Source organism: Curtobacterium sp. MCBD17_034 (assembly GCF_003234515.1).
GTDB lineage: Bacteria > Actinomycetota > Actinomycetes > Actinomycetales > Microbacteriaceae > Curtobacterium.
The window spans coordinates 1-56,548 of sequence record NZ_QKTN01000011.1 but is presented as its reverse complement, the minus strand read 5'-3'; the positions used below and the strand labels follow the sequence as shown (position 1 = coordinate 56,548).

Sequence of the window (56,548 nt, the reverse complement as noted above, 5' to 3'; positions counted from 1 at the left end):
CGAGCAGGTCCGCATGGACGGCCGCGGCCTCGCCGACATCCGTCCGCTCGACGCCGAGGTCGCGGTCATCCCGCGCGTCCACGGTTCGGCGATCTTCCAGCGCGGCGAGACCCAGATCCTCGGGGTCACGACGCTGAACATGCTCAAGATGGAGCAGCAGATCGACTCCCTGAGCCCGGTCACGAAGAAGCGCTACCTGCACCACTACAACTTCCCGCCCTACTCGACCGGTGAGACCGGCCGCGTCGGTTCGCCGAAGCGTCGCGAGATCGGACACGGCTTCCTCGCCGAGCGGGCCCTCGTGCCGGTCCTGCCGAGCCGCGAGGAGTTCCCCTACGCCATCCGTCAGGTGTCCGAGGCCCTCGGGTCGAACGGCTCCACCTCGATGGGCTCCGTGTGCGCCTCGACCCTGTCGCTCCTCAACGCCGGTGTGCCGCTGCGCGCGCCGGTCGCGGGCATCGCGATGGGCCTCGTCTCCGACACCGTCGACGGCCAGACCCGCTACGCGGCCCTGACCGACATCCTCGGTGCCGAGGACGCCCTCGGCGACATGGACTTCAAGGTCGCCGGCACGAGCGAGTTCGTCACCGCGATCCAGCTCGACACGAAGCTCGACGGCATCCCGTCGTCGGTCCTCGACGCCGCCCTGAAGCAGGCCAAGGAGGCCCGTTCGGCGATCCTCGGTGTCCTCACCGAGGCGATCGACGCCCCCGACGAGATGGCTGACACCGCGCCGCGCGTCATCAGCGTCCAGATCCCGGTCGACAAGATCGGCGAGCTGATCGGCCCGAAGGGCAAGACGATCAACGGGATCCAGGACGAGACCGGCGCCGACATCTCGATCGAGGACGACGGCACGGTCTACATCGGTGCGGTCGACGGTCCCTCGGCCGAGGCCGCTCGCGCCCAGGTGAACGCGATCGCGAACCCGACCAACCCGGAGATCGGGGACCAGTTCCTCGGAACGGTCGTCAAGATCGCCACGTTCGGTGCGTTCGTCTCGCTCCTCCCGGGCCGAGACGGACTCCTCCACGTGTCCGAGGTCCGGAAGCTCGCCGGTGGCAAGCGCGTCGAGAACGTCGAGGACGTCCTCGGGGTCGGCCAGAAGGTCCTCGTCGAGGTCACGAAGGTCGACGACCGCGGCAAGCTGTCGCTCGCGCCCGTGATCGCCGAGGAGGCCGACACGGCGACCGAGTCCGCGGACGCCGAGGGCGCCACGGTCTGACGCTCGCGCTCGACGGAACGGCCGTCGGTCCCCTCGGGGGCCGGCGGCCGTTCCGCGTCTGCGGTCCGGCCGCCGTCCTCTGGCCGCCGTCCGGACACCGCGAGATCGCAGACGTTGCCGCTCCGCCCCGCGGCAGAGCGGCAACGACTGCGATCTCGGCGGGAGAGGCGCCGGGCGGCCGGGCGGCACGGCGGCCGGGCGGCACGGCGGCCGGGCGGCACGGCGGCCGCGCGGCAGGTCAGGCGGCGGGTGCGTCGGTGCCGAGCACGCGACTCGCCACGCGGCCCAGAGCCGCGCATGCCGCGATCGTGTCCCCGGCGTACGACCCCACCATCGCGCCGTCACGCGCGAGCATGAGCTCGTCGGCGCCGTCGCCCGGGAGCGGGTGGCCGGCCTGCTGCAGGAGCTCGGCGAGCTGATCGGTGTACCAGTCGCGGTGGGCCGACACGACCTCACGGACGGGGTGCCGGGGGTCGTGGTACTCCGCCGCGGCGTTGAGGAACGCGCAGCCCCGGAAGTCGGGGTCGTTGGTGGTGTCCACGACGGTGTCGACCCAGGTGCCGACCGCAGTCCGTGCGTCGGGTGCCTCGGCGATGATGGTGTCCATCGCCTGCTTGACCTGCTCGTGCCGGCTCCGCACGTAGGCGAGGATCAGGTTGTCCTTCGAGCCGTAGTGCTTGTAGAAGGTCGCCTTCGTCACGCTCGCCTCGGCGATGAGCCGGTCGACGCCGACGCCACGGATGCCCTCTTCGTAGAAGAGCCGGGCCGCCGTCTCGAGGATCCGGAGCTTCGCGCCGCCGGTCGGACGCGCGGCGCCGGTCCGGGGAGCTTCGCTCGACCCGGGTGTCGTCGGTCCCGGGAGACGCTGGACGGTCGGTTGGGGGGAATCGACCGTCACAGCGTGGCTCCTCGGGACAACGTCGGCTGTCGCGACACCGCGGGGGGACGTGTGTCGCACCAGGACCCGGTTGTCCGGTAGCCGCCGAACCGGCATCGAGGGGGCGGTGCCGTTCCGGTGCCGTCACTGTAGCACGAGGAGGACAGACAGACGAGTCCGTATGTCCGCATCGGGTGTACCCCGTTCCCGGGTCATCCGCGGGCTGTCCACAAGCGCAGGCCGTTCCTGAGTCACGTCCGTGGAGACTCAGTAGGCTCGACGCGATGAACCGCCCCGTGCCGTTGCCGCTCGAAGCGCCGGAGACCGCCTTCCCCACCGCAGGGGGGACCCTCGTCCGGCGTTCGGTCCTCGCCTCGGGCGTCCGCGTGCTCACCGAGGCCGTCCCGTCGGCGCGGTCGACGAGCATCGGGTACTGGGTGGGGGTCGGTTCGCGCGACGAGCAACCCGGCCAGTACGGCTCGACCCACTTCCTCGAGCACCTGCTCTTCAAGGGCACACGCGAACGCAGCGCGTTGGACATCGCCGTGGCGTTCGATTCGGTCGGCGGCGAGCACAACGCGGCGACCGCCAAGGAGTACACCTGCTACTACGCCCGCGTCCGGGATCTCGACGTCCCGATGGCCGTGGCCGTGATCGGCGACATGGTGACGAACTCGGTCCTCGACCCGGAGGCCTTCGACGTGGAGCGCGGGGTGATCCTCGAGGAGCTCGCGATGGCTGCCGACGACCCGGCCGACCTCGCGGGCGAGGCCTTCTTCGCCGCCGCCTTCGCCGGCCACGCGCTCGGGCGTCCGATCGGTGGCACGCCGGACAGCATCCGTGCGGTCGAGCGCGACGAGGTCTTGGACCACTACCGGCAGCACTACATGCCGAGCGGCATCGTGGTCACGGCCGCGGGCGCGATCGACCACGACCAGCTCGTCGAACTCGTCGCGGCGGCCTTCCGGGACGTCCCGCCGGCCACCCCGAACCCCCGTCGCTCGGCCGAGGTCCCGGCGGAGGGCGTCGAGCCCCGCCTGGAACTCATCCGTCGTCCCACCGAACAGGTCAGCCTCATCCGGGGTTCGCACGGGCTCGACCTCCGCGACGACCGCCGCCCGGTGCTCAGCGTGCTCAACGCGGTGCTCGGTGGCGGCATGTCCTCGCGCCTGTTCCAAGAGGTCCGCGAGCGCCGCGGTCTGGCGTACGCCGTGTCCTCGTTCGCCCCGGCGTACCTCGACAACGGCGCGTTCGGGGTCTACGCCGGTTGTGCGCCCGACAACGTCGGGGCGCTGCTCGGCATCGTCGATGACGAGTTCCGCAAGATGACGGACAGCGGGATCTCAGCCGACGAGCTCGCGCGTGCGAAGGGCCAGATCGAGGGCGCGCTGACGCTGTCGCTCGAGGACACGGACGCGCGCATGACGCGGCTCGGCCGCTCCGAGCTCGGGGTGGGGGAGTTCACAGACCTCGCGACGGCCCTCGAGCGCGTTGATCGCGTGAGCACCGACGACGTCCTCGACCTCGCGCGCGACCTGTTGACCCGCCCCGTGGTCACGAGCGTGGTCGGCGCCGTCGACCGCGCCGACCTCGAGGGCGCTCCCGGCGCGGACGACGTCTGACCGGTCCGGCATGTCGCACTACCTCTACCTCGTCCGGCACGGGGAACACCAGGACGCCGAGCACGGCCTGCGCGACGGCAAGCTCTCCGAGCGTGGCAAGCGGCAGGCGACGCTCATCGCGGACCGTCTCGGCGGGATCCCGTTCGACTCCGTCTGCCACTCGCCGCTCGAAGCGCCGGCCGAGACCGCCAGGATCATGCGTGAACGGCTCCCGGCGATCGTGCCCGAGGCCTCGACGCTCCTGTTCGACTGCGTGCCCTCGGGCCCGACGTCCGAGATGCCGCACGCCTACCGGAGCTTCTTCGGCGGCGTGACGGAAGAGGAGATCGCGGCCGGCCAGGCCCAGATGGGTGACGCCGTCGCCGAGTGGTTCACGCCCTCCATCGAGGACCGCCACGACCTCCTCATCACCCACAACGCGGTGATCGCCTGGTTCGTGCGCGAGGTGTTCCAGGCGCCGGACTGGCGCTGGATGGGGACGAGCGTCGCCCACACCGCGCTCACCATCGTCCGCGTCCGGTCGGCGAAGCCGCCGGAGCTGGTGACCCTGAACGACACGGCGCACCTGCCCGTCGAACTGCGGACGGGCCTCCCGGTCCCGCAACCGCTCTGACGGTCAGCCGACCCGCCGCCGGTACCAGGCGGTCGCGTTCGGGTTGTCGTTGTACGGCGCGATCCGCTCGTACCCGCGGCCGCGGTACATGGCGCCGGCGGCGACGAGGCTGTCGTTCGTGTCGAGGACGACGCTCGTGGCGCCGAGGTCGACGGCAGCGCGCTCGAGCGCGTCCATGATCGCGGTCGCGACCCCCGCCCCTCGCGCGGCGGGCTCGACGAACACGTGTTTGACCTCGAACCGGACGTCCTCGCCGTCGTCGTCGATGCGCCGGAGGCCGCCGCAGCCGACGGCGTCCTCGCCGTCGTGTGCGACCACGAAGGTGCCGTGCGGCGGGACGAACTCGCGCGAGTCGGTCCGCTTGCGTCGGTACGACCCCTGCGCGACGGGGAACGTCGCGGCCCGCTCGTCGAGGTAGTGGTCGAGCAGGACGTCGACCTCGGGCAGATCGGCGGGGACGGCGCGCACGGAGACCACCTCCCGATCCTACGGGCGGACCGGGGGATGGTTGGATGGGCCCATGAGCATCCCCGTCGCCGTGGTCGGTGCATCCGGTCGCCTCGGTCGCCTCGTCGTCTCGGTCGTGGAGGCGCTCGACGGGTTCGACCTCGTCGCCTCGCTCGGGTCGGGGGACCACGTGGAGGACGCCGGTCCGGACGTCTTCGCCGGCGCTCGCGTCGTGGTCGACGTCACGGTGCCGGCGCGGAGCCCGGCGATCGTCGACGCCGCGCTCGCGAGCGGTGCCAACGTCCTCGTCGGCACCTCGGGGTGGTCCGCGGACCGGCTCGCGCACCTCCGCGCCGTGCTCGGGGACCGGCCGGAGCAGGGGGCGATGGTGGTCCCGAACTTCTCGATCGGCTCCGTGCTCGCGACGCACCTCGCGACGATCGCGGCGCCTTGGTTCGACGCGGTCGAGATCGTCGAGGCCCACCACGCGGCGAAGGTCGACTCGCCGTCGGGGACGGCCGTCCGGACCGCGGAACGCATCGCCGAGGCCCGACGCGACGTGGGGCCGGTCGCGGCGCCGCACGTGGACCAGCGCGCGCGGGGACAGCAGGTGGCGAGCGTGCCGGTGCACAGCCTCCGGCTACCGGGCGTCCGGGCCCAGCAGGACGTCGTGCTCAGCGGCGTCGGCGAGACCCTGACGATCCGGCACGACACGACGGACGACGTCGCCTACACGCCGGGTGTCCGCGCCGCGCTCCGTGCCGTGCCCTCCCTCCGGGGGCTGACGGTCGGGCTCGACAGCGTCCTCGGCATCGCCTGACGTGCGCTCGCGCTTCGCCGGCGTCGCGCTCATCGCCGCGCTCCTCGTCCTGTACCTCGTGCTCGTCGGTCAGCGCGCGGTGGCGTTCATCGCGACCGGGCTCGGCATCGGTGTCGGGATCGGGGTCGCGTTGCTCGTCGTGGCCGCGATCGGCGCCGTGCTCCTCGTGCTCGAGCTGCGGTTCGGCTTCCGCGTCACGCGGCTCGCCACCCGACTCGAGCGTGAGGGCGGCGCCCCCGACGACGTCGTTCCGCTCCGGCCGTCGGGCCGCCCGGACCGCGCGGCGGCCGACGCGCTGTTCGCGCGCTACCGCGACGCCGTCCAGGCGGCGCCCGAGGACTGGCGGGCGTGGTTCCGCCTCGGAGTCCTGTACGACGCCGCGGGCGACCGGCGCCGCGCTCGCGACGCGATGCGCACGGCACTCCGGCTGTCGGCCGGTCACTGACCTGCCGGCCCGCGGCGTGCCGCCCGCGGCCCGCGGCCGGGTGTCAGCCGAGCAGCGCGTCGACCGCCTGCTCCACCGTCTCGTGCCGGAACGTGTAGCCGTCGGCCTGGAGCACCGCCGGGACGAGCAGCTGGCTCGCGAGCAGGAGTTCGTCCGCGGCGTCGCGGAGCGCCAGGCGCAGGACCGTCTCGGGCACCGTGAGCGCGTACGGTCGGTGCAGGTCCTGCGCGACGCGCCGGAGGACGTGGTCGGCGAGCGCCGGTGTGGGGCCGGCGAGGTTCACCGGCCCGGCGACCTCGGACGAGCAGAGGTGCACGATCGCGGCGACCTCGTCCTCGAGCGAGATCCAGGGCCAGTACTGGCCGCCGGTGCCGAGCCGCGATCCGAGTCCGAGTCGGGTGAGGGGCAGCACGGGGGCGAGCGCGCCGCCGTCCGGCCCGAGCACGAGCCCGGTGCGGAGCAGGACCGTCCGGGTCGTGGAGGGCGCCTCGGAGGCCGCGGCCTCCCACGCGGTGCAGACCTCGGCGAGGAACCCCGCGCCGGGGTCGGCGGACTCGATGAGCCGGTCGGCGGGGCGGTCGCCGTAGTACCCGGACGCGGAGCCGCTGAGGAACGCGTGGGGCGGCGTCGCCGCGCGCTGCATCGCGGTGACGAGGGTCCGGGTCGCGTCGAGGCGCGAGGACCGGACGGCGCGTCGTCGCGCGGCTGTCCACGGCAGCCGGGCGATGCTCGCGCCCGCCAGGTTCACCACGACGTCGGCACCGTCGACGACCGCGGGGTCGAGGTCGGCGACGCCGGGCTGCCACCGGAACTCGTACGGCGACGTCGGCTCGCGACGCACGAGCGTCGTCACGTGGTGCCCCGCGGCGCGCAGGGCGGCCACGAGCGGCGTGCCGATGAAGCCGGACGCGCCGGCCACGAGCACGGAGAGCGGGGCGTCCGCCATGGGTCCTCCTTCGACCGCCCCACCGTACCGACGACGACCGACGCACGACCGGGAGGGCCGACGCGCCCCCGCCGGATCGGGTCACGCCCGCCCGCCGGTCGCCCTGCCGCCGATCGCTCGGCCTACCGCCGGTCGCCCTGCCGCCGTTGGCTCGCCCTACCGCCGGTCGCCCTGCCGCCGCTCGCGGAGGACGGTGGTCGCCCGTAGGCTCGGAGCCATGACCGACACCGCGTCGCCGACCTCCGTCAAGCAGCCCGACCCGTCCGTCGCCACCCCGTACGAGGACCTGCTCCGGAAGGTGCTGGACGAGGGCGTGCCGAAGGGCGATCGCACCGGCACCGGCACGCGGAGCCTGTTCGGCGCGCAGCTGCGGTTCGACCTCGCGCAGGGGTTCCCCCTGGTCACGACCAAGCGCGTCCACTTCAAGTCCGTCGCGTACGAGCTGCTGTGGTTCCTCCGCGGCGAGTCGAACGTGCGGTGGTTGCAGGAGCACGGCGTGCGGATCTGGAACGAGTGGGCCGACGCGGACGGCGAGCTCGGTCCCGTGTACGGCGTGCAGTGGCGCTCGTGGCCCACGCCTTCGGGCGACCACGTCGACCAGATCGCCGAGGTCATCGAGCAGATCCGGACGAACCCGGATTCGCGTCGGCTCATCGTGTCGGCGTGGAACGTCGCCGACATCCCGTCGATGGCCCTCGCGCCGTGCCACGCGTTCTTCCAGTTCCACGTCGTCGACGGCAAGCTCTCGTGCCAGCTGTACCAGCGGAGCGCCGACATGTTCCTCGGTGTCCCGTTCAACATCGCCAGCTACGCGCTCCTGACGCACATGGTGGCCGCGCAGACCGGGCTCGAGGTCGGCGACTTCGTGTGGACCGGCGGCGACTGCCACATCTACGACAACCACGTCGAGCAGGTGCGCGAGCAGCTCGCGCGGACCGCGTACGCGCCGCCGCAGCTCCGGATCGCCCCGCGCGACGGCATCGACGCCTACGAGTACGAGGACTTCGAGCTCGTCGACTACGCGCACCACCCGACGATCCGCGGCGCGGTCGCCGTCTGATGCCCCGGGGCGAGGTCGGCCTCATCTGGGCGCGCTCGCGCGACGGCGTGATCGGTGCCGACGGGGACATCCCCTGGCACCTCCCGGAGGACCAGGCCGAGTTCCGCCGGGTGACGAACGGGGCGACCGTGGTCATGGGACGGCGCACGTGGGACTCGCTCCCGCCGCGGTTCCGGCCACTGCCCGGGCGCCGCAACGTCGTGCTGACCCGCGACCGGTCGTGGTCGGCGGACGGCGCCGAGGTCGTCCACGACGTCGACACCGCCCTCACGGTGGCCGCGGACGGGCCCACGTGGGTGATCGGCGGCGCGCAGGTGTACGAGGCGGCGCTGTCGCGAGCGGACCGCGTCCTCGAGACCGTGATCGACCTCGACGTCGACGGGGACACCACGGCACCCGAGCTCGGACCCGATTGGCACACGGTCGCCGCCACGCCCTCGGCGACGGAGTGGCTGACGTCGCGGACGGGTCTGCGCTACCGCTTCGTCGAGTCGCGCCGTCGTGCCTGAGCCGGTCCGGGCCTCCCGACCGCTGGTCCCGGTGGATGAGCGCTGCCGGTACGCTGGTTCGCGTGTCCTCGCGTGAGAATCCCTTCGGTCAGGTCCTCGTCGCGCTCGTGACGCCGTTCACCGCCGACGGCGAGGTGGACTGGCCGGGCGTCGAACGGCACATCGACGACTGCATCACGGCGGGTGCCGACGGCATCGTCGTGACCGGCACCACGGGCGAGACCTCGACGCTCACGGACCCCGAGAAGCTCCGGCTCGTCGAGGTCGGCAAGTCGGTCGCGGCGGGCCGCGCGAAGATCATCACGGGTGGTGGCTCGAACGAGACCGCGCACGCGATGCAGCTGTACAAGCAGAGCGAGCGCGCCGGCGCGGACGGCGTCATGATCGTCACGCCCTACTACAACAAGCCGACCCAGGCCGGCGTCCTGACGCATTTCCGGATGATCGCGGACGCCACCGACCTGCCGGTGATCCTCTACGACATCCCGGGCCGGACCGGCGTCCCGATCATGTACGACACGATCGTCCGTGCCTCGAAGCACCCGAACATCGTCGCGGTGAAGGACGCCAAGGGCTCCTTCAGCGAGGTCAGCCGGGTGCTCAACAACACCGACCTCATGTACTTCTCGGGCGACGACGCCAACGTGCTGCCGCACCTGGCGATCGGGGCGACCGGTCTGATCGGCGTGACGGCGAACATCGCGGCGGCACCGTACCGCACGATCGTCGACGCGGTGAACCGGGGCGACCTCGCGGCGGCGACGGCCGAGCACCAGCGGCTCGAGCCCCTGGTCCGCGCCGTCATGACGCACGTGCCCGGCACCGTCGCGGCGAAGTACATCCTGCACGGCCTCGGCCGGATCGCGAGCCCGCGGGTGCGCCTGCCGCTCGTCGGCCCGGAGGAGTCCGAGGCCGCCGTCATCGAGGCCGAACTCGAGTTCGTGCGCGACATCCCCGGCGCCGACTTCTCCAACTTCCGCCCGGACCGCAACGCGGCGGCCGGCGGCGCGCTGCCCAAGGTGCCAGGCACCACCCGTTGACCACCCGCGGCGCACCCGGTGCGCCGCCCACACCCGTCAGGACCAGATGCCCACGAAGACCTCCGAGCCGCAGCCGCTCGAACCCGGCACCCTCCGCGTGATCCCCGTCGGGGGACTCGGCGAGATCGGCCGCAACATGACCGTGTACGAGTTCGACGGCAAGCTGCTCGTCGTCGACGCTGGCGTGCTGTTCCCCGAGGAGCACCAGCCCGGCGTGGACTTGATCCTGCCGGACTTCACCCCGATCCGCGATCGTCTCGACGACGTCCTCGGCGTGGTCCTGACGCACGGGCACGAGGACCACATCGGCGCCGTGCCGTACCTGCTCAAGCTCCGGCAGGACATCCCGCTCATCGGGTCCACCCTGACGCTCGCGCTCGTCGAGGCGAAGCTCAAGGAGCACCGGATCAAGCCGTACACGCTGACGGTGCGCGAGGACCAGGTCGAGCAGCTCGGCCCGTTCCACCTCGAGTTCGTGGCCGTGAACCACTCCATCCCGGACGCGCTCGCCGTCGCCATCACCACTCCGGCGGGCCGTGTGCTCCACACCGGGGACTTCAAGATGGACCAGCTCCCGCTCGACGACCGCATCACGGACCTGCGCGCGTTCGCCCGACTCGGCGAAGCCGGGGTCGATCTGTTCCTACCGGACTCCACGAACGCGGACGTCCCGGGGTTCACCGCGCCCGAGCGTGACATCGGGCCGGTGCTCGAGAGCGTCATCGCCCGTGCGCGCCGCCGCGTCGTCGTGGCGAGCTTCTCGAGCCACGTCCACCGCGTGCAGCAGGTGCTCGACGCCGCCGCGGCGAACAACCGCCGGGTGGCGTTCATGGGCCGGTCGATGGTCCGGAACATGACGATCGCGGCCGAGCTCGGGTACCTCCGGGTGCCGGACGACGTCCTCATCGACGCCAAGAAGGCCAAGGACCTGCCGGACGACCGCATCGTCTACATGTCGACGGGGTCCCAGGGCGAGCCGATGGCCGTGCTCGCGCGCATGGCGAACCTCGAGCACCAGATCGAGATCGGCGAGGGGGACACCGTCATCCTCGCGTCGAGCCTCATCCCCGGCAACGAGAACGCCGTCTACCGGGTGATCGACGGGTTGACGAAGCTCGGCGCCAAGGTCGTCCACAAGGGCAACGCGAAGGTGCACGTGTCGGGCCACGCCTCCGCGGGCGAGCTCCTGTACTGCTACAACATCCTGCGGCCGCGGAACGTCATGCCCGTGCACGGTGAGCACCGCCACCTGTACGCGAGCGCCGACCTGGCGATCCAGACGGGGGTCCCGCCGCGCAACGTGATCCTCGGCGAGGACGGCACCGTCGTCGACCTCAAGGACGGCGTGGTCCGCGTGGCCGGGCAACTCGACCTCGGCTACGTCTACGTGGACGGGTCGACCGTCGGCGAGATCACGGACGCGGACCTCAAGGACCGGCGTGTGCTGGCGGAAGAGGGCTTCATCTCGATCTTCTGCGCCGTCGACTTCACCACCGGCCAGTGCATCGTCGGCCCGGAGATCCAGTCGCGCGGGTTCGCCGAGGACGACTCCGTGTTCGACGAGGTCCGGCCGCAGATCGTCCGGGCGCTCGCCGACACGGCGGCGAACGGCGCGGGTGACCAGCACGCGTTCACGCAGGCCGTCCGTCGCACGGTGGGGCGCTGGGTGAACACGAAGCACCGGCGGCGACCGATGATCGTGCCGGTGGTCATCGAGGCGTAGGCGCGGCGGCACGAGCCAGCGGCACGAGCCGCGGCAGCACGAGGGCGGGGTCCGACGGACCCCGCCCTCGTCGTCGTCCGAATCCGTTGACAGACTTCGTTACTTTGGGATAGAAAGTCCGCACGGGCTCCCGCAGAGCAGCGGGAGCGGTTCGGCTATCTCAAAGGAGAGACCATGCACGACACCGACACGCGCGCCGCTGCTGAGGCGATCGGCCGGGGCATCAGCAGGCGCACCCTGTTCCGCTACGGCGGCGCCGGCGTCGCGAGCGTCGCCCTCGCGGAACTGCTGGCGGCCTGCTCCTCGGGGTCCTCCGCCTCGTCGAGCGGCACGACGACCGTCCGCATGTGGAGCTGGTACACGGGCCAGCGGGACGTGTTCCCCAAGGTGATCGCCGCGTTCGAGAAGAAGCACCCGAACATCAAGATCCAGAACCGGATCTTCGGGACGCCGGACCAGTACCTCCCGGCGCTCACCGCGGCCGTCTCGGGTGGTGACGTGCCCGAGATCTTCGCCCCGCACGTCCGCGCCATCACCTACGGCGAACAGGGGATCTCGGCGGACCTCCGCAAGGAGCTCGGGTCCGGCTTCTTCAAGGACTTCTTCTCGTCGAACAACCAGGAGTACACGAAGAACGGCAAGCAGTACGCGCTCGGGTTCATGGCACAGACGTTCGGCCTGTTCTACGACCCGGACATGCTGAGCGCCGCGGGGGTGGACGGGGAGCCGGAGACCTGGGACGACCTCATCGCCGCCGCCGCGAAGATCGACGCCACGGGCAAGTCCACCGTCGCGTTCAGCGCGAACCCGACGACGAGCGCGCTCGATTTCTTCCTCCCGCTCATCACCCAGGTGACCGACGACCCGACGTACTACCTCAAGCTCGACCAGCTCGAGAAGGGCTACGCGTACACGAACAAGCCCGTGCTCGAGGCGCTCCAGTTCAACGACCGGATCGTCAAGGCGGGCGTGTTCCAGAAGGGCACGACGGGCACGTCGGGCGACCAGGCCACCCAGCTGTTCTACACGGGGGGTGCGGCCATGCTGTTCGCCGGGTCCTGGATCCCGCAGTCACTCGCGCAGGACGCCCCCAAGGCGTTCCTCGACAAGTACAAGATCATGCGGACCCCGGCGATCAAGAGCGGGGCCCGACACTGGACCGCCGACCAGGCCGGAGCCGGTTGGGCGGTGTCCGCGACGAGCAAGGCCAAGGACGCCGCGATCGAGTTCCTCAAGTTCATGTACGAGCCGGCCCAGTACTCGCAGCTCATGAACGACTCGCTGAGCATGCCGTCGACCAAGAGCGCCGCGGACCGCGTGAGCGACCCGCACATCAAGCTCATGACGTCGTGGCTCCCCGACGGCTGCCCGCACATCCCGTTCGGCGCGGGATCGAGCGCGGCCGGTGACCCCCTCGGCAAGATCTTCGACCAGACCGCCTCGCCGGCCGAGGTCGCCAAGCAGATGCAGGCCGCCGTCCTCAACGCGAAGGGCTGACATGGCCGTCACCAATGTGCTCCGGCCGGAGCGGGCGGGACGGTCGGACGAGATGGGCCAGCGTGGGCGCGGTCCCCGCGGCACGGGTCGGGGCGGTGGCCCGGGCCGGGACCGCGGCCGGGGACGAGCGGGAGGCTCCGCTCGCCTCCGCCGCTGGGAGTGGGTCTCCGGGTACACCTTCGTCGCGCCGACCGTCCTGCTGTTCGCGGCGTTCGTCGGCTGGCCGATCCTCTACGCCGCCTACCTGTCGCTGACGCGGTGGAGCGGCTTCGGGATCCCGCAGTTCATCGGGCTCGACAACTACACGCGCATGGCGAACGACCCGGTCGCCCGTCACGCGTTCGTCGTGACCGTGCTCTACGCGATCGTGACCACGGTCCTCCAGACCGCGATCCCGCTCGTGATCGCGGTGCTCGTCGCGAACGTGTGGAAGGGCCTCAGCGTCGTGGTCCGGACGATCCTGTTCGTCCCCGGCCTGGTGTCCTTCGTCGTCTCGGGTGCGCTGTGGAAGCTCATCTACGACCCGAACATCGGCACGCTCAACCGGACGCTCCGCGGGCTCGGGCTCGGCAGTCTCGCCGCGAACTGGCTGTCGACCCCGTCGCTCGTGCTGCCAGCGATCATCGCGGTGTCACTCTGGATGGCGATCGGCATGAACATGCTCATCTTCTTCGCCGGCATCCAGGGCATCGACCCCTCGCTCTACGAGGCCGCCGAGGTCGACGGCGCCTCCCGGTTCCAGCAGTTCCGGTTCGTGACGATCCCGGGCCTCCGGATCGTGACGGCGATCGTGATCAGCCTGAACCTGATGAACGGCTTCAAGGTGTTCGACATCATCTTCGTCATGACCGGCGGTGGTCCGAGCCACCAGTCCGAGGTGTTCGGCACCTACCTGTACAGCCTCGCGTTCGGGTCCACCGGTGGGTCCGTGCCGCAACTCGGCTACGGCAGTGCCTTCAGCGTCGTCGTCATGCTCCTGTGCGGCGTCGCCGTGCTCGTCCAGATCGTGCTCGCGAGGAGGGCCGCCCGATGACCGCCATCAAGCAACCGGTGTCCCGGACCGACGTCCGCCGCCTCGACCAGGCGCCGCGGCACCGACGGGTCCCGTACGCCCGGTCGGTCGCGGCGATCATCCTCGTGGCGATCTGCGCGGTGACGGTGTTCCCGCTGCTGTGGCTGCTGGCGACGTCGCTCCGCCCGGAGAACACCGTGTTCAACGGACCGTTCTTCCCGACGATGCTCACGACGCGGGCATACGGCACGGCGTGGACGTCGACGGACTTCGGGCTGCACTTCCTCAACAGCCTCTGGATCACCACGGCGACGGTCGCGGGCGTGCTCGTGTTCGCGTCGATGACCGGGTACGCCTTCGCCAAGCTCCGGTTCCCGTTCAAGAACGTCCTCTACGTCGCGCTCCTGTCGACCCTGATGATGCCGTCGACGGCGCTCATCATCCCGCTCTACCTGCAACTCAAGAACATCGGGCTGCTCAACAGCCAGTTCGGCCTGCTCGTGCTCTACATCAGCAGTTCGGCACCGTTCGCCATGTTCCTCATGCGGGCCTTCTTCGAGACCCTGCCCGACGAACTCGTCCAGGCCGCGCGGATCGACGGTGCCGGCGAGTTCACGGTGTTCTGGCGGGTGATCCTGCCGTTGGCCCGACCCGGGGTCGCGACGGTCGTCATCTTCCAGTTCCTGTCGACGTGGAACGAGTTCCTCATCGCGAACACGGTGCTGCAGAACACGCGGGCACTGCCGCTCCAGCCGGTCCTGTTCAGCCTCATCGGGCAGTACCAGACCGACTGGCCGTCCCTCGCGGCCGGCCTGACGCTGTCGATCGTGCCGGTCGTGCTCGTGTACGTCTGGATGCAGCGACAGTTCGTCGCGGGCATGACCCTCGGGGCGGTGAAGAGCTGATGGTCGACCTCGGTACCACGATCGATCCCGACCTCGATGCGACCCCGGGCGGCTGGATGCGGCCCCTCGGGAGGACCGGGCTCACCGTCTCCGCGGTCACCCTCGGCGCGGCACCCCTCGGCAGCATGCCGGAGAACTTCGGCCATGCCGTCGAGGAGGACGACGCGGTCGCCCTCGTCGACCAGGTCCTCCACAGCCCGATCCGGACGATCGACACCGCGAACGGGTACTCGGGCGGCGCGAGCGAACGGCGCATCGGCCTCGGCATCGCGCGCGCCGGCGGCCTGCCGGACGACGTGCTCGTCGTCACGAAGGTGGACGCCCGGGACGGCGACTACTCGGGCGCCCGCGTCCGCGCGTCCGTCCGCGAGAGCCAGGAGCGGCTCGGCATCGACCGGCTGCCGCTCGTGCACCTCCACGACCCCGAGTTCCACGACCTCGACGCGATGACGGCGCCGGGTGGCGCGGTCGACACGCTCGTCGCCCTCCGGGACGAGGGCGTCGTCGAGCACATCGGCCTCGCGGGCGGGGACGTCCACGTCATGCGGCGGTACCTCGACCTCGGGGTGTTCGAGGTCCTCCTCGTGCACAACCGCCTGACGCTCGTCGACCGCAGCGCCGAGTCGCTCGTGGCCCGGGCGGCCGAGACCGACGTCGCGGTCGTCAACGCGGCCGTGTTCGGCGGGGGGATCCTCGCCGCACCGCGGAGTGGTCGGACCGACTACGGCTACCGCCCCGCGCCTCCGGCCACTCGCGCCGCCATCACCGCGATGGCCGACGTCTGCGACCGGTACGGGACCGACCTCGCGACGGCGGCGCTCGCCGCGTCCGTGCGGGAGCCGGCGGTCGCGAGCACGATCGTCGGGTTCAGCCGACCCGAGCGGATCGCGACGACCGTCGACGCCGCGACCACGGACCTCCCGGACGACCTGTGGGTGGAACTCGCCGCCCTCCGGCCGGCTCCGGAGCACTGGCTCGACGCCCGCTGAGGCGCCGAGCACCACGACATGGGCCCGCACCGACGCGGGCCCGGGAAGCAGGAGACCATGCCCCTCGTCCGCGTCGACATGCACGCGGCCCTCGCACCACGTCGCGAGGCCATCAGCGCCGCCATCCACAAGGGACTCGTCGACGGGCTCGCGATGCCCGAGGACGACCTGTTCCAGGTCTTCCGGCTCCACGAGCCCGGGGAGCTCGTGTACTCACGGACGTTCCCGAACGCGGACCGCAACGACATCCTCTTCGTGCAGATCCTGCTCGCCCGCATCTACGGTCCCGAGGACAAGCAGCGCATGTACGGGTGCGTGGTCGACGAGCTGGTGGGTGCCGGGGTGAAGCGCGACGAGGTCCTCATCGCCGTGACCGAGAACGAGGGCAGCGACTGGTGCGCCCCGGACAAGGAGGCCTGACGTGGCGTTCACCAGGAGCGATCTGCCCGACGACTTCGTCATCGGCACCGCCACGGCCGCGTACCAGGTCGAGGGGTCGGTCGACGTCGACGGCCGCGGACCGAGCATCTGGGACGACTTCGCCCGGGTCCCCGGCGCGATCACCGACGGCTCGACGGGCGACCCGGCCGACGACCACCTCCGCCGGTACCGCGAGGACGTCGCGATCATGGCGGACCTCGGCGTCGACGCGTACCGGTTCTCGGTCGCGTGGCCGCGCGTCCAGGCGGACGGCACCGGGCCGGCGAACCATGCGGGGCTCGACCACTACCGCCGCCTCGCGGAGTCACTGCTCGAGCGGGGCATCACCCCGTGGGCGACGCTGTACCACTGGGACCTCCCGAGCGCGCTCGAGGCGCGGGGCGGCTGGCTCGAGCGGGACACGGCGGACCGGTTCGCGGAGTACGCGGGCCTCGTCGTCGCGGGCCTCGGTGACCTCGTCGACCACTGGATCACCCTGAACGAGCCGTGGTGCTCGGCGTTCCTCGGGTACGCGTCGGGTGTGCACGCGCCGGGCAAGCAGCTCGGGACCCGTGCCGCGCACGCGGCCCACCACCTGATGCTCGGGCACGGGCGTGCCGTCCCGGCCATCCGTGCTGCCGCCCGGCCGACCGCGCAGGTCGGGGTCACGCTCAACCTCTACTCGGTGCGGTCGGCGACCGACTCGGCCGACGACCGCGACGCCGCCCGACGCATCGACGGCCTCCAGAACCGGCTGTTCCTCGAGCCGCTGCTCCTCGGCCACTACCCGGAGGACGTCGTCCGTGACCTCGGGGAGCAGGACTGGTTCGGGGCGACCCCCGCGTCCGACGCCGCCGAGATCGCGGCGGACGTCGACTTCGTGGGCGTCAACTACTACAGCCGGCACACCGTGCGGGCCGGTGGCGGGACCGGCGCGGCGACCAACGCCGGTGGCGCCGTCGGCGCGGTGAGCGCGAACCCGGGCAGCGAGTTCGTCGAGACCGTCGACACCGGTGCACCGCGCACGCAGATGGGGTGGGAGATCCACCCGGACGGCCTCGTCGACGTCCTGCGCATGGTCCACACGCTCCGGCCCGAGCTGCCGATCGCGGTCACCGAGAACGGCGCGGCCTACGAGGACGTGGTCGACGAGACGGGTGCCGTCGAGGACGAGGAGCGCCGTGCGTACGTCGAGGCGCACCTCGCGGCGTGCGCCGACGCGGTCCGCGAGGGGATCCCGCTCCGCGGGTACTTCTGCTGGAGCCTCCTCGACAACTGGGAGTGGGCGTTCGGGTACACGCGCCGCTTCGGCATCGTGCACGTCGACTACGCGACCCAGCAGCGGACCGTCAAGCGGAGCGGCCGCTGGCTGGCCGGCGTGCTCGGCGGCCCCCTCGCGACCACCACCGAGCAGTCAGGAGCCCAGGCATGACCATCACCGACACGGACCGCACTGACCCGGCCGCCGCTGAGCCACCGCTGCGCACCCCGGCGGTCGCGACCAAGCGCCTCCCGACCGTCGCACCGACCCGGTACGCGCTCGTCGGCAACGGGTGGCGCACCGAGGTCTACCTCCGGGTGGCGCAGCTGTTGCCCGACCGGTTCCGGGTGGCCGGTGTGGTGACGCGTCGAGCCGAGGCCGGGGCGGAACTCGAGCGCCGGTGGGGCGTCCCGACCTGGCGGACGCTCGACGACCTCCTGGCCGCGGAGCGTCCCGAGTTCGTCGTCCCGAGCGTCCCGTGGCCGGTGACGCCCGGGCTCGTCCGCGAGCTCGTCGGACGCGGGGTCCCCGTGCTCACCGAGACGCCGCCGGCGCCGGACCTGGACGGCATGCGGTCGCTCTGGGCCGACGTCGGCGCGGCGGACCTCGTCCAGGTCGCCGAGCAGTACCTGCTCATGCCGCTCCACGCCGCTCGGCTGGCAGCGGTGCGGGACGGCGCGGTCGGTGTCCCGACCTCCGTGCACGTCAGCTCGACGCACCTGTACCACGCGGTGTCGATGATCCGCGGGTTCCTCGACGTCGCCCCGGGGCCGGTGACCGTGCGGTCCGTGACCTCGACCGCGCCCCTGGTCGACCCGATCACGCCGGACGGCTGGACGCACGACACGGAGCCGAAGCCGGCCCGGACGATCCTGTCGACGCTCGACCTCGGGGACGGCCGCACGGGGCTCTACGACTTCACGGACAACCAGTGGTGGAACCCGGTGCGTCCGGACCACCTGGCGGTCCGCGGGTCGACGGGCGAGCTCCACGACGAGACCCTCGTGCGCATGCTCGACGCCACGACCCCGGTGACGTCGCGGTTCGAGCGGGCGCAGACCGGCCACGGCATGGACTACGAGGGGCTCGACACGACGCACATCAGCCTCGACGGGCGCCCGGTGTGGCGGAACCTGTACGAGGGCGGACGCCTCATGGACGACGACCTCGCCGTCGCCGAGCTGCTGACGCGCACCGGCGCATGGACCCGCGACGAGGCCCCGGCCCCCTACCCGCTCGCCGAGGGCCTGCACGACCACCACGTCGGGCTCGCCATCGAGAAGGCCGCTGGCACCGGCACGGCGGTGACGATCTCGAACGAGCCCTGGGTGACGTCGCGTGCGTGACGTCGCCGGCCCTCCCGGCCGATCCGCGCCGTCGTTCGTCGCGACCGCGCTCTTCGATGGCGTCACGCTCGACGGCTGGCACGCCGTCCCGCGCACGCCCGTGGCCGCACGGCCGGGAGCCCCGGCACCGGACCCCGCGTCACCCGCGGTCCGCGACGCCCTCGCCACGAGTGGTGCGTGGTCCGTGGTCGACGGTGCCGTCGTGGGCGGCCAGGAGCGCCGCGGACTCGGCGGCTACCTGGTCAGCGACGAGGTGTTCGGTGACGTCGACCTGACGGTGCTGGTGCGACCGGACTGGCCCGCGGACACCGGGATCATGCTCCGAGCCTCGGCGCTCGGGTCGCAGGGGTACCAGGTGCTCGTCGACCACCGGCCGTCCGGCTCCATCGGCGGGTTCTACGGCAACGGGATCGGCGGCTTCCACGCCGTCGGGTTCGCCGTCGACGCCGTCCGCGACGCCGACGGGCGGGCGGTCGGTCTGACCGAGGACGACCCGGTGACGAGTCGCGAGCTGGTGACGCCGGAGAAGCGGGCCCTGCTGACGCACGCCGCCAGCGCCGAGGCGTTCCTCGCCGCGTGGCGCTGGGACGACTGGAACGAGCTCCGGATCCGGTGCGTGGGGGAGTGGCCGGTGCTGACGACCTGGGTCAACGGGCTCCTCGTCGCCGAGTGCGACACCGGGGCGCTCCCACCGGACCGGTTCGACCGCGCCGCCGTCCGCGCCCTGCTCGGTCGCGCGGGGCACATCGCACTCGAGGTGCACGACAACGACCCCGCGCTCGGGGACGAGCGGTGGGGGCCGGGCGCGGTCGTGCGGTGGCGGGACCTGCGGGTCGTGCGGCTCGACTGACCGACGCCGCCGGGTGCGCCGGAGTCGCGGAGTCGCGGGGTCCGCCGGGGCCGCCGGGTCCGCCAGGTCCGCCAGGGCCGCCGCGTCAGCCGCGACCGGCGCGGGTCCGCGTCAGCCGGGCGTGGAGCACGGCGGCGGCAGCGCCGAGCGCGGCGGCGTCCCGGCCGACGGCGCTCATCGCCACGTGCACGGGATGCGTCCCCCGCATCACCGCGTGCGCGTGGAGCTCGCGCTGCACCGCCCGCAGGTAGCGCTCGCCGGCGGTGGCGAACCCCGGGCCCGCGAGGTAGACCTCGTCGAGGTCGAGCAGGTTGACGAGGTTCAGGATCGCCCGCGCCAGGTACTCGGCGGACTCCTCGACGAGGGCGAGCGCGCCGGTGTCGCCCTGGACGGCCGCGGCCGCGACGCGTGCGAAGGTCGCGCGGACGTCGGCCGTCACCGCCCGGGCGTCGTCGCCGTCCGTGGTGGTGTCGATGCCGAGCCGCGCGACGAGGGCCGCGTCGGTGCGGGCTCGTGCGACGACGGCGGCGGGCGCGGCGAGGACCTCGAGGCAGCCGCGGGACCCACACCAGCAGGGCGGCCCGTCCCACCGCAGGGACATGTGCCCGATCTCCCCGGCGTTCGACGACGCGCCCCGGTGGACGTCGCCACCGACGAGCAGCCCGCACCCGATGCCCGTCGCCATGTAGACCGTGGCGAAGTCGCGCGTGGACGGCACGCGGCCCGACCAGAACTCGCCGAGGGCAGCGCAGTTCGCGTCGTTGTCGACCGTGACCGGCAGGTCGGTCGCCGCGGTGAGCGCGTGCCCGAGCGCGAAGTCGTCCCACTCGCTCCACGAGTCGGTGGACCGGAGCACCCGACCGGGCAGGTCGAGCCGTCCCTCGCCGGCGACGCCGATCCCGATCACGGTGTCGCGGTCGATCCCGTGGTCGGCGAGCATGACGGCGACGTCCCGGGCGACGCGGGCCACGACGGCCTCGGGCGACTCGGTCCCGGTCCCCGCGACGCTCCGTGCGTCGATCGGGCGACCGCTGAGGTCGACGAGGACGTACACGTCCTGCGCGGTGTCCAGGGCGACCCCGACCGCGTAGCCGGCGGTGCTGTTCAGCTCGAGCAGGACGGCGCGTTTGCCGCCGGTCGACTCCGCGTACCCGACCTCGGACACGAGGCCGTCGTCGAGCAGGGTCCGGACGATCTTCGAGATCGTCGCGTTCGTCAGTCCGGACCGCTCCGCGAGCTCCGTGCGGCTGATGGTGCCACTCGAGCGGATGAGGTCCACGATCGCGCTCCGGGTCTCGGCGACCGAGGCGCCCTTGAGGCGACGGATCGGTGCGTCGGGGCGGACCGTGACCATCGTGTCGTCCTCCTCGTCGCTCCTGGCCCCACGGTACCGGGTGCGGGGGCGCGGCCCGTCACGGCGGGCCTCCCGCCGGACGTCCCCGGCTCGGGTTAGGGTTCCGCTCATGGCCGGGAGCACCAAGTCGTCGTCGCGCGCGTCCTCGGGGTCCCGCGCGTCCTCGGGGTCGCGGGCGCCCTCGCCCGCGCGCGGGTCCGGCGGCACGGGGGCCCGCGGCGCCACCTCCCGGACCCAGGCGACCACCCGGAAGCTCCCGCAACCGGTCGAGGTCGTCGGGCCGAACCCCCTCGTGACCGCCTGGACGGGTGCAGCGCACGGTGTCGGCGCGGTGTTCCGGCTGCTCGGCAAGGAGTCGCTCGAGCACGACGAACGACGCGACGGCTTCCCGTTCCTGCTGTTCCTGCTCGCGATCGCCGGTGCCGTGGTCGAGTGGCTCAACCCCGCCAACCCGGTCGCGGTGGCCCTGGACGCCTACACGTTCGGTGGTCTGTTCGGTCGGCTCGCGGTCGCGTTGCCGGTCATCATGATCGTGTTCGCCGGGTGGTTGTTCCGGCATCCCGCGTCCGTGCACGACAACACCCGCATCGGCATCGGCCTGGGGTTGCTCGTCATCGGCATCTCCTCCGTCTGTCACATCTACGGCGGTCAGCCCCCGGCGTCCGACGGCATGCCCGTGCTCGCACAGGCGGGCGGGATCATCGGCTGGGTGGTGATCGGCTGGATCGTCGCGGCCGCGACCGCGTGGATCGCCACCCCCGTGGCCGTGGCGCTCATCGCGCTCTCGCTGTTCATCATCACGAAGACGCCCCCGAACCACGTGGGTCGACGCGTGCACGAGCTCTACGCGTACCTGTTCGGCACGCCGGGGCCGGCTCCGATCGACGCGGACGCACCCGCGCCCGTGGCACCGCGCCGTGGCCGGAACACCTCGGCGTCGTCGTCGTTCGACCCGTTCGAGGACCTCGACGGCGACGGCAGCGGCGACGGCTCGGGCGAGGGCGAGCCCGGGGCGCTCCCGTGGTGGCGGCGCAACAAGACCGGGCGCGAGGAGGATCCCGCCTACGACACCCCCGTGCTCCCGCACGCCGAGACGTCCGACGCCGCGGCCGCCACCGGGCGCGGCGCTGCAGCTGCGCCGGTCGCCCCGGGTCCGGTCGGCGTCGCGGGAGCGGTGGGCCCGGGCGCCGCGGCGGGCCTCGTCGACCTGACGCCGGCCGAACCCGTGTCGGTCAACCTCAACGACTCGCTCGAACAGGACGTCGCCGAGGACCTCGACCGCGCCGAGGAGGCCCTCCGTGCGTTCGACGCGCAGGCGCCGGGCCGCGTGCGCCACGACGAGGCCCAGGCCGCGACCGAGGTCATCCGTCCCGCCGTGGCCGAGCCCGTCACGGACGTGCTGCCCCTCGACGAGGACGAGCAGGACGGCCTGCCCGACACGTCCGCCGACGACGCTCCGGCCGCGCCCTACCGCCTGCCCGCCGCCTCGACGCTGAGCCCGGGCACCCCCGCGACGGCGCACAGCACCGCGAACGACGAGATGGTCGCGGCGATCACCGGCGTCCTCACCGAGTTCAAGGTCGACGCCAAGGTCACCGGGTTCTCGCGCGGCCCGACGGTCACCCGGTACGAGATCGAGCTCGGCCCGGGGGTCAAGGTCGAGCGCGTCACGGCGTTGAGCAAGAACCTGTCGTACGCGGTCGCCTCGAACGAGGTCCGCATCCTCTCGCCGATCCCCGGCAAGAGCGCGATCGGCGTCGAGATCCCGAACTCGGACCGCGAGATCGTCTCGCTCGGCGACGTGCTGCGGTCGAACGCGGCCACGAAGTCGAAGCACCCGATGACCATCGGCGTCGGCAAGGACGTCGAGGGCGGCTTCGTCGTGGCGAACCTCGCGAAGATGCCGCACCTCCTGGTCGCCGGCTCCACGGGGTCCGGCAAGTCGAGCTTCGTCAACTCGATGATCACGTCGCTCCTCATGCGCGCGAAGCCGAGCGAGGTCCGCATGGTCCTCGTCGACCCGAAGCGCGTCGAGCTCTCGATCTACGCCGGTGTCCCGCACCTCATCACCCCCATCATCACGAACCCGAAGAAGGCGGCCGAGGCGCTGCAGTGGGTCGTGAAGGAGATGGACATGCGGTACGACGACCTCGCGTCGTTCGGGTTCCGGCACGTCGACGACTTCAACCGTGCCGTGGCGAACGACGAGATCGTCCTGCCCGCCGGCAGCGAGCGGAAGCTCAAGCCGTACCCGTACCTCCTCGTCGTGGTGGACGAGCTCGCGGACCTCATGCTCGTCGCCCCGCGCGACGTCGAGGACTCGATCGTCCGCATCACGCAGCTCGCCCGGGCGGCCGGCATCCACCTCGTCCTCGCGACGCAGCGTCCCTCGGTGGACGTCGTCACGGGGCTCATCAAGGCGAACGTGCCGTCGCGGCTCGCGTTCGCGGTGACGAGCGTGACGGACTCCCGGGTCATCCTCGACCAGCCGGGAGCCGACAAGCTCATCGGCCAGGGCGACGGACTGTTCCTGCCGATGGGGTCGTCGAAGGCCGTCCGCGTGCAGGGCGCCTGGGTGCAGGAGAGCGAGATCGCCGAGGTGGTCGCGCACGTCACCCGCCAGGCCCGCCCGGAGTACCGCCAGGACGTCCAGGCGGTCGTCGAGCGCAAGGAGATCGACGCCGACATCGGTGACGACCTCGAGCTCCTCCTCGCGGCCGTGGAGCAGGTCGTCTCGACGCAGTTCGGGTCGACCTCGATGCTCCAGCGGAAGCTCCGCGTGGGCTTCGCCAAGGCGGGGCGGCTCATGGACCTCATGGAGTCACGCGAGATCGTCGGGCCGAGCGAGGGCTCGAAGGCCCGCGACGTCCTCATCACGGTCGAGCAGCTTCCCGAGACCCTCGCGCGACTCCGGGGTGAGGAGCCCCCCGCGCCGGCCGCCCCGGTCACCCCGACGCGCGACGGCGCGGAGGGCGACGTCGGGTACCGCGGGTCCGACGACCCGGTCGCCGACATGACCCGTGGGTACGATGAGGTCGAGAGCGATCCGGACGAGGACGCCTGGAGCCTGACCGGCAGGGAGTGATCACCATGAGCGCCTCCGGTGAGTCCACCGCGACGCAGAAGCGGTTCCCGTGGCGGGGGCGGGTGATCCGATCGGGATCGGGGCCGGCGTCGACCGCGAACGTCGCCAACGTCATCACCGTCATCCGGATCCTGATGGCGCCGGTGTTCTTCGTCTTCCTGCTCCTCGACGCGGGGCAGGACGGTCCCCTCCGGATCTGGGCAGCCGTGCTGTTCGTGGTCGCGATCGTCACCGACAGCGCCGACGGCATCATCGCCCGCCGGCAGAACCTCGTCACCGACTTCGGCAAGCTCGTCGACCCGATCGCCGACAAGGTGCTCATCGGCGGCGCCCTCGTCTCGCTCTCGGTGCTCGGGGAACTGCCCTGGTACGTCACCGTCCTCATCATGGTGCGCGAGATCGGCATCACGGTCTTCCGCTTCGCGGTGCTGAGCGACCGGGTCATCCCCGCGAGCCGCGGCGGCAAGGTCAAGACGGTCCTGCAGGCCGTCGCGATCACCCTGGCCCTCATCCCCTTCTGGAACGTCTTCGGCGGTTGGGTGCACGTCGTCGACGCCGTCCTCATGGTGTTGGCGTTCCTCGCGACGATCCTGAGCGGTCTCGACTACCTGTGGCAGGCCTGGCGGCACGGCCGGGAGGCGCGGTGACGGTCACCGACGCACCCGACGCTGTCGTGCCTCCCGGCTCGCTGGCGGTCGCGATCGTGCGCGCACTCGCGGCGCGCGGCGAGACGCTCGCCGTCGCGGAGTCGCTCACCGGCGGTCTCGTCGTGGCGGAGCTCGTCGCCGTCCCGGGTGCGAGCGCGGTCGTGCGCGGGGGTGTGGTCGCCTACGCGACGCCGTTGAAGCACCGGCTGCTCGGCGTCGACGCGGCGCTGCTGGCGACCCGGGGGGCGGTCGATCCGGAGGTCGCGCGGCAGATGGCGACCGGGGTGCGTGCGGCGACGGCGGTCGACGGCCTCGCGGCGACCTGGGGCATCAGCACGACGGGCGTCGCCGGACCGGAACCGCAGGACGGCAAGCCGGTCGGCACGGTGTTCGTCGGGATCGCGCGGGCCGGTGTCGCCGAGGCGTCCGAACTCCGGCTGGATGGTGACCGTGCGGCAATCCGCGCGGGGGCCGTCTCCGAACTCCTCACACGCTTGCACCAGGCGGTCACGGCGAGCACGTCCGGGGAATAGGGCGCGTTTCCATCCGGTTACAAGTGGTGCATTCACAAGCACCACCCAGAGCCCCCTGGTTAGCATGCACGAACCGGCGGCGATAGTGTTGCTGTCCCGTTCTCGGTCACCGGGATCGAGCGGGATCGGGATGACAGGAAGGAGGAGTTCTCATGGTTCTCGTTCGTCAGGAAATCGGCGATGTCCTGCGGGACTTCCGCTTGCAGAAGGGCCGGACCCTCCGTCAGGTCGCCAGCAAGGCCAGTGTCGCGCTCGGATACCTGAGCGAGGTGGAGCGCGGTCAGAAGGAAGCCAGCTCCGAGATCCTCGCTTCGGTCGCCGACGCGCTCGACACGCCCATCTCGGTCATCATGCGCGAAGTCGGTGACCGCCTCGCGGTCGTCGAGGGGATCACCTCCCCGGTTCCGGACATGCTGCCGGACGACCTCGTCGCCGAGTTCGACAACGACCTCGCGGTGCGCTGAGCGCAGTCCGCGTCGGAACGCCCCGGTCCTGCTGGACCGGGGCGTTCCGCGTTCCGGGGGCGCGGCGATCAGGGCCAGCGGCGGTGGCCGCCTCGACGAGTGCGTCCGGCCCCGCCTCGTGTCCGGGGTCCTGGCTACCATGGGGCCGTGCGCGTGAGTGAGTTCTGGCAGGCGGTCGAGGACGAGTTCGGTCCGGCCTACGGTCAGGTGGTCACGCGCGACGTCGTCCTCGGGGCGGTGGGCGGACGGTCGGCGGCCGACGCGCTCGCGGCGGGGGTGCCGGCCCGCGACGTCTGGGAGGCCCTGTGCGACGCGCAGGACGTGCCCGTCGGACGGCGGCACGGCAAGGGCCTCCGCGCTCCGCGCGACTGACGCCCACTCGAACACGTCTTCGGCGTGTTGCTCGAACGGGTGTTCGACCCGGTGCTACCGTCCTGCACAGATGCTCGTGGCGACGTACCGTCCACAGCGGTCTGCTCTCGGCGTGGTGATGTCGGTGGCCGGTCGTAGGTTCGGTCCATCGGATGAGCATCCGAGCCTTGTCGGTGAACCGAGGACCCTGCCCCACCGGTCCTCGCGAAGGCGACAGCCTACAGGCGCCGTACACGAGCAGAAGGAGCGCATCATGCCCTCACCCGCAGACCGCGAGAAGGCCCTCGAGACCGCACTCGCCCAGATCGACCGACAGTTCGGCAAGGGCACGGTGATGCGCCTCGGGAGTGACGAACGCGCCCCCGTCGCCACCATCCCCACCGGATCCGTGGCGCTCGACGTCGCTCTCGGCATCGGCGGCCTCCCGCGTGGTCGCATCATCGAGATCTACGGTCCGGAGTCCTCCGGCAAGACGACCCTGACGCTGCACGCCATCGCGAACGCGCAGCGCAACGGCGGCATCGCGGCCTTCATCGACGCGGAGCACGCCCTCGACCCCGAGTACGCGAAGAAGCTCGGCGTCGACATCGACGCGCTCCTCGTCTCCCAGCCCGACACGGGTGAGCAGGCGCTCGAGATCGCGGACATGCTCGTCCGTTCGGGCTCGATCGACCTGGTCGTGGTCGACTCCGTGGCCGCGCTCGTGCCCCGCGCCGAGATCGAGGGCGAGATGGGCGACTCGCACGTCGGCCTCCAGGCCCGCCTCATGTCGCAGGCACTCCGGAAGCTGGCCGGTGGGCTCAACCAGACGCAGACCACGATGATCTTCATCAACCAGCTGCGCGAGAAGATCGGCGTGTTCTTCGGCAGCCCGGAGACCACCGCTGGCGGTAAGGCGCTCAAGTTCTACGCCTCGGTCCGGCTGGACATCCGCCGCATCGAGACCCTGAAGGACGGCACCGAGGCCGTGGGCAACCGCACCCGGGTCAAGGTCGTCAAGAACAAGATGGCGCCGCCCTTCAAGCAGGCCGAGTTCGACATCCTCTACGGCGTGGGGATCTCGCGCGAGGGCTCGTTGCTCGACTTCGGTGTGGAGCACGGCATCGTCAAGAAGTCGGGCGCCTGGTACACGTACGAGGGCGACCAGCTCGGCCAGGGCAAGGAGAACTCGCGCAACTTCCTCATCCAGAACGGCGACATCGCCGCCGAGATCGAGCGCAAGATCCTCGCGAAGCTCGGTGTCGGTGCTGCCGCTGCCACCGCTGACGCCCCGGCGCCGGTCGAGTCCCTCGAGAAGAAACTCGCCGCCAAGAAGGGCGCGTGAGCTCCCGAGACAGCTCCATGCCTGACGACGGCCTCGCACCGGTCACCGACATCTTCGGTGCGCGGTCGTCGGCACGGGCGACGTCGTCCCGGCGCGGACCGGCGGAAGGCGGAGCACCGTCTGCCGAGCCCGACGCACGCGGCGCGAGCATGGGCGGCCCGGACGGGGATGACGCGATCCCGGTCGGTCTCGTCCGCGACGAGACCGACGTCGACCGCCCGGACGCCTCCGACGCGTGGCTCCCTCCGGTGACGGGTTCCACCGTCGGGTCCGTCGAGACCGTCGGGCCCGCCGCCCCGGTGCGCCGACTGCGGGCTGCCGACCGGGACGATGACGCCGAGCACGAGACGGTCGAGTCGCCACCCACGCACGACGAGTTGCTCGCCGAGGCAGAGCGGATCAGCATCCGGGCGCTCAGCCGCCGTGGCACGAGCACGTCCGAGCTGCGGACCGCCCTCCTCGGCCGCGAACTCCCCGAGGACATCGTCGAGCACGAGATCGCTCGACTCACCCGGGTCGGTCTCCTCGACGACGTGCGGCTCGCTGCCGACCTCGTCGACCGTCTGCACGACCGCAAGGGCCTGGGGCGACAAGGCGTGGTGGCGGAGCTCCGGCGGCGGGGCGTCGACCAGGCGGCGATCGACGCGGCCCTGGCGGACCAGGACGACGACGCGGCGGAGTCCGAGCGTGCGATCGAGTTGGCCCGCAAGCGCGCCGGACAGATGCGGGGGCTCGACCACGAGACCGCGGAGCGCCGGCTCTCGGGGTTCCTCATGCGCAAGGGCTACGGCGGATCGGTCGTGCGGACCGCCGTCCGGATCGCACTCGACGGCGGCGGCCGACGGGGTGGCGTGCGCTTCGAGTAGGCGGGCCGGGCCTGCCGGTCTGGGCGACGGTGACGCCGCCGTACACTGACAGCACCATGGCGACCACCACCGCAGCGCGCCCCCGCACCTACGAGGTCCGGACCTACGGGTGCCAGATGAACGTGCACGACTCGGAGCGTCTCAGCGGGTCACTCGAGGCGGCCGGGTACGTGCCGGCTGTGGACGAGCAGGCCGACGTCGTCGTGATCAACACCTGCGCGGTCCGCGAGAACGCGGACAACCGCCTGTACGGCAACCTCGGCCACCTGGCCGGGGTCAAGCGTGAGCACGAGGGGCTGCAGATCGCCGTCGGTGGGTGCCTGGCGCAGAAGGACAAGAACGTCATCCTCGAGAAGGCCCCGTGGGTCGACGTCGTGTTCGGCACGCACAACATGGGCTCGCTGCCCGCGATGCTCGAGCGCGCACGCCACAACGGCGAGGCGCAGGTCGAGATCCTCGAGGCGCTCGAGGTGTTCCCGTCGACGCTGCCCACCAAGCGGGACTCCACGCACAGCGGGTGGGTGTCGATCTCCGTCGGCTGCAACAACACGTGCACGTTCTGCATCGTCCCGTCGCTCCGGGGCAAGGAGAAGGACCGCCGACCGGGCGACGTCCTGGCCGAGATCCAGGCGCTCGTGGACGACGGCGCGATCGAGGTCACGTTGCTCGGCCAGAACGTCAACTCGTACGGCGTCGAGTTCGGCGACCGCCAGGCGTTCAGCAAACTCCTCCGCGCTGCCGGTTCGATCGAGGGGCTCGAGCGGGTCCGGTTCACCAGCCCGCACCCCGCCGCGTTCACCGACGACGTCATCGACGCCATGGCCGAGACGCCGAACGTGATGCCGCAGCTCCACATGCCGCTGCAGTCCGGCTCGGACCGCATCCTCCGGGCGATGCGGCGGAGCTACCGCAGCGACCGCTTCCTCGGGATCCTCGACCGGGTCCGCGCCCGCATCCCGCACGCGGCGATCTCGACCGACATCATCGTCGGTTTCCCCGGCGAGACCGAGGCCGACTTCCAGGACACGCTCCGGGTCGTCGAGCGTGCACGGTTCGCGTCGGCGTTCACGTTCCAGTACTCCATCCGCCCGGGGACGCCCGCGGCGACGATGGAGCAACAGGTGCCGAAGGAGGTCGTGCAGGACCGCTACGACCGACTCGTGGCGCTGCAGGACCGGATCGTCGCCGAGGAGAACGCACGGCAGGTCGGCCGAACGGTCGAGGTCCTCGTCGCGACGGGCGAGGGGCGGAAGGACGACGCGACGCACCGACTGAGCGGGCGGGCCGAGGACGCCCGTCTCGTGCACTTCGGTGTACCCGCCGGCTCGGAGGTCCCGCGCCCGGGCGACGTCGTGACGCTCGAGATCACGCGCGGCGCACCCCGGTACCTCATCGCCGACACGGACGCGCCGCTGCGCGTCCGCCGCACCCGCGCGGGCGACGCGTGGGACCGCGCGCAGGCCGCCTCGTGTGGCGTGCCGGTCCCGGCCGACGTCGGTGCGGCGGACGCCGCGGTCGGGCCCCGGCCGGTGTCGCTCGGGCTGCCGACGCTGCGGGTCGGCGCGCCTTCCGGCCGCTGACGGTGCTCGAGACGCCTGCATCATCGGGGGCATCGGCATCGGCATCGGCGTCGGCGTCGGCGTCGTCGGAGGCGCGGGCCAGCGATCCGGGCGTGGAGGGCCCGGACGTCATCGCGATCGTGGGTGCCACGGGCACCGGCAAGTCGGACCTGGCGCTCGGCATCGCCGAAGCACTCCGCCGAGACGGTCTCCCCGCCGAGATCGTGAACGCCGACGCGATGCAGCTGTATCGCGGGATGGACATCGGGACGGCCAAGGTCCCGATCGCCGCCCGACGCGGTGTGCCGCATCGACTGCTCGACGTGCTCGACGTGACCGACGAGGCGAGCGTCGCGGCGTACCAGCGTGACGCCCGGGCGGCGATCGACGCCGTGGTCGGGGCGGGCGCGCCGGTCGTGCTCGTCGGCGGGAGCGGCCTGTACGTGTCGAGCGTGCTCCACGACCTGTCCTTCCCCGCCACGGATCCGGAACTCCGCGCGGCGCTCGAGCGCGAGGCGGACGAGCGCGGGGCGGACGCACTGCTCGAACGACTGCGTGCCCTCGACCCCGCGGCGGCGGCAGCGGTCGACCCGCGGAACACCCGGCGTCTGGTCCGCGCCGTCGAGGTCGCGACGAACCGGGATCCGGTGCGCCCGCGCCTCCCGTCCGCACCGCGGCCGTGGCGACCGATGCGGGTGCTGCACCTGCAACGGCGGCGTGAGGTCCTCGTGCCGATGCTGCACGAGCGCGCCGCGAGGATGTTCGACGACGGCCTCGTCGACGAGGTCGCGGGCCTCGTCGACGTCGGCCTGGAGGCCGGACGGACGGCCCGCGCGGCGATCGGCTACGCGCAGGCTCTCGACGTGCTGCACGGCCGCTCGGACCTCGAGGGCGCCGTGACGTCGACCGCGGTCGCGACGCGGCAGTACGCCCGCCGACAGGTTTCCTGGTTCCGGCGGCTGCGCGAGGCGGAGTCGCTCGACGTGACCGGAGCGGGCCACGACGACCTCGAGCGGGTGGCCGTCGCCGTGGCTGCCGACCGCGGCCGCGGGGACGCGTCCGAGGCCCTCGCTAGGATCGGGGCGTGACCGAACTCCACTTCACCAAGGGCCACGGCACGGGCAACGACTTCGTGCTGTTCGCCGACCCGGACGCGACAGTGGACCTGACCCCGGAGCGCATCCGTGCCATCGCCGATCGTCGCTTCGGCGTGGGCGCCGACGGCGTGATCCGCGCGGTCAGGACGGCCGCGCTGCCGGACGGCCGATCGATCGCCGCCGTCGCTCCCGAGGCCGAGTGGTTCATGGACTACCACAACGCCGACGGCAGTGTCGCCGAGATGTGCGGCAACGGCGTGCGGGTGTTCGCGCGCTACCTGACCGACGCCGGACTGGTCGACCTCGCGCCGGGCGAGACCCTGGCGATCGGGACGCGGAAGGGCGTGGTCGACCTGCAGCGGTCGACCAACGGGTTCTCGGCCGACCTCGGACGATGGGGGCTCGGCATCGCCGGTCTCGACGGCGACGAGGTCCTCGTCCGCGCCCGCAACCTCGACGGCGCGCGCCCGGGCCTCCCGATCGACGTCGGCAACCCGCACGTCGTCGTCGCCGTGGCGACGGACGACGAACTCGCGGGGCTCGACCTGACCTACGTGCCGGTCCTCGAGCCGGCACCGCCCGCGGGCGCGAACGTCGAGTTCGTCCTGCCCGGCGATCCGCTCGTGCGCGACGGCGTCGGCCACATCACGATGCGCGTCCACGAGCGCGGCAGTGGCGAGACCCTGTCGTGCGGCACGGGGGCCGTCGCGGCGGCCCTGGCGGTCCGCCACTGGGCCGGTCCGCAGGCGCCGGACACCTGGCGGGTCCGCGTGCCCGGCGGCGTCCTGACGGTCCGGATGGCCGCTGCGGAGGACGGCGAGCACGTCGCGCTGAGCGGTCCCGCCGACCTGGTGTTCGAGGGCGACCTCACCGTCTGACGGCCGGTGCCATGACGCACCCGCCGCGATCAGCGTGTCCGGTGCACCCGGATGACGCGGTACCCGCGGTCGGTCGTCGCGCGCGTGACCGCGAGGTCGGTGTCGAGCGTCTCGGCCAGCCACCGCTGCAGCGAGTCGCCGCCCAGGTTCTTGGCCACCACGAGCCAGGCGTCCCCACCTGGTTGCAGGCGCGGGAGCCACGTGAGCAGGATCGAGTGGAGCTCGTCCTTGCCCACCCGGATCGGGGGGTTCGACCAGATGGTGGCGAACCGGAGGTCCTCCGGCACCGCCTCCGGCAGACGCACCGTGACGTTCCGGGCACCGGCCGTCGCCGCGTTCGCCCGAGCCAGGTCGAGCACACGCTCGTTGACGTCGACGCCCCAGACCTCGGCCTCGGGCGCCTGCAGCGCCATGGCGATGCTGAGCGGACCCCACCCGCAGCCGACGTCGAGGAGCGCCCCGGTCGCGGGCGGTGGCGGCACGCTCTGCAGCAACACCCGCGTGCCCGCGTCGAGCCGGTCCGGGCTGAAGACGCCCGCGGCGGTGGCGAGGGTGAGCGTCCGCCCGGCCAGGGTGACCGTGATGCGCCGCGGTCGGGCGTCGCTCTCCGGCTGGGCCGAGAAGTAGTGCTCGTTCGCCATGGATGAACCGTACCGGCATCTCCGTGTGTCGCCGGGTGCCCGGAGGTAGCCTGTGGACGATGACGGAGCAGGACGACATGGTCGAGGGTGTCCTCGAGGAGCAGCAGCACGACGGTGTGGTCGAGCGGGTGTTGCGGAACGCCGAGAGCAGGACGACCCCGGCGGTGTTCGCGCCGGCGCAGGCGATCCAGACCACCGACGCCGAGGTCGTGGGGTGGCAGGGCGACGGCGAACAGTACGACCGTGAGGACCGCGCCGCGCTGCGTCGCGTGTCCGGTCTGTCCACCGAGCTCGAGGACGTCACCGAGGTCGAGTACCGGCAGCTGCGGCTCGAGCGCGTCGTCCTCATCGGCGTGTACGCGCAGGGTGACGCCCAGGACGCCGAGAACTCGATCCGTGAGCTCGCTGCCCTCGCGGAGACGGCGGGCGCGGTCGTGCTCGACGGTCTGCTCCAGCGCCGCCCGCACCCGGACCCGAGCACGTACCTCGGCCGCGGCAAGGCCGAGGAACTCGCGATGGTCGTCAAGGCGACGGGCGCCGACACCGTCATCGCCGACACGGAACTCGCGCCGAGCCAACGCCGTGCGCTCGAGGACGTCGTCAAGGTGAAGGTCATCGACCGCACCGCCGTCATCCTCGACATCTTCAGCCAGCACGCCAAGAGCCGCGAGGGCAAGGCACAGGTCGAACTCGCGCAGCTCGAGTACCTGCTCCCGCGCCTCCGTGGTTGGGGTGAGTCGATGTCCCGTCAAGCGGGTGGCCAGGTCGGCAGCGCGGGCGCCGGCATGGGGTCCCGTGGTCCCGGTGAGACCAAGATCGAGCTCGATCGGCGTCGCATCCACACCCGGATGGCCCGGCTGCGTCGACAGATCGCGGGGTTCGCCCCGGCGCGCGAGGCGAAGCGCGCCGAGCGGCACCGCAACGAGGTGCCGAGCGTCGCCATCGCGGGGTACACGAACGCCGGCAAGTCGAGCCTGCTCAACCGCCTGACCTCCGCGGGCGTCCTCGTGCAGAACCAGCTCTTCGCGACCCTGGACGCGACCGTCCGTCGGACCGAGACCGGGGGTGGCCGCCCGTTCACGTTCGTCGACACCGTCGGGTTCGTCCGGAACCTGCCGCACCAGCTCGTCGAGGCCTTCCGGTCCACGCTCGAGGAGGTCGGTGAGGCCGACGTCGTGCTGCACGTGGTCGACGGTTCCCACCCCGATCCGGGGGCGCAGCTGAGCACCGTCCGCGACGTCATCGCCGACGTCGGTGCCCGGGACGTGCCCGAGGTGGTCGCGTTCAACAAGGCCGATCTCGTCGACGCCGATCAGCGTCTCGTCCTCCGCGGCCTCGTACCGGACGCCGTCTTCGTGTCCGCGCGGACCGGCGAGGGGATCCCCGAGCTGCTCGCCGCGATCGAGGCGCGTCTGCCGGAGCCCGACGTCGAGCTGACGATCGTGGTCCCGTACGACCGCGGCGACCTCGTGTCCCGGCTGCACGACGAGGGTGCGGTGGAGCGGACCGAGTACGTGGTCGACGGCACCCGCCTGGACGTCCGCGTCTTCGCGCGCCAGGTCAGCGAGCTCGCGCCGTTCGTGGTCGCGCCGGTCCACTCCGCCTGAGCGGGGCGTCGCGGCTGGGAGGCCGAAACCGCCGGCCCGGCGCACCACCGTGCCGTTCCGCGTCCAGCGGACGGACCCGGGTGTGCGCGACGTCACACGGAGCGCAGGACCGCCACGACGCGTCCGAGCACCGTGGCCGCGTCGCCGAGGATCGGCTCGAACGCGGTGTTCCGCGGGAGCAGCCAGGTGTGGCCGTCGCGCTGGCGGAACACCTTGACCGTCGCCTCCTCGTCGAGCATCGCGGCGACGATCTCGCCGTTCTCGGCGGTCTGCTGGCTCCGCACGACGACCCAGTCGCCGTCGCAGATCGCGGCGTCGACCATGGAGTCCCCGACCACGCGGAGCATGAACAGGTCACCGGTCCCGACCAGCTGACGGGGGAGCGGGACGATCTCGTCGACGTGCTGTTCGGCCGTGATCGGGATACCGGCGGCGATCCGGCCGACGAGGGGAACGAGCGTCGTCGCGTCGATGTCCGGTCCGTCCTCCGGTCGGGGCTCGTCCACGAGGACCTCGAGCGCGCGCGGTCGGTTCGGATCGCGGCGGATCCAGCCGCCGAGCTCGAGCTGACCGAGCTGGTGCGTGACGCTCGACAGTGAGGAGAGGCCGACCGCGTCACCGATCTCGCGCATGCTCGGCGGGTACCCGCGGTTCGCGATCGAGGAGCGGATGGCGTCGAGGATCGCCTGCTGCTTCGGGGTCAGGGGCTTCTGGGTGCGCATCTCGCGTGGTGCGTCGTCTGCCATGTGCGTCGTGCTCCCCGGTCCGGCCAGTGGTCGTCGCCCCGTCCGACGGGAATGTCGGTGGTTCCCGTCAGGCTGGCTCCAGTCGATCGAAACTGTATCCGCCAGGACCAGGCGCGCCAAACACCTGTTCGAGCGTGTCGTCGATCCGACACCCCGTTCAGCACCAGTAGGACTTGCGCGCGCTTCGGATCGAACGTATGTTCGGTACAGGTCTTCGGACCACCGAGGCGACCCATGTACGAGGAAGGCGTCAGCATGAGCACCATCAGCAGCACATCCGCCGGTACGGTCCGTCCCCGGCTCCGGATCACTCGGCGGGGCCGGGTCGTCCTCACCACCGTCAGTGCACTCCCCGTGTTGCTCGTGGTCGCCCTCGCCGCCCTCAACGGTGGGCAGGCCGCAGCGGGGGACCATGCGGCGCACGTGCACTTCACGACGGTGACGATCCAGCCGGGCGAGTCCCTGTGGCAACTCGCGCAGGACGAAGCCCCGAACGTCGACCCGCGCGAGTTCGTGCAGGACGTCGTCGACCTCAACAACCTCCCGAGCGCCGCCGTCCAGGCGGGCGAGAAGCTCGCCATCCCGACGCAGTACACGACGGGCTCCTGATCGGCCTCCCGGACGGGGTGACGCCGTCGTCATCCCGTCCGGCTGGTCGGTCCGCGTTGACTGCCGCCGCCCTACGATGGTCCGGTGGCGATCACCCTGGACGACCTCCCCATCCGTGACGACCTCCGTGGTCAGACCCCGTACGGGGCGCCGCAGAAGCACGTCCGCGTCCAGCTGAACGTCAACGAGAACACGCATCCCGTGCCGCCCGAGGTCGCCGAGGACATCCTCGCCTCGATCGGCGCGGCGCTCGCCACGGTGAACCGCTACCCGGACCGCGAGTTCACCGCGCTGCGCTCGTCGCTCGCCTCGTACCTCGGGCACGGCCTCGCGCCGGAACACGTCTGGGCGGCGAACGGTTCGAACGAGGTCATCCAGCAGCTCTTGCAGGCGTTCGGCGGTCCCGGGCGGTCCGTCCTCGGGTTCCCGCCCACCTACTCGATGCACTCCATCATCGCCTCGGGTACCGGTACCCGGTGGATCCCCGCGCAGCGGGACGCCGAGTTCGGCATCAGCCCGGCGACGGCGGTCGCGGCGGTGCGCGAGCATCGCCCCGACATCGTGTTCTTCTGCGGTCCGAACAACCCGACGGGCACGCCGCTGTCGCTCGACACCGTGGCCGAGGCCTACGACGCGACGGACGGCATCGTCATGGTGGACGAGGCCTACGCGGAGTTCATGCCGAAGGACCAGCCCTCGGCCCTGACCCTGCTGCCCGGGCGGGAGCGGCTCGTCGTGTCGCGGACGATGAGCAAGGCGTTCGCCTTCGCGGGCGCGCGCGTCGGCTACCTGGCGGCCGATCCCGCGGTGGTCGACGCGCTCCGCCTCGTCCGGCTGCCGTACCACCTGTCGGCTCTGACGCAGGCCGCCGCGGTCGCCGCGCTGCGGCACGCGCCGGAGATGCTCCGGATGGTCGACGACATCGTGGTCCAGCGCGACCGGATGGTCCGCGAGCTCGGGGACATGGGCTTCCGCCCCTACGAGACCTGGTCCAACTTCGTGCTCTTCGGCGGCGTGGCGGAACCCCGCCGCGTGTTCGAGGAACTCCTCGAGCGTGACGTCATCGTCCGCGACCTCGGGATCCCCGAGCACCTTCGGGTCAGTGCCGGGACGGCCGACGAGACCTCGGCGTTCCTCACGGCGATGCGCGAGATCGACCCCGTTAGGGTTGGAGCATGACCGGCTCGCGCACCGCTTCGATCACCCGCGCGACGAGCGAGTCGAGCGTCACGTTGTCGCTCGACCTCGACGGCACCGGTCGTTCCTCGGTCTCGACGTCGGTCCCGTTCTACGACCACATGCTCACCGCGTTCGCGAAACACTCGCTCATCGACCTCCAGGTCGAGGCATCGGGTGACACCGACATCGACGCGCACCACACCGTGGAGGACACCGGCATCGTCCTCGGGCAGGCGCTGCGGCAGGCGCTCGGCGACCGCGCCGGGATCGGGCGGTACGGCGATGCGCTCGTGCCCCTGGACGAGGCGCTCGCCCAGGCCGTGGTCGACGTCTCGGGTCGTCCCTACCTCGTCCACACGGGGGAGCCCGAGGGCTTCGCGTTGCACCGCATCGGCGGCCACTTCACCGGCTCGCTCGTCCGGCACGTGTTCGAGGCCGTGACGATGCACGCCGGTCTCACCGTGCACGTCCGGGTCCTCGCGGGCCGTGACCCGCACCACATCGCCGAGGCCGAGTTCAAGGCGTTCGCGCGGGCACTGCGTGCGGCGGTCCAGCCGGACCCGCGGGTGGACGGCATCCCGTCCACGAAGGGTTCGCTGTGAGCGCTCGTCCGGACGTCGTCGTGCTCGACTACGGGTCGGGCAACATCCACTCGGCCGCCAAGGCGCTCGAGCGGGCGGGGGCGGACGTCACGGTCACGGCGGACCGCCAGGCTGCGCTCGCGGCCGACGGGCTCGTCGTCCCTGGGGTCGGCGCGTTCCGGGCGGTGATGGACCAGCTCGACACCGTGCGGGGCGGCGACCTCGTCGACCGACGGCTCGCCGGGGGCAAGCCGGTGCTCGGCGTGTGCGTCGGCATGCAGGTGATGTTCGAGCGGGGCGTCGAGCGCGGGTCCGATGTGCCGGGACTCGGGCAGTGGCCGGGGACGATCCACCAGTTGCGCGCGGAGGTCCTGCCGCACATGGGGTGGAACACCGTGCAGCCGCCCGCCGACTCCGTGCTCTTCGACGGTCTGAGCGGCGAGCGGTTCTACTTCGTCCACTCCTACGGCGCGACGTCCCTCGACATCGACGCACAGCCGCCGTTCCCCGCCCCGAAGGTGACGTGGGCCGAGCACGGCGAGCGCTTCGTCGCGGCGGTCGAGAACGGTGCGCTCGCAGCGACCCAGTTCCACCCGGAGAAGTCGGGCGAGCCGGGCATCGCGCTGCTCCGGAACTGGCTCCGGACCCTCTGACCCTCCGAACCCGGGAACACCATGAGCGATTCCTCCACCACACCGGCCCTCGTCCTGCTGCCCGCGGTCGACATCGTCGACGGCACGGCCGTCCGGCTGACCCGGGGCGAAGCCGGCAGCGAGACCGGGTACGGTGACCCCGTCGACGCCGCCGCCGCGTGGCGCGAGCAGGGCGCCGAGTGGATCCACCTCGTCGACCTCGACGCGGCGTTCGGTCGTGGCGACAACCGCGATGTGATCGGGCGCGTCATCGCCGCGGTCGACGGCGTGTCGGTCGAGCTGTCCGGAGGCATCCGTGACGACGCCTCGCTCGAGGCGGCGCTCGCGACGGGAGCGGCCCGGGTCAACCTCGGCACAGCGGCGCTCGAGCACCCGGACTGGGCCGCTCGCGTGATCGGCGAGCACGGGGAGCGCATCGCCGTGGGCCTCGACGTCCGCGGGACGACCCTCGCCTCCCGTGGGTGGACCGAGGACGCGGGCGACCTGTTCACCGTCCTCGCGCGGCTCGAGGACGCCGGGTGTGCCCGCTACGTCGTGACGGACGTGACGAAGGACGGCACGCTGCAGGGGCCGAACGTCGACCTCCTGCGGCAGGTCCTCGAGCGCACCGAACGACCTGTGGTCGCCTCGGGCGGTGTCTCGGCGCTCGAGGACCTCCGATCGCTCCGCGAACTCGTGCCCCTGGGGCTCGAGGGCGCGATCATCGGCAAGGCGCTGTACTCCGGTGCGTTCACCCTGCCCGCGGCGCTCGAGGTCGCGGGGGAGTAGGGCGTGACCGCCGACCATCACGACCACGCCGGTCACCACCACGGTGGCGACGGCACATCCGCGTCCTCCGGCATGGCGGCCGACAGCGCGGGTCTCCCGTGGGCGGGCCGCACGTTCCAGGCGCACGGCACGACGTTCGCGGGCGACGACGGCACGGCCGATCCCGCGCTGTCCGCAGCGCTCGAGGGCGTCCGCGCGGGGACGGGCTCGCACGTCACGGTGCTCGACGCGCTCCGCGGCGCCCGGTTGCTCGTGCCGCTCGTGGCCCACGCCGGTGACGTCGGGGTGGGACCGGACGGCCGCCCGGTGGACAAGACGCAGGAGCTCTCGATCGTCACGGTGGCGGGGCCGGACGGGCGGCGTGTGATGCCGGCGTTCACCTCGGTCGACGCCATGCGGTCGTGGGACCCGCGAGCTCGACCCGTCCCGGTCGAGTCCCGCCGCGTCGCGCTCGCGGCGGCGAGTGAGGGCACGGAGCTGATCGTGCTCGACCCGACGGCGCCGACGGAGTTCGTCGTGCGCCGTCCGGCCGTGTGGGCGCTGGGACAGGACGTCCCCTGGGTTCCCAGCTACGCGGACCCGCTCGTCGGCGAGGCCTTCGTCGCGTCGTTCGCCGACGAGCCCGACGTCGTCCGGGTGGAATTGGCCCCTGGCGACGCCGGCGGCCGCTTCGCGGGCCCCGAACTCATCGTCGGTCTCGTGCTCGTACCCGGTCTGGATGCGGAGTCGGTGCGCGGACTCGTGTCGCGCCTCCAGGCCCGCTGGTCGGCGGACCGGTTCATCACCGAGCACGTCGACAGCCTCGGCGTCGCGCTCCGGGCGGCCTGAGCGGAGCGCTGGGGCGTCGGGGCGGAGCGCTGGGCCGTCGGGCGGAGCGCTGGGCCGTCGGGGCGGAGCGCTGGGTCGTCCGGCCGGAGCGCGCGGGGTCGCGTGAGCGGACCGTGGCGCGCTGGTCGACCGGCCCGCGGCGCCCTAGTTGACCGGCCCGGTGTACTTCTCGCCCGGTCCCTGCCCCGGTGCATCGGGGATGCTCGACGCCTCGCGGAAGGCGAGCTGCACGCTCCGGAGGCCGTCACGGAGTGGACGGGCGTGGTGGTCGCCGATCTCCGGGGCGGCAGCGGTGACCAGCCCGGCCAGGGCCGTGATCAGCTTCCGCGCCTCGTCGAGGTCCGTCTGCGAGTCCGGGTCGTCCGCGAGCCCGACCTGGACGGCGGCCGCGCTGAGCAGGTGGATGCTGACGGTGTTGATGAGTTCGACCGCGGGGACCTCCGCGATGTCCCGGGCGGCACCGCCCTCCTCGGGTGACTCGTCCGTCGCGATGGGCTGGGCCTCGTCCGGGCTGTTGGTCACGGTGCTCCTCTGCTAGACTCTGACCGGCAGTTGCTGTCCACGTGCTCACGCACCGGCAGCAGCGCGAACAAGAGGAGTCTCTCCCACCCGCGACCGCGCACCACAGGTTACCGGGTCACAACCGCTCCGCCGACGGTGGCGTCCTGTCCGACAGGGCGTCCCGACGGTCGTCCGGCCCCACGGGTCGGGGTCGGGCGGGTACCACGGGTCGATCCGTGCGTACGAACTCCTCGCATCGCGTGCCCCGTCCCGGCCGAACCGCCGGACGGAGACCACTTCACGAAGGAGTTCCGCATCAGCGATCCCCGTACCAACGACCGAATCCGTGTCACCGAGGTCCGACTCGTCGGCCCTGGTGGTGAGCAGGTCGGCGTTGTCCCCATCGCCGTCGCCCTCCGCCTCGCGCAAGAGGCAGAGCTGGATCTGGTCGAGGTTGCTCCGAACTCGAAGCCGCCCGTGGCCAAGATCATGGACTACGGCAAGTTCAAGTACGAAGCCGCGCAGAAGGCCAAGGAGGCCCGGCGCAACCAGGCGAACACGATCCTCAAAGAGGTCCGGTTCCGTCTGAAGATCGACGCACACGACTACGAGACCAAGCGCAAGCGCGCCGAGGGCTTCCTCGCGGCGGGTGACAAGGTGAAGGCCATGATCCTCTTCCGCGGCCGTGAGCAGTCGCGTCCGGAGCAGGGCGTGCGTCTCCTCCAGCGCTTCGCCGAGGACATCGCGGAGTACGGCGTCGTCGAGTCGCGACCGACCCAGGACGGCCGCAACATGACGATGGTGATCTCGCCGCTCAAGAACAAGTCGGACGCCAAGGCCGAGTCGAACGCCAAGAAGGCCGCCGTCCGCGCCGCCAACCGCGCGCAGTCGAACCCCGAGGGCGCGAAGGCAGCCGCCGAGGCCGAGTCGCCGAGCGCCGCCGAGTAACACCGCTCCGAGCACCACCCGGGCCGTCCGGCCCCGTCGCAGCGCTGCGGCACCACGACCCCCACACCCCGTACGGAAAGGCACCCACATGCCCAAGCAGAAGACCCACTCCGGGTCCAAGAAGCGCTTCAAGATCACCGGCTCCGGCAAGATCATGAAGCAGCAGGCTGGTATGCGTCACAACCTCGAGGTCAAGGCCGCCAAGCGCAAGGCCCGCCTCAACGAGGACCAGGTCCTCGCGAAGGCCGACGTCAAGGCCGTCAAGAAGCTCCTCGGCCACTGATCGGCCCTCGCCGACCATCGCCGACCCGGAACGTTAGGAAACCACCATGGCAAGAGTGAAGAGGGCGGTCAACGCCGCCAAGAAGCGTCGCGTCGTTCTCGAGCGCGCCGAGGGCTACCGCGGTCAGCGGTCGCGCCTGTACCGCAAGGCGAAGGAGCAGGTCACCCACTCCCTCGTCTACGCGTACCGCGACCGCCGCGCCAAGAAGGGCGAGTTCCGTCGCCTCTGGATCCAGCGCATCAACGCCGCGTCGCGCGCGAACGGGCTGACCTACAACCGCCTCATCCAGGGCCTCGGGCTCGCGGGTGTCGAGGTCGACCGCCGCATCCTCGCCGACCTCGCGGTCAACAACCCGGAGACCTTCGCGGCGCTCGTCGAGACCGCCAAGAACGCGCTCCCGGCGGACACGTCCGCGCCGAAGGCCGCTGCCTGAGCCATCGCGCACCCGAGCGGGCCCGACCACGTCACGTGGTCGGGCCCGCTCGCTGTCCCGGGGGCGGTCGGGAGGTCCGGTGCGGGCCCGACCCGCGCCTCCCGGCCCGCGCCTCCCGGCCCGCGGCGCACGCGGCTCGGACGGGCGTGACGGCAGTCCCTGCCACACTGGGCGGGTGACCGAACTGCTCGACAACCCCCGCTCCTCCCGCGTCCGGACGGTCGCACAGCTGTCCCGCAAGGAGGTCCGCGCCGAGACGCGGCGGTTCCTGCTCGAGGGGCCCCAGGCAGTGTCCGAGGCCCTGCGCTTCCGGCCCGAGCTGCTCCACGACCTGTTCGCGACCCCCACGGCTCTCGAGCGCCATCCAGAGCTCGGCGAGGCCGCGGCGGCTGCCGACCTCCCGGTCGTGTTCGTGACGGAGCAGGTCCTCGAGGCGATGGCCGACACCGTCACGCCGCAGGGTGTGGTCGCCGTGTGCGAGCAGTTCCCGACGTCGGTCAAGGACGTATTCCGGCCGGGCGCCGGCGAGGACGCGGGTCTGCCCGGTCTCGTGGCGATCCTCGAACAGGTGCGCGATCCGGGCAACGCGGGCACGATCATCCGTGCCGCGGACGCCGCGGGCGCGCAGGCCGTCGTGATGACCGGGCGGAGCGTCGACCCCTACAACCCCAAGGTGGTGCGGTCGACGACGGGGTCGCTGTTCCACGTCCCCGTGTCCGTCGGTGTCGAGCTGGCCTCGGCAGTGGACCGAGCACGCGCCGCGGGCTACACCGTGCTCGCGGCGGACGTGTCGGGCGACGAACTCCCGGTGGTGCGGAGCGACGGCATGCTCGACGGTCCGACCGCCTGGGTGTTCGGCAACGAGGCCCGCGGACTCACCGCCGCGGACCTGGCCCTCGTCGACCGCGCGGTCCGGGTGCCCATCTACGGCCAGGCGGAGTCGATGAACCTCGCGACGGCGGCGTCGGTCTGTCTGTACGAGAGCGCGTTCGCGCACCGGTCCTGACCGCTGGTGGTCCTCCACCGCCGGGCAGCACACGTCGCTGTCCACGGTCCGGACGGTGTACCGGGAGGCCCGACGCCTGCCCGGTAGGCTTGCGTACCGTGTCAGAACCACTCGAGATCAGCGAGCCGGCGGTCGCCGCTGCCGTGGAGTCGGCACTCGTCGCCGTCCGCGCCGCGACGACGGTCGCGGAGCTCAAGCACGCCCGCGCCGAACACACCGGCGAGCAGTCGGTGCTCGCGCGGCTCAACGCGTCCATGCGGACGGTGCCGAAGGAGCAGAAGGCCGAGGCCGGCAAGCTCGTCGGCCAGGCGCGGGCGCGGGTGAACCAGGCGATCGCCGAGCAAGAGGCCGTCCTCGCCGTGGCCGAGGAACGCGCCCGCCTCGAGTCGGAGCGGGTCGACGTCACGGCGCTGCCGGTGCGCCACCAGCCCGGCGCGCGACACCCGCTGTCGTTGCTGCAGGAGACGATCGCGGACATCTTCGTCGGCATGGGGTGGGAGGTCGCCGAGGGCCCCGAGCTCGAGCACGAGTGGTTCAACTTCGACGCCCTCAACTTCGACCAGGACCACCCCGCTCGCGCGATGCAGGACACGCTGTTCGTCGAGCCGGTCGAGCGGCACCTGCTCATGCGCACGCACACGTCGCCCGTCCAGGTCCGATCGCTCCTGGGGCGCGGTGTGCCGCTGTACGTCATCGCGCCCGGGCGCGTGTACCGGTCGGACGAACTCGACGCGACGCACACGCCCGTCTTCACCCAGGTCGAGGGCATCGCTGTCGACCGGGGACTGACGATGGCGCACCTGCGCGGCACGCTCGAGCACTTCGCGCGGCAGATGTTCGGCGCCGACGCCCAGATCCGGCTCCGGCCCAACTACTTCCCGTTCACCGAGCCCTCCGCCGAGATGGACGTCTGGCAGCCGAACGCCAAGGGCGGCGCGCGCTGGGTCGAGTGGGGTGGGTGCGGCATGGTCAACCCGAACGTGCTCCGCTCGGCCGGCATCGACCCGTCCGAGTACCAGGGCTTCGCGTTCGGCATGGGGATCGAGCGGACGCTGCAGTTCCGCAACGACCTCAACGACATGCGTGACATGGTCGAGGGCGACATCCGCTTCTCGCAGCAGTTCGGAACGGTGGTCTGATGCGCGTCCCACTCCGATGGCTCGGTGAGTCCGTCGACCTGCCCGAGGACGCGACCCTCGAGCACGTCCACGCCGCCCTCGTGTCGGTCGGGTTCGAAGAAGAGGCCGAGCACGCGTTCGACCTGACGGGGCCGATCGTCGTCGGCCGAGTCCTCGAACGCGTGCCGGAGCCGCAGAAGAACGGCAAGACGATCAACTGGTGCCAGGTGGACGTGGGCGAACCGGAACCGCGGGGCATCGTCTGCGGCGCGCACAACTTCGACGTCGGTGACCTCGTGGTCGTCACGCTGCCTGGTGCCGTGCTGCCCGGTCCGTTCCCGATCGCCGCCCGGAAGACGTACGGACACGTGTCCGACGGCATGATCGCCTCCGCCCGCGAGCTCGGCCTCGGCGAGGACCACGACGGCATCCTCCGCTTCGCGGACCTCGGCATGGAGCCCGAGGTCGGCGCGGACGCGATCGCGCTCCTCGGGCTCGACGACGCCGCGGTCGAGATCAACGTCACCCCCGACCGCGGGTACGCGTTCAGCATCCGTGGCGTGGCGCGCGAGTACGCCCACGCCACGGGGGCGACCTTCCACGACCCCGCCGAGCGTCCGGCTCCGCGGTCGGGTGACGGCTTCGCGGTCACCATCGCGGACGACGCACCGATCCGCGGCACCGTGGGCGCCCGGACCTTCGTGACGCGCGTGGTCCGCGGCATCGACCCGACCCGCCCGACGCCCGCCTGGATGATCGCGCGGCTCCGACTCGTCGGCGTCCGGAGCATCTCGCTGCCCGTGGACATCACGAACTACGTGATGTTCGAACTCGGCCAGCCCCTGCACGGCTACGACCTCGGCGCGCTGCAGGGCGGGCTCACCGTCCGCCGCGCGACGCCGGGCGAGACCCTCGTGACCCTGGACGACGTCGAACGCCGACTCGACCCCGAGGACCTCGTCATCGCCGATGACGCCGGCCCGGTCGGGCTCGCGGGCGTCATGGGCGGCGCGCGCACCGAGATCGGAACGGGGACGACTGACGTCCTCATCGAGGCCGCCGGATTCGATCCGGTGTCCATCGCTCGGTCGGCCCGTCGGCACAAGCTCCCGAGCGAGGCCTCGAAGCGGTTCGAGCGGGGTGTGGACCCCCTCGTGGCCGAGGCTGCGGCGGCCCGCGCCGTCGAGCTCCTCGTCGAGCTCGCGGGTGGCACCGCGGACGACCTCGGATCGACGGTCGTCGATCGCTCGCCCCGCCCGGCGGTGTCGATGCGTCTCGATGCGCCCCAGTCCGTCGTCGGCGTGGCCTACACCGAGGCCGAGGTCGTCGAGACCCTCCGGTCCGTCGGCGCCGAGGTCACGACCGACGCGGACCTGCTCACGGTCACGCCGCCGTCATGGCGGCCGGACCTCGTCGACGGCGTCTCGCTGATCGAGGAGGTCGCGCGCATCGTCGGCTACGCGCGGATCCCGAGCGTGCTGCCGGTCGCGCCGCCCGGACGTGGCCTCAGCCGTGCCCAGCGTGCCCGTCGCCGCGTCGTCGCGGCACTCGCGGCCCAGGGCCTGGTCGAGGTCGTGACGGCACCGTTCGTCTCCACGGCGACGGCTGATGCGTTCCCCGGGATCGACGCGGCCGGCGGTCCGAGCGTCGCACTGGCGAACCCACTCGACAGCGAGCTGCACCTGCTCCGTCGTTCCGGTCTGCCCGGGCTCGTCGACATCGCCCGTCGCAACACGGCGCGAGGCCTCGTCGACGTCGCGGTGTTCGAGGCGGCCTCCGTGTTCCTGCCCGCCGTGGGGGCCGAACTCGGCACGACGACGATCCCGCGCGGTGCGGAGCGTCCCGACGACGCCACCCTCGCCGCGATGACCGCGTCGCTCCCGGCGCAGCCCACCCACGTGTCGGCCCTGCTGACGGGGTCGCGGCTCCTCAAGCAGCCCGGTGTGGCGGCCGAGCCGTACGGCGTCGCCGACGCGCTCGACGTGGCGCGGACGGTCGCGTGGGCGGTCGGCGCCGAGCTGACCGTCGCGCAGACGGAACACCCGTCGATGCATCCCGGCCGTGCGGCCCTGGTGTCGGTCGGCGATCACCCCGTCGGCGTGGTCGGCGAGCTCCTCCCGTCGACGACGGCCGACGCCGACCTGCCGCGCGTGGTCGCGGTCGTCGAACTCGACCTCGACGCCCTGGTGGCTGCGGCCCCCGCCGCGGTCCTGCCCGAGGCGATCGTCTCCTACCCCGCGGCGACGCAGGACCTGTCCCTGGTGGTCGACGTGGGTGTGCCGGCGGGCGCGGTGCTCGACGCCGTCCGCGATGGCGCCGGTCCGCTGCTGGAGTATGCTCGCCTCGTGGACGACTACCGGGGCGCCGGCGTGACGGAGGGACAGAAGTCCCTGACCTTCGCGCTGCGGTTCCGCGCCACGGACCGCACGCTGACCGCCGCCGAGGCCACCGAGGCCCGAGACGGCGCCGTCCGACGTGCCGGCGAGCGATTCGGGGCGACCCTGCGCGACTGATCCACTCGGGATCAGCCTCGCCCGGGGTCGCCGCCTCCGACTCCCTCGACCGAAGTCCGATCATCAAGGTGGAACCCATGTCCGTATCCGTCGCCGTGGCGGGAGCCAGCGGCTACGCGGGTGGGGAGCTCCTGCGCGTGCTCTCCGCCCATCCCGAGTTCGACGTCAGGACGGTGACGGCGTTCTCGAACGCCGGACAACCGCTCATCGCGACGCAGCCGCACCTCCGCTCGCTCGCACACCTCACCCTGACCGAGACCACCCCGGAGCAGCTGCGCGGGCACGACGTCGTGTTCCTCGCGCTGCCCCACGGCCAGTCCGGCGCGATCACCGAGCAGCTCGGGGACGACGCGCTCGTGGTCGACTGCGGTGCGGACCACCGTCTGACGGACCCGGCCGACTGGTCGGCGTTCTACGGCGGTGCGTACCACGGCGCGTGGACGTACGGTCTACCCGAACTCGTGCGGGCCGGCGGATCGGGCGCCGCCGCCAAGCAACGGTCCGAGCTCGTCGGGACGAAGCGCATCGCAGTACCGGGGTGCAACGTCACCGCCGTGACCCTGGGGATCGCGCCCGGGGTCGCCGCGGGCGTCGTGGAGACGGACGACATCGTCGCGGTGCTGAGCGTCGGGCCGTCGGGTGCGGGCAAGAAGCTCGCGACGACCTACCTGGCCGCCGAGATCCTGGGGTCCGCGTCCGCCTACGCGGTCGGGGGCACCCACCGGCACGTGCCGGAGATCCAGCAGAACCTCCGCGTCGCCGGGGCCTCGTCGGTGCGGGTGTCCTTCACACCCGTGCTCGTCCCGATGGCCCGGGGCATCCTCGCGACCACGTCCGCGCGGCTCGCGCCCGGTGTGGGCGCGCACGACGTCCGGCTGGCCTGGGAACAGGCGTACGCCGACGAACCGTTCGTCCACCTCCTGCCCGAGGGCGAGTACCCGCGCGTCGCGGACACGGTCGGTGCGAACACGGCGCTCGTGGGCATCGCGGTCGACGAGGCCGCTCGACGCGTCGTCGCGATCTCGGCGCTGGACAACTTGGCCAAGGGCACGGCCGGTGCCGCTGTGCAGTCCACCAACATCGCGCTCGGTCTGCCGGAGACGCTCGGTCTCTCGATCGACGGAGTCGCCCCGTGACCGCGGTGACCGACGGGACCGCGGTGCCGTCCCTCCAGGGCGTCACGGCCGCGGCCGGGTTCCGCGCGACGGGCGTGACCGCCGGGTTGAAGCCGAGTGGCAAGCCGGACGTCGCCCTCGTCGTCAACGACGGTCCGTCCGACGCGGTCGCCGCGGTGTTCACGAGCAACCGGGCGAAGGCGAACCCGGTCATCTGGTCCCAGCAGGTCGTCGCGGACGGCGTCGCGCGTGCGGTCGTCCTCAACTCGGGCGGTGCGAACTGCTTCACCGGGTCCTTCGGGTTCCAGACGACGCACCAGACGGCCGAGGCGGTGGCCGACGTCATCGGTGTCGGTGCAGCTGACGTCGTGGTGTGCTCGACCGGCCTCATCGGGGTCGGGGGCGAGGCCTTCCGCGAGGGCGTGCTCCGTGGTGTCGGACTGGCTGCCGCCGGGCTCAGCACCGACGGCGGTCCGGCGGCAGCCGAGGCGATCATCACCACCGACACGCACGCCAAGCAGTCGGTGGTGTCCGTCGACGGCTGGACGATCGGTGGCATGGCGAAGGGCGCCGGGATGCTCGCGCCCGGGCTCGCGACGATGCTCGTGGTGATCACGACGGATGCCGACCTGGCGTCGGACGCGCTGGACCAGGCCCTCCGCGCGGCAACACGCGTCACGTTCGACCGCGTCGACTCCGACGGCTGCATGTCCACGAACGACACGGTCGTGCTCATGGCCTCCGGCGCCTCCGGGACGACCCCCGAGGTCGGTGACTTCCAGGAGGCCCTCACCGCGGTGTGCGCGGACCTCGCGCGTCAGCTCCAGCAGGACGCCGAGGGCGCGAGCCACGACATCGCGATCGAGGTCGTCGGCGCGGCCAGCGAGGACGACGCGGTGACGGTCGGGCGCAGCGTCGCCCGCAACAACCTGTTCAAGGCCGCCGTGTTCGGCAACGACCCCAACTGGGGGCGGGTGCTCGCGGCGATCGGCACGACGGACGCCGAGTTCGACCCGTACGCGGTCGACGTCAGCATGAACGGGGTCCGCGTGTGTCACGCCGGCGCTCCGGACCGCCCGAGCGACCAGGTCGACCTGACGCCGCGCGACACGCACGTGCACATCGACCTCGGGGTCGGCCCCCACGCGGCGACGATCCTGACGAACGACCTGACGCACGACTACGTGCACGAGAACAGCGCGTACTCGAGCTGATGGCGAACGGAACACACGTGGACAACGACGGACTCCTCACCGAGGACCAGGAACTCGCCGCGGTCAAGGCCGCCACGCTCATCGAGTCGCTGCCCTGGATCAAGCGCTACTCCGGCAAGGTCGTCGTCGTGAAGTTCGGCGGCAACGCGATGGTGAACGACGACCTCAAGCGCGCGTTCGCCGAGGACATGGTCTACCTGCGCTACGCGGGGCTCCACCCGGTGGTGGTGCATGGTGGCGGCCCGCAGATCTCGGCCGCGCTCGAGCAACAGGGCATCGCGTCGGAGTTCCGTGGCGGGTACCGCGTGACCACGACCGAAGCGATCACGGTCGTGCGCGACGTCCTGGCCGGTGAGGTCAACCGCGAGATCGTCGACCTGCTCGACGAGCACGGCGCCGGACTCGGGGTCGGCGTGTCCGGCGACGGCGGCTCGTTGTTCTCCGGGCACAAGCGCGGCGTGGTCATCGACGGCGAGGAGTTCGACCTCGGTCACGTCGGCGACATCACCGAGGTCGACCCAACCGAGGTGCTCGCCGCGATCGAGGCCAACCGGATCCCGGTGGTGTCGAGCATCGCGATCGACGAGAGCGATCCGGAGCAGGCCCTCAACGTGAACGCCGACGCCGCGGCGGCAGCCCTGGCGATCGCGCTGCGCGCGTCGAAGCTCATGATGCTGACCGACGTGCCGGGGCTGTACCGGAACTGGCCCGACCGGGACTCCGTGATCGACCTCATCTCGGTCGACGAACTCCGGGAACTCCTGCCGAGCCTCGAGTCCGGCATGATCCCGAAGATGACCGCCTGTCTCGATGCCGTGGTCGCGGGCGTCGGCGGCGCGACCATCATCGACGGCCGTATCCCGCACTCCATCCTCCTCGAGGTGTTCACCCTGCGCGGTGCCGGCACCGAGGTCATCCCCAACGAACGACGCGCGCCCGGACACCCGGCCGCTGCTGACGAACGGAACGAAGCATGAGCATGACGACCCAGACTGGCTGGAACGACCGGTTCGGCGCGTCGCTCATGCGATCGCTGACCCCACCGAAGATCATGCTCGAGCGTGGCCGCGGCTGCCGGGTGTGGGACGTCGACGGCAAGGAGTACCTCGACTTCCTGGCGGGCATCGCCGTGAACTCGCTCGGTCATGCCCACCCCGCGGTGGTCGAGGCCGTGACGGACCAGGCGTCGAAGCTCATGCACGTGTCGAACTACTTCGCCACGCCGCCGCAGCTCGAGCTCGCGGAACGCCTCAAGCGCATCACCGGCGCGGGGGACGCGGGTCGCGTCTACTTCGGTAACTCCGGGGCCGAGGCGAACGAAGCCGCGTTCAAGCTCGCACGGCTGAACAAGGGCGACGGGTCCCGCACGCGGATCCTCGCGTTGCAGAACTCGTTCCACGGACGCACGATGGGTGCCCTCGCGCTCACCGGCAAGCCCGCCCTCCGCGAGGACTTCGAGCCGATGATCCCCGGGGTCGAACACATCGACTCCACCATCGAGGCGCTCGAGGCCGCGATCGACGACCATGTCGCCGCACTCGTGCTCGAACCGATCAAGGGCGAGGCCGGCGTCGTCGACCTGCCCGAGGGCTTCCTCGCGGCGGCGCGAGCGCTGACGGAGCAGCACGGCGCGTTGCTCATCCTCGACGAGATCCAGACCGGCGTGGGACGCACCGGGTCGTGGTTTGCCTTCCAGGGGCACGGGATCACGCCCGACGCGATCACGATCGCGAAGGGCATCGCCGGAGGCTTCCCGATCGGCGCACTCGTCACGTTCGGGTGGGCGTCCGACCTGTTCTCGGCAGGCCAGCACGGGTCCACCTTCGGCGGGAACCCGCTGGCGACGCGGGTCGCGAACGCCGTGCTCGGCGAGATCGAGACCACCGGGCTCGTGGAGGCGGCGCGCGGCAAGGGCGAGCGCATCCGCGCCGGGATCGCAGCCATCGGCAGCCCGCTCGTCGACGAGGTGCGGGGCGAGGGCCTCCTCGTCGGGATCGGACTCACCCGACCCGTCGCCCCCGCGATCAACACGGCCGCGCTCGAGCGCGGGCTCATCGTCAACGCTCCGAACGAGTCATCCATCCGGATCGCACCGCCGCTCATCGTGTCCGACGCCGAGATCGACGAGTTCCTGGTGATCCTCGCGCAGGCGATGGAGGCAGCGGCATGACCCGCCACTTCCTCCGGGACGACGACCTCACCCAGGCGGAGCAGCTCGAGATCCTCGACCTCGCCGCGGCGATGAAGGTCGACCGCTGGGGCGCGAAGCCGCTGGCGGGGCCCCAGAGCGTGGCGGTCATCTTCGACAAGTCCTCCACCCGGACGCGCGTGTCGTTCCACGTCGGCATCAGCGACCTCGGGGGCAGCCCGCTCATCATCTCCACCGCCAACAGTCAGCTCGGCGGCAAGGAGACCCCGTCCGACACGGCGCGCGTGCTCGAACGGATGGTGTCCGCCATCGTCTGGCGCACGTACGCGCAGGCCGGGCTCGAGGAGATGGCCGCCGGGACCACGGTGCCGGTCGTGAACGCGCTGTCGGACGACTTCCATCCCTGCCAGCTCCTCGCGGACCTCCTGACGATCCGCGAGCACCGGGGCACGCTCGCCGGCCAGACGATCGCCTTCGTCGGCGACGGCGCGAGCAACATGGCCCAGTCCTACCTGCTCGCGGGGACGACCGCGGGCATGCACGTCCGTGTCGCGGCCCCCGTCGCGTTCGCACCCGACCGGCAGGTCGTCGCCGACGCCGAGCGCGTCGGCGCGCGGACCGGTGGCTCCGCCCTCGTCGTGACGGATCCCGTCGCGGCGGTGAGTGGTGCCGACGTCGTCGTCACCGACACCTGGGTGTCCATGGGCAAGGAGGACGAGAAGCAAGCGCGCCTCGAGACCTTCGCCGGGTACCGCGTCGACGACGAGCTCATGGCGCACGCCGCCGACGACGCCGTGTTCATGCACTGCCTGCCCGCCGACCGCGGCTACGAGGTGACCGAAGCGGTCATCGACGGTCCGCGGAGCATCATCTGGGACGAGGCCGAGAACCGACTGCACGCGCAGAAGGCCCTCCTCGCCTGGCTCCTCGACCACGCGGCCGACTGACCTCGGCCCGCGACGACATCCACCACCCCGCACCCCCGCATCCCCTGAGAAGGAGAACCATGGCAGACCGCGTCGTACTCGCGTACTCCGGAGGGCTCGACACCTCCGTCGGCATCGGATGGCTCAAGGACGCCACCGGCAAGGAGGTCGTGGCACTCGCCGTCGACGTCGGCCAGGGCGGCGAGGACATGGACCGCATCCGTCAGCGCGCGCTCGACTGCGGCGCCGTCGAGTCGATCGTCGTCGACGCCAAGGACGAGTTCGCCGACGACTACCTGATGCCGGCGCTCAAGGCGAACGCCCTCTACCAGAAGCGCTACCCGCTCGTGTCCGCCCTGAGCCGGCCGCTCATCGCGAAGCACCTCGCCCTCACCGCCAAGCAGCTCGGCGCGGACAGCGTCGCCCACGGTTGCACCGGCAAGGGCAACGACCAGGTCCGGTTCGAGGCAGCGGTCGCCGCGATCGCCCCCGACCTGACGAGTGTCGCGCCGGTCCGGGACCTCGCTCTCACGCGCGACAAGGCGATCGTGTACGCGCAGGAGCACGACCTGCCCATCGAACAGAGCAAGAAGTCGCCGTACTCGATCGACCAGAACGTCTGGGGCCGCGCCGTGGAGACCGGGTTCCTCGAGGACCCCTGGAACCCGCCGATCGAGGACCTGTACTCGTACACGCAGGACCCGACGGTCGAGCGCGCCGCGGACGAGGTCACCATCACGTTCGAGCACGGCGTTCCGGTCGCGATCGACGGACAGCGCTTCAGCGCACTCCGCATCGTGCAGGAGCTCAACGCACTGGCGGGCAAGCACGGCGTCGGGCGGATCGACGTGGTCGAGGACCGGCTCGTCGGCATCAAGAGCCGCGAGGTCTACGAAGCGCCCGCCGCGATGGCGCTCATCGCGGCGCACGAGGAACTCGAGAGCCTGACGCTCGAACGTGACGTCAACCGCTACAAGCGCGGGGTCGAGTCCGAGTGGGCGAACCTCGTGTACGACGGTCTCTGGTTCTCCGGGCTCAAGCGCAGCCTCGACGCGTTCATCGAGGACACCCAGCAGTACGTGTCCGGTGACATCCGCCTGCAGCTGCACGGCGGCCGTGCGACCGTGACGGGCCGTCGGAGCGAGCAGTCCCTGTACGACTTCGACCTCGCCACGTACGACACGGGCGACACGTTCGACCAGTCGCTGTCCAAGGGCTTCATCGAGATCTGGTCCCTGCCGAGCAAGATCTCCGCTCGGCGCGACCTGGCCAACTGAGGCGGAGCGGCGGCATGGCGGACGAGCAGAGCACGAGCAGGGCCGGCGAGGCCGGCGCGCTGTGGGGCGGGCGGTTCAGCAGCGGTCCCTCCCCGGAGCTCGTCGAACTGAGCAGGTCCACGCAGTTCGACTGGCAGCTGGCGCCGTACGACATCGCGGGGTCGCGGGCACACGCCCGCGCCCTCGCGGTGGCCGGGTACCTGTCCGAGGACGAACTCAGCCGGATGCTGGACGGTCTCGACCGCCTGGACGCTGCGGTCGCGGCCGGCACGGCCCGACCGGGCCAGGACGACGAGGACGTGCACTCGGCGCTCGAGCGTCTGCTCATCGAGGACATCGGGGGCGACCTCGGTGGGAAGCTCCGGGCCGGCCGCAGCCGGAACGACCAGATCGCGACGCTGGTGCGGCTGTACCTGCTCGACCACGCGCGACGGATCGGGCACCTGCTGGTGGACCTCATCGACGCGCTCAGTGCGCAGGCGGACGCCCACCGTGACGCCGTGATGCCCGGGCGCACGCACCTGCAGCACGCGCAGCCGGTGTTGCTCGCGCACCACCTGCTCGCCCACGCGTGGCCGCTGGTCCGTGACCTCGAGCGCTTCCGTGACTGGGCCTCCCGGGCATCCGCGTCCCCCTACGGCGCGGGTGCGCTCGCCGGGAGCTCACTCGGTCTCGATCCCGCCGCGGTCGCGGCAGACCTGGGATTCGCTCGCCCCACCGAGAACTCGATCGACGCGACGGCGTCGCGCGACGTCGTGGCGGAATTCGCCTACGTCACCGCGCAGATCGGGATCGACGTGTCGCGGCTGGCCGAGGAACTCATCGTCTGGAACACGAAGGAGTTCGGCTTCGTCCGGCTGCACGACGGGTTCTCGACCGGGTCGAGCATCATGCCGCAGAAGAAGAACCCGGACATCGCGGAACTCGCACGCGGCAAGAGCGGCCGCCTCATCGGCAACCTCACCGGGCTGCTCGCGACGCTCAAGGGACTCCCGTTGGCGTACAACCGCGATCTCCAAGAGGACAAGGAGCCGGTGTTCGACTCCGTCACGCAACTCGAGGTGCTGCTCCCGGCGTTCACCGGCATGGTCGCGACCGTCGAGTTCGACACGCAGCGCATGGCGACGCTCGCGCCGCAGGGGTTCTCCCTCGCGACGGACGTGGCCGAGTGGCTGGTGCGCCGCGGTGTGGTGTTCCGTGACGCGCACGAGATCTCGGGTGCCTTGGTGCGCTTCTGCGAGGAGCGCGGCCTCGAGCTCGACGAACCGAGTGATGCGGATTACCGGTCCGTCTCCGAACACCTGACCCCGGACGTCCGCTCGGTCCTGACCGTCGAGGGGAGCGTCGCCAGTCGCGCTGGTGCCGGAGGGACGGCACCGGAGCGCGTCGCCGAACAGGTCGTGGCCCTCACCGCTCGGATCCGATCGCTGACCGAGGCGGCGCCGCTCGCGTGATCGACGAGGCGGGGGTGCTCGGCGAGCCCGCGCTGGCGGCTGCTCCCGCGCTGCTCGGTGCGACCATCACCGGTCGCGGCGTGACCGTGCGCATCACCGAGGTCGAGGCCTACATGGGCGAGACCGACCCGGGGTCGCACGCGTTCCGCGGTCCGCGGCAGCGCAACCGTCACCTGTTCGGTGCGCCAGGGACCCTGTACGCCTATCGCTCGTACGGCATCCACACCTGCCTCAACGTCGTCAGCGGACCGGACGGATTCGCCTCCGGGTCGTTGCTGCGCGCGGGCGCGGTGGTCGAGGGCGTGTCGCTTGCGCGGGAGCGACGCGGTGACCGCGTGCCCGACGTCGGTCTCGCCCGCGGGCCGGGCAACCTCGGTCAGGCGCTCGGCGCGATGCTCGCGGACGACGGTTCGAGCGTGCTCGACGGCCGCGGACCCTACGTCCTCCGCTTCGCCGACGGACTGGAGGAGCGACTCGCCTCGTCGACGACCGCGCTCCTCGACGAATCCCTCGCGGACGGCAGACCGCGGATCTCCGTCGGCCCGCGGGTCGGTGTCGGGGGCGTGGCGGGAGGGCGCGCGTTCCCGTGGCGATTCTGGCTGACGGGCGAACCGACCGTGTCCTCGTACCGGCGCCATCCCCAGGCGACGGACTGAGCGCAGTCGGGTGGGCGACGCGCACTACGATGACGGGGTGCCCAGCGATACCGTTCCCGAGGTCCTGACGCGCCAGCAGAACGACCCGTCCTTCGACTCGATCTGGGACGAACTGCAGTGGCGCGGGCTCGTCCACGTCTCGACCGACGAGACCGCATTGCGGGCAGCGCTCGAAGCCGGTCCGTTGACGTACTACTGCGGGTTCGACCCGACCGCGCCGAGCCTGCACTGCGGGAACCTGTACCAGCTCCTGCTCATGCGCCGACTGCAGCTGGCCGGCCACAAGCCGCTCGGCCTGGTCGGTGGGTCCACCGGGCTCATCGGTGACCCCCGACCGACCGCCGAACGGACCCTCAACGACCGCGCGACCGTCGAGGAGTGGGTGACGCGCCTCCGCGCGCAGGTGTCGCGGTTCCTCAGTCCCGACGGCGAGAACGGGCTGCGCATGGTGAACAACCTCGACTGGACGGCGCCGCTGTCCGCCATCGACTTCCTGCGTGACATCGGCAAGTACTTCCGCGTCAACACGATGCTCCGCAAGGACGCGGTGGCAGCTCGGCTGAACTCGGACGCCGGGATCAGCTACACCGAGTTCAGCTACCAGATCCTCCAGGGCCTCGACTACCGCGAGCTCCACCGTCAGTACGGCTGCACGTTGCAGACGGGCGGCAGCGACCAGTGGGGCAACCTGACGAGCGGCACCGAACTGATCCGCCGCACCGAGGGTGCCGTCGTCCACGCGCTCGGGACTCCGCTCATCACGAACTCCGACGGCACGAAGTTCGGCAAGAGCGAGGGCAACGCCGTCTGGCTCGACCCGGAGATGACGACGCCGTACGCGTTCTACCAGTTCTGGCTCAACACGGCGGACGCGGACGTGATCGAGCGGCTCAAGGCGTTCACGTTCCTCTCGCGCGCCGAGATCGAGCGGCTCGAGCAGGCGGTGGCGGACGAGCCCTTCCGGCGAGAAGCCCAGCGCGCGCTCGCGTTCGCGGTGACGTCGCTGGTGCACGGCGAAGCGGCGACGCGGGCGGCGATCGAGGCCGCGTCGGCGCTGTTCGGCAACGGTGACCTCGCCGCCCTGGACGCGGGGACCCTCCGCGCCGCGATCGCGGAGTTGCCGTCGGTCACGCTCGCACCCGACGTCGACGTCACACGCGCGCTGGTGGAGACCGGACTCGTCGAGTCCCTCGGCAAGGCCCGGCGTGCGGTCGAGGAGGGCGGGGTCTCGGTGAACAACCAGCGCGTCACCGACCCGACCGCGCGCATCGACGCTGATGTCCTGGCCGGGGGAGTGGTCGTGCTCCGGCGCGGGAAGAAGACGTTGGCCGGCGTCACCATCGGCTGAACCGCCTCGACCACGAACGCCCGGACTCCCGGTGAGGACGGGCGTTCTGTCGTACCTGGGGCGTCCATCAGCACTGGCGGTGCATCCTGGAGGCGGCTGCGACACGCCCGGGATGTGGGGTGGTTTGCTGGGTGGTGGGGTGGTGCGTAAAGTAATCACTCGTCACCCCAAAGGTGCGGCGGAGCGGCCGGGACAGTGTCCCGGAGCGA

Annotated in this window: 56 protein-coding genes (1 of these 56 cut by a window edge); 49 read left to right on the top strand and 7 right to left on the bottom strand. The window is 71.8% G+C overall.

Annotated features, from left to right (window positions below):
* Positions 1–1,225, top strand: partial view of a polyribonucleotide nucleotidyltransferase gene (locus DEI92_RS14660; protein ID WP_111011096.1) — the 3' portion only. 1,037 nt of this gene lie to the left of the window's left edge; the window shows 1,225 of its 2,262 coding nt (coding positions 1,038–2,262); the start codon falls outside the window, past its left edge; its stop codon occupies positions 1,223–1,225.
* 238 nt (positions 1,226–1,463) lie between these two features.
* Here the strand turns inward: DEI92_RS14660 and DEI92_RS14655 are convergent, their stop codons facing one another.
* The gene (locus DEI92_RS14655) at positions 1,464–2,123 is read right to left on the bottom strand and encodes a TetR/AcrR family transcriptional regulator (protein WP_258370221.1); all 660 of its coding nucleotides are present in this window, start codon (positions 2,121–2,123) and stop codon (positions 1,464–1,466) included.
* Positions 2,124–2,386: 263 nt separating this feature from the next.
* Between DEI92_RS14655 and DEI92_RS14650 the strand changes: the two genes are divergently transcribed.
* Together DEI92_RS14650 and DEI92_RS14645 are read left to right on the top strand one after the other, a co-directional pair.
* Positions 2,387–3,724: a pitrilysin family protein gene (locus tag DEI92_RS14650; RefSeq protein WP_111014015.1), complete on the top strand. Its 1,338-nt coding sequence runs from the start codon at positions 2,387–2,389 to the stop codon at positions 3,722–3,724.
* Positions 3,725–3,734: 10 nt separating this feature from the next.
* Complete coding sequence (locus DEI92_RS14645; protein WP_111011099.1) at positions 3,735–4,337, top strand: histidine phosphatase family protein; 603 nt, start codon at positions 3,735–3,737, stop codon at positions 4,335–4,337.
* Positions 4,338–4,340: 3 nt separating this feature from the next.
* Here DEI92_RS14645 and DEI92_RS14640 read toward each other — a convergent pair whose 3' ends face one another.
* Complete coding sequence (locus DEI92_RS14640; protein WP_111014014.1) at positions 4,341–4,814, bottom strand: GNAT family N-acetyltransferase; 474 nt, start codon at positions 4,812–4,814, stop codon at positions 4,341–4,343.
* Between the two features lie 43 nt (positions 4,815–4,857).
* On the opposite strand from DEI92_RS14640, the gene dapB reads away from it, so the two are divergent.
* Together dapB and DEI92_RS14630 are read left to right on the top strand one after the other, a co-directional pair.
* A complete protein-coding gene (gene dapB, locus DEI92_RS14635) occupies positions 4,858–5,604 on the top strand; it encodes a 4-hydroxy-tetrahydrodipicolinate reductase (RefSeq protein WP_111011101.1) in 747 nt (248 codons plus the stop codon).
* A gap of 1 nt (position 5,605) precedes the next feature.
* A complete protein-coding gene (locus DEI92_RS14630) occupies positions 5,606–6,049 on the top strand; it encodes a hypothetical protein (RefSeq protein ID WP_111011102.1) in 444 nt (147 codons plus the stop codon).
* Between the two features lie 43 nt (positions 6,050–6,092).
* Here DEI92_RS14630 and DEI92_RS14625 read toward each other — a convergent pair whose 3' ends face one another.
* The gene (locus DEI92_RS14625) at positions 6,093–6,995 is read right to left on the bottom strand and encodes a TIGR01777 family oxidoreductase (RefSeq protein ID WP_111011103.1); all 903 of its coding nucleotides are present in this window, start codon (positions 6,993–6,995) and stop codon (positions 6,093–6,095) included.
* 217 nt (positions 6,996–7,212) lie between these two features.
* On the opposite strand from DEI92_RS14625, the gene DEI92_RS14620 reads away from it, so the two are divergent.
* From DEI92_RS14620 to DEI92_RS14565, 12 genes are all read left to right on the top strand, one after another.
* Positions 7,213–8,055: a thymidylate synthase gene (locus DEI92_RS14620; RefSeq protein ID WP_111011104.1), complete on the top strand. Its 843-nt coding sequence runs from the start codon at positions 7,213–7,215 to the stop codon at positions 8,053–8,055.
* The gene (locus DEI92_RS14615) at positions 8,055–8,564 is read left to right on the top strand and encodes a dihydrofolate reductase (protein ID WP_111011105.1); all 510 of its coding nucleotides are present in this window, start codon (positions 8,055–8,057) and stop codon (positions 8,562–8,564) included. The genes DEI92_RS14620 and DEI92_RS14615 overlap by 1 nt, the downstream gene beginning before the upstream one ends.
* A gap of 35 nt (positions 8,565–8,599) precedes the next feature.
* Entirely contained in the window at positions 8,600–9,604 is a 1,005-nt protein-coding gene (dapA, locus tag DEI92_RS14610; RefSeq protein ID WP_375334634.1) for a 4-hydroxy-tetrahydrodipicolinate synthase, read from the top strand.
* Between the two features lie 46 nt (positions 9,605–9,650).
* Entirely contained in the window at positions 9,651–11,327 is a 1,677-nt protein-coding gene (locus DEI92_RS14605) for a ribonuclease J (RefSeq protein ID WP_111011107.1), read from the top strand.
* 174 nt (positions 11,328–11,501) lie between these two features.
* Positions 11,502–12,824 carry an ABC transporter substrate-binding protein gene (locus DEI92_RS14600; RefSeq protein ID WP_111014012.1) on the top strand — a complete coding sequence of 441 codons (1,323 nt, stop codon included), beginning with the start codon at positions 11,502–11,504 and terminating at the stop codon, positions 12,822–12,824.
* A 1-nt stretch (position 12,825) separates the two neighbouring features.
* The gene (locus tag DEI92_RS14595; protein ID WP_111014011.1) at positions 12,826–13,857 is read left to right on the top strand and encodes a carbohydrate ABC transporter permease; all 1,032 of its coding nucleotides are present in this window, start codon (positions 12,826–12,828) and stop codon (positions 13,855–13,857) included.
* Positions 13,854–14,741, top strand: coding sequence for a carbohydrate ABC transporter permease (locus DEI92_RS14590; protein ID WP_111011110.1), 888 nt, complete (start codon positions 13,854–13,856; stop codon positions 14,739–14,741). The genes DEI92_RS14595 and DEI92_RS14590 overlap by 4 nt, the downstream gene beginning before the upstream one ends.
* Positions 14,741–15,730 carry an aldo/keto reductase gene (locus DEI92_RS14585; RefSeq protein WP_181434951.1) on the top strand — a complete coding sequence of 330 codons (990 nt, stop codon included), beginning with the start codon at positions 14,741–14,743 and terminating at the stop codon, positions 15,728–15,730. The genes DEI92_RS14590 and DEI92_RS14585 overlap by 1 nt, the downstream gene beginning before the upstream one ends.
* 57 nt (positions 15,731–15,787) lie before the next feature.
* Positions 15,788–16,150, top strand: a complete 363-nt coding sequence (locus DEI92_RS14580) for a tautomerase family protein (protein ID WP_111011143.1) — start codon at positions 15,788–15,790, stop codon at positions 16,148–16,150.
* A gap of 1 nt (position 16,151) precedes the next feature.
* Positions 16,152–17,582: a GH1 family beta-glucosidase gene (locus tag DEI92_RS14575; RefSeq protein ID WP_111014010.1), complete on the top strand. Its 1,431-nt coding sequence runs from the start codon at positions 16,152–16,154 to the stop codon at positions 17,580–17,582.
* Positions 17,579–18,757 (top strand): Gfo/Idh/MocA family protein, encoded by a 1,179-nt coding sequence (locus DEI92_RS14570; protein WP_111014009.1) that lies wholly within the window; start codon positions 17,579–17,581, stop codon positions 18,755–18,757. The genes DEI92_RS14575 and DEI92_RS14570 overlap by 4 nt, the downstream gene beginning before the upstream one ends.
* Entirely contained in the window at positions 18,750–19,607 is an 858-nt protein-coding gene (locus DEI92_RS14565) for a DUF1080 domain-containing protein (protein ID WP_111014008.1), read from the top strand. The genes DEI92_RS14570 and DEI92_RS14565 overlap by 8 nt, the downstream gene beginning before the upstream one ends.
* Positions 19,608–19,692: 85 nt before the next feature.
* Here the strand turns inward: DEI92_RS14565 and DEI92_RS14560 are convergent, their stop codons facing one another.
* Positions 19,693–20,961, bottom strand: coding sequence for an ROK family transcriptional regulator (locus tag DEI92_RS14560; protein WP_111011114.1), 1,269 nt, complete (start codon positions 20,959–20,961; stop codon positions 19,693–19,695).
* 109 nt (positions 20,962–21,070) lie between these two features.
* Between DEI92_RS14560 and DEI92_RS14555 the strand changes: the two genes are divergently transcribed.
* From DEI92_RS14555 to dapF, 10 genes are all read left to right on the top strand, one after another.
* Positions 21,071–24,046 (top strand): DNA translocase FtsK, encoded by a 2,976-nt coding sequence (locus tag DEI92_RS14555; protein ID WP_111014007.1) that lies wholly within the window; start codon positions 21,071–21,073, stop codon positions 24,044–24,046.
* A 5-nt stretch (positions 24,047–24,051) separates the two neighbouring features.
* Entirely contained in the window at positions 24,052–24,693 is a 642-nt protein-coding gene (pgsA, locus tag DEI92_RS14550; protein ID WP_111011144.1) for a CDP-diacylglycerol--glycerol-3-phosphate 3-phosphatidyltransferase, read from the top strand.
* A complete protein-coding gene (locus DEI92_RS14545; protein WP_258368718.1) occupies positions 24,690–25,226 on the top strand; it encodes a CinA family protein in 537 nt (178 codons plus the stop codon). The genes pgsA and DEI92_RS14545 overlap by 4 nt, the downstream gene beginning before the upstream one ends.
* Before the next feature lie 152 nt (positions 25,227–25,378).
* Entirely contained in the window at positions 25,379–25,690 is a 312-nt protein-coding gene (locus DEI92_RS14540) for a helix-turn-helix domain-containing protein (RefSeq protein ID WP_111011116.1), read from the top strand.
* A gap of 147 nt (positions 25,691–25,837) precedes the next feature.
* A complete protein-coding gene (locus tag DEI92_RS14535; protein ID WP_111011117.1) occupies positions 25,838–26,062 on the top strand; it encodes a DUF3046 domain-containing protein in 225 nt (74 codons plus the stop codon).
* Positions 26,063–26,315: 253 nt separating this feature from the next.
* Positions 26,316–27,386: a recombinase RecA gene (gene recA, locus DEI92_RS14530; protein ID WP_111014006.1), complete on the top strand. Its 1,071-nt coding sequence runs from the start codon at positions 26,316–26,318 to the stop codon at positions 27,384–27,386.
* 17 nt (positions 27,387–27,403) lie between these two features.
* The gene (locus DEI92_RS14525; RefSeq protein WP_111014005.1) at positions 27,404–28,252 is read left to right on the top strand and encodes a regulatory protein RecX; all 849 of its coding nucleotides are present in this window, start codon (positions 27,404–27,406) and stop codon (positions 28,250–28,252) included.
* A 56-nt stretch (positions 28,253–28,308) separates the two neighbouring features.
* Positions 28,309–29,832: a tRNA (N6-isopentenyl adenosine(37)-C2)-methylthiotransferase MiaB gene (gene miaB / locus DEI92_RS14520; RefSeq protein WP_111014004.1), complete on the top strand. Its 1,524-nt coding sequence runs from the start codon at positions 28,309–28,311 to the stop codon at positions 29,830–29,832.
* A 92-nt stretch (positions 29,833–29,924) separates the two neighbouring features.
* Positions 29,925–30,899, top strand: a complete 975-nt coding sequence (miaA, locus tag DEI92_RS14515; protein WP_111014029.1) for a tRNA (adenosine(37)-N6)-dimethylallyltransferase MiaA — start codon at positions 29,925–29,927, stop codon at positions 30,897–30,899.
* Complete coding sequence (dapF, locus tag DEI92_RS14510) at positions 30,896–31,786, top strand: diaminopimelate epimerase (RefSeq protein WP_111014003.1); 891 nt, start codon at positions 30,896–30,898, stop codon at positions 31,784–31,786. The genes miaA and dapF overlap by 4 nt, the downstream gene beginning before the upstream one ends.
* Before the next feature lie 29 nt (positions 31,787–31,815).
* Here dapF and DEI92_RS14505 read toward each other — a convergent pair whose 3' ends face one another.
* A complete protein-coding gene (locus DEI92_RS14505; RefSeq protein ID WP_111014002.1) occupies positions 31,816–32,427 on the bottom strand; it encodes a class I SAM-dependent methyltransferase in 612 nt (203 codons plus the stop codon).
* Positions 32,428–32,486: 59 nt separating this feature from the next.
* Here DEI92_RS14505 and hflX point away from each other — a divergent pair, with 59 nt between their 5' ends.
* Positions 32,487–34,034, top strand: coding sequence for a GTPase HflX (hflX, locus tag DEI92_RS14500; RefSeq protein WP_181434949.1), 1,548 nt, complete (start codon positions 32,487–32,489; stop codon positions 34,032–34,034).
* A gap of 92 nt (positions 34,035–34,126) precedes the next feature.
* On the opposite strand, the gene lexA is transcribed toward hflX, so the two are convergent.
* Complete coding sequence (gene lexA / locus DEI92_RS14495; RefSeq protein ID WP_111011124.1) at positions 34,127–34,780, bottom strand: transcriptional repressor LexA; 654 nt, start codon at positions 34,778–34,780, stop codon at positions 34,127–34,129.
* A 255-nt stretch (positions 34,781–35,035) separates the two neighbouring features.
* Between lexA and DEI92_RS14490 the strand changes: the two genes are divergently transcribed.
* From DEI92_RS14490 to DEI92_RS14465, 6 genes are all read left to right on the top strand, one after another.
* The gene (locus DEI92_RS14490; RefSeq protein WP_258370220.1) at positions 35,036–35,389 is read left to right on the top strand and encodes a LysM peptidoglycan-binding domain-containing protein; all 354 of its coding nucleotides are present in this window, start codon (positions 35,036–35,038) and stop codon (positions 35,387–35,389) included.
* An 84-nt stretch (positions 35,390–35,473) separates the two neighbouring features.
* Complete coding sequence (locus DEI92_RS14485) at positions 35,474–36,568, top strand: histidinol-phosphate transaminase (RefSeq protein WP_111014000.1); 1,095 nt, start codon at positions 35,474–35,476, stop codon at positions 36,566–36,568.
* Positions 36,565–37,170 (top strand): imidazoleglycerol-phosphate dehydratase HisB, encoded by a 606-nt coding sequence (hisB, locus tag DEI92_RS14480; protein WP_111013999.1) that lies wholly within the window; start codon positions 36,565–36,567, stop codon positions 37,168–37,170. The genes DEI92_RS14485 and hisB overlap by 4 nt, the downstream gene beginning before the upstream one ends.
* The gene (hisH, locus tag DEI92_RS14475) at positions 37,167–37,802 is read left to right on the top strand and encodes an imidazole glycerol phosphate synthase subunit HisH (protein ID WP_111011128.1); all 636 of its coding nucleotides are present in this window, start codon (positions 37,167–37,169) and stop codon (positions 37,800–37,802) included. The genes hisB and hisH overlap by 4 nt, the downstream gene beginning before the upstream one ends.
* A gap of 21 nt (positions 37,803–37,823) precedes the next feature.
* A complete protein-coding gene (priA, locus tag DEI92_RS14470) occupies positions 37,824–38,570 on the top strand; it encodes a bifunctional 1-(5-phosphoribosyl)-5-((5-phosphoribosylamino)methylideneamino)imidazole-4-carboxamide isomerase/phosphoribosylanthranilate isomerase PriA (protein WP_111013998.1) in 747 nt (248 codons plus the stop codon).
* A gap of 72 nt (positions 38,571–38,642) precedes the next feature.
* Entirely contained in the window at positions 38,643–39,398 is a 756-nt protein-coding gene (locus DEI92_RS14465; protein WP_111014027.1) for an SseB family protein, read from the top strand.
* Positions 39,399–39,542: 144 nt separating this feature from the next.
* Here the strand turns inward: DEI92_RS14465 and DEI92_RS14460 are convergent, their stop codons facing one another.
* A complete protein-coding gene (locus tag DEI92_RS14460) occupies positions 39,543–39,890 on the bottom strand; it encodes a DUF1844 domain-containing protein (protein WP_111014026.1) in 348 nt (115 codons plus the stop codon).
* Between the two features lie 324 nt (positions 39,891–40,214).
* Between DEI92_RS14460 and infC the strand changes: the two genes are divergently transcribed.
* From infC to tyrS, 15 genes are all read left to right on the top strand, one after another.
* Positions 40,215–40,847, top strand: coding sequence for a translation initiation factor IF-3 (infC, locus tag DEI92_RS14455; protein ID WP_111014025.1), 633 nt, complete (start codon positions 40,215–40,217; stop codon positions 40,845–40,847).
* An 88-nt stretch (positions 40,848–40,935) separates the two neighbouring features.
* Positions 40,936–41,130 carry a 50S ribosomal protein L35 gene (gene rpmI / locus DEI92_RS14450; RefSeq protein WP_111011130.1) on the top strand — a complete coding sequence of 65 codons (195 nt, stop codon included), beginning with the start codon at positions 40,936–40,938 and terminating at the stop codon, positions 41,128–41,130.
* A 46-nt stretch (positions 41,131–41,176) separates the two neighbouring features.
* Positions 41,177–41,563 carry a 50S ribosomal protein L20 gene (gene rplT / locus DEI92_RS14445; RefSeq protein WP_111011131.1) on the top strand — a complete coding sequence of 129 codons (387 nt, stop codon included), beginning with the start codon at positions 41,177–41,179 and terminating at the stop codon, positions 41,561–41,563.
* Positions 41,564–41,747: 184 nt separating this feature from the next.
* The gene (locus DEI92_RS14440; RefSeq protein ID WP_111011150.1) at positions 41,748–42,569 is read left to right on the top strand and encodes an RNA methyltransferase; all 822 of its coding nucleotides are present in this window, start codon (positions 41,748–41,750) and stop codon (positions 42,567–42,569) included.
* A gap of 98 nt (positions 42,570–42,667) precedes the next feature.
* Complete coding sequence (gene pheS / locus DEI92_RS14435) at positions 42,668–43,708, top strand: phenylalanine--tRNA ligase subunit alpha (RefSeq protein ID WP_111011132.1); 1,041 nt, start codon at positions 42,668–42,670, stop codon at positions 43,706–43,708.
* Positions 43,708–46,200, top strand: coding sequence for a phenylalanine--tRNA ligase subunit beta (pheT, locus tag DEI92_RS14430; RefSeq protein WP_111013997.1), 2,493 nt, complete (start codon positions 43,708–43,710; stop codon positions 46,198–46,200). Before pheS ends, pheT begins: the two co-directional genes overlap by 1 nt.
* 77 nt (positions 46,201–46,277) lie before the next feature.
* Entirely contained in the window at positions 46,278–47,336 is a 1,059-nt protein-coding gene (argC, locus tag DEI92_RS14425; RefSeq protein ID WP_111011134.1) for an N-acetyl-gamma-glutamyl-phosphate reductase, read from the top strand.
* On the top strand, positions 47,333–48,529 hold the full coding sequence (gene argJ / locus DEI92_RS14420; RefSeq protein WP_258370219.1) for a bifunctional glutamate N-acetyltransferase/amino-acid acetyltransferase ArgJ: 1,197 nt from the start codon (positions 47,333–47,335) through the stop codon (positions 48,527–48,529). Before argC ends, argJ begins: the two co-directional genes overlap by 4 nt.
* The gene (gene argB / locus DEI92_RS14415) at positions 48,529–49,506 is read left to right on the top strand and encodes an acetylglutamate kinase (protein ID WP_111011135.1); all 978 of its coding nucleotides are present in this window, start codon (positions 48,529–48,531) and stop codon (positions 49,504–49,506) included. The genes argJ and argB overlap by 1 nt, the downstream gene beginning before the upstream one ends.
* Entirely contained in the window at positions 49,503–50,699 is a 1,197-nt protein-coding gene (locus DEI92_RS14410) for an acetylornithine transaminase (RefSeq protein WP_111011136.1), read from the top strand. The genes argB and DEI92_RS14410 overlap by 4 nt, the downstream gene beginning before the upstream one ends.
* Complete coding sequence (gene argF / locus DEI92_RS14405; protein WP_111011137.1) at positions 50,696–51,625, top strand: ornithine carbamoyltransferase; 930 nt, start codon at positions 50,696–50,698, stop codon at positions 51,623–51,625. The genes DEI92_RS14410 and argF overlap by 4 nt, the downstream gene beginning before the upstream one ends.
* Positions 51,626–51,684: 59 nt before the next feature.
* Positions 51,685–52,881, top strand: coding sequence for an argininosuccinate synthase (locus DEI92_RS14400; RefSeq protein WP_111011138.1), 1,197 nt, complete (start codon positions 51,685–51,687; stop codon positions 52,879–52,881).
* A 14-nt stretch (positions 52,882–52,895) separates the two neighbouring features.
* Complete coding sequence (gene argH, locus DEI92_RS14395; RefSeq protein ID WP_111013996.1) at positions 52,896–54,335, top strand: argininosuccinate lyase; 1,440 nt, start codon at positions 52,896–52,898, stop codon at positions 54,333–54,335.
* Positions 54,332–54,991: a DNA-3-methyladenine glycosylase gene (locus tag DEI92_RS14390; RefSeq protein WP_258370218.1), complete on the top strand. Its 660-nt coding sequence runs from the start codon at positions 54,332–54,334 to the stop codon at positions 54,989–54,991. Before argH ends, DEI92_RS14390 begins: the two co-directional genes overlap by 4 nt.
* 37 nt (positions 54,992–55,028) lie before the next feature.
* Entirely contained in the window at positions 55,029–56,339 is a 1,311-nt protein-coding gene (gene tyrS, locus DEI92_RS14385; RefSeq protein ID WP_181434947.1) for a tyrosine--tRNA ligase, read from the top strand.
* The last annotated feature ends 209 nt before the right edge of the window (positions 56,340–56,548 follow it).

What these genes read in the sequence shown, in the direction of transcription:
- DEI92_RS14650 (WP_111014015.1), top strand. Translation starts at nt 2,387, where the DNA reads ATGAACCGCCCCGTGCCGTTGCCGCTCGAAGCGCCGGAGACCGCCTTC.
- DEI92_RS14645 (WP_111011099.1), top strand. Translation starts at nt 3,735, where the DNA reads ATGTCGCACTACCTCTACCTCGTCCGGCACGGGGAACACCAGGACGCC.
- dapB (WP_111011101.1), top strand. Translation starts at nt 4,858, where the DNA reads ATGAGCATCCCCGTCGCCGTGGTCGGTGCATCCGGTCGCCTCGGTCGC.
- DEI92_RS14625 (WP_111011103.1), bottom strand. Translation starts at nt 6,995, where the DNA reads ATGGCGGACGCCCCGCTCTCCGTGCTCGTGGCCGGCGCGTCCGGCTTC.
- DEI92_RS14620 (WP_111011104.1), top strand. Translation starts at nt 7,213, where the DNA reads ATGACCGACACCGCGTCGCCGACCTCCGTCAAGCAGCCCGACCCGTCC.
- DEI92_RS14615 (WP_111011105.1), top strand. Translation starts at nt 8,055, where the DNA reads ATGCCCCGGGGCGAGGTCGGCCTCATCTGGGCGCGCTCGCGCGACGGC.
- dapA (WP_375334634.1), top strand. Translation starts at nt 8,600, where the DNA reads ATGAGCGCTGCCGGTACGCTGGTTCGCGTGTCCTCGCGTGAGAATCCC.
- DEI92_RS14605 (WP_111011107.1), top strand. Translation starts at nt 9,651, where the DNA reads ATGCCCACGAAGACCTCCGAGCCGCAGCCGCTCGAACCCGGCACCCTC.
- DEI92_RS14600 (WP_111014012.1), top strand. Translation starts at nt 11,502, where the DNA reads ATGCACGACACCGACACGCGCGCCGCTGCTGAGGCGATCGGCCGGGGC.
- DEI92_RS14595 (WP_111014011.1), top strand. Translation starts at nt 12,826, where the DNA reads ATGGCCGTCACCAATGTGCTCCGGCCGGAGCGGGCGGGACGGTCGGAC.
- DEI92_RS14590 (WP_111011110.1), top strand. Translation starts at nt 13,854, where the DNA reads ATGACCGCCATCAAGCAACCGGTGTCCCGGACCGACGTCCGCCGCCTC.
- DEI92_RS14585 (WP_181434951.1), top strand. Translation starts at nt 14,741, where the DNA reads ATGGTCGACCTCGGTACCACGATCGATCCCGACCTCGATGCGACCCCG.
- DEI92_RS14580 (WP_111011143.1), top strand. Translation starts at nt 15,788, where the DNA reads ATGCCCCTCGTCCGCGTCGACATGCACGCGGCCCTCGCACCACGTCGC.
- DEI92_RS14570 (WP_111014009.1), top strand. Translation starts at nt 17,579, where the DNA reads ATGACCATCACCGACACGGACCGCACTGACCCGGCCGCCGCTGAGCCA.
- DEI92_RS14560 (WP_111011114.1), bottom strand. Translation starts at nt 20,961, where the DNA reads ATGGTCACGGTCCGCCCCGACGCACCGATCCGTCGCCTCAAGGGCGCC.
- DEI92_RS14555 (WP_111014007.1), top strand. Translation starts at nt 21,071, where the DNA reads ATGGCCGGGAGCACCAAGTCGTCGTCGCGCGCGTCCTCGGGGTCCCGC.
- pgsA (WP_111011144.1), top strand. Translation starts at nt 24,052, where the DNA reads ATGAGCGCCTCCGGTGAGTCCACCGCGACGCAGAAGCGGTTCCCGTGG.
- DEI92_RS14540 (WP_111011116.1), top strand. Translation starts at nt 25,379, where the DNA reads ATGGTTCTCGTTCGTCAGGAAATCGGCGATGTCCTGCGGGACTTCCGC.
- recA (WP_111014006.1), top strand. Translation starts at nt 26,316, where the DNA reads ATGCCCTCACCCGCAGACCGCGAGAAGGCCCTCGAGACCGCACTCGCC.
- DEI92_RS14525 (WP_111014005.1), top strand. Translation starts at nt 27,404, where the DNA reads ATGCCTGACGACGGCCTCGCACCGGTCACCGACATCTTCGGTGCGCGG.
- miaB (WP_111014004.1), top strand. Translation starts at nt 28,309, where the DNA reads ATGGCGACCACCACCGCAGCGCGCCCCCGCACCTACGAGGTCCGGACC.
- DEI92_RS14505 (WP_111014002.1), bottom strand. Translation starts at nt 32,427, where the DNA reads ATGGCGAACGAGCACTACTTCTCGGCCCAGCCGGAGAGCGACGCCCGA.
- hflX (WP_181434949.1), top strand. Translation starts at nt 32,487, where the DNA reads ATGACGGAGCAGGACGACATGGTCGAGGGTGTCCTCGAGGAGCAGCAG.
- lexA (WP_111011124.1), bottom strand. Translation starts at nt 34,780, where the DNA reads ATGGCAGACGACGCACCACGCGAGATGCGCACCCAGAAGCCCCTGACC.
- DEI92_RS14490 (WP_258370220.1), top strand. Translation starts at nt 35,036, where the DNA reads ATGAGCACCATCAGCAGCACATCCGCCGGTACGGTCCGTCCCCGGCTC.
- hisB (WP_111013999.1), top strand. Translation starts at nt 36,565, where the DNA reads ATGACCGGCTCGCGCACCGCTTCGATCACCCGCGCGACGAGCGAGTCG.
- priA (WP_111013998.1), top strand. Translation starts at nt 37,824, where the DNA reads ATGAGCGATTCCTCCACCACACCGGCCCTCGTCCTGCTGCCCGCGGTC.
- DEI92_RS14465 (WP_111014027.1), top strand. Translation starts at nt 38,643, where the DNA reads ATGGCGGCCGACAGCGCGGGTCTCCCGTGGGCGGGCCGCACGTTCCAG.
- rpmI (WP_111011130.1), top strand. Translation starts at nt 40,936, where the DNA reads ATGCCCAAGCAGAAGACCCACTCCGGGTCCAAGAAGCGCTTCAAGATC.
- rplT (WP_111011131.1), top strand. Translation starts at nt 41,177, where the DNA reads ATGGCAAGAGTGAAGAGGGCGGTCAACGCCGCCAAGAAGCGTCGCGTC.
- pheT (WP_111013997.1), top strand. Translation starts at nt 43,708, where the DNA reads ATGCGCGTCCCACTCCGATGGCTCGGTGAGTCCGTCGACCTGCCCGAG.
- argC (WP_111011134.1), top strand. Translation starts at nt 46,278, where the DNA reads ATGTCCGTATCCGTCGCCGTGGCGGGAGCCAGCGGCTACGCGGGTGGG.
- argB (WP_111011135.1), top strand. Translation starts at nt 48,529, where the DNA reads ATGGCGAACGGAACACACGTGGACAACGACGGACTCCTCACCGAGGAC.
- DEI92_RS14410 (WP_111011136.1), top strand. Translation starts at nt 49,503, where the DNA reads ATGAGCATGACGACCCAGACTGGCTGGAACGACCGGTTCGGCGCGTCG.
- argF (WP_111011137.1), top strand. Translation starts at nt 50,696, where the DNA reads ATGACCCGCCACTTCCTCCGGGACGACGACCTCACCCAGGCGGAGCAG.
- DEI92_RS14400 (WP_111011138.1), top strand. Translation starts at nt 51,685, where the DNA reads ATGGCAGACCGCGTCGTACTCGCGTACTCCGGAGGGCTCGACACCTCC.
- argH (WP_111013996.1), top strand. Translation starts at nt 52,896, where the DNA reads ATGGCGGACGAGCAGAGCACGAGCAGGGCCGGCGAGGCCGGCGCGCTG.